This window comes from Cryobacterium sp. TMT2-14, assembly GCF_004402465.1.
In the GTDB taxonomy this organism is placed as follows: Bacteria; Actinomycetota; Actinomycetes; order Actinomycetales; family Microbacteriaceae; genus Cryobacterium; species Cryobacterium sandaracinum.
This window is the reverse complement of sequence record NZ_SOFV01000028.1, coordinates 1-54823: the sequence shown is the minus strand read 5'-3', so window position 1 is coordinate 54823 and position 54823 is coordinate 1. Positions and strand designations below refer to the sequence as shown.

Sequence of the window (54823 nt, the reverse complement as noted above, 5' to 3'; positions counted from 1 at the left end):
GCGGGAAGATCCGGGCGAGAACCTCCCCTTCGCTCAGGTCGGCCAGCGTCGCACTCATGGGGATCATCGCGCCCGCAGAATTCGTCATGCTTCAAACGGTAGCCTGAATGCAATGACTCCCTGCATCCGTTTCCTCCACACCGGCCTCGCGCTCACGCTCGTCGCCGGTACCGTGCTCCTCACCGGCTGCACGGCGGTCGTGCCACTGGAACCGGCCGCGGATGCCGTCAATCCCACCTGCGCCGACCTCATCGTTCGCCTTCCGACCTCGGTGGCCTCGCTTCCGGAACGTGAGACGAACGCCCAGGCCACGGGCGCGTGGGGCACCCCGAGCGCGGTCCTGTTGCACTGCGGCGTTGCCGTGCCCCCACCGACGACGCTCCCCTGCCTCACGGTCAACGGCATCGACTGGATCGAAGACGACTCGGATGCCCCGCTCTACCGCTACACCACCTACGGCCGTGACCCGGCAACCGAACTGGTCATCGACTCGGACAAGGTCAGCGGGTCCACGGTGCTCGTAGACCTGGCGCAGGCCGTGGGGAACATCCCCGCGACGGGCCAGTGCCTCGGCGCCGCGGACCTGCTGCTGCCGACCGACGGCGAGACGGTGGCGCCCGCTCCATAGCCCGCCACCCTGCCACCCTGCCACCCTGCCACCCCGCCGTCCTGCTGCCCCGAGTCGACAACTTTAGGGTGTTGCGGCCGCACGGACGAGTGCGGGTACGGAGTTGTCAAGTGTTACGTCTCATTTCGTTATGCCGCGACGTCTGGGAGCAGCGCCGCCGGCCGGCCCGTAACGTCGCTGGGGAGTCGCCGTCACACGGCGTGCGGCCTCTGATGGACGGGGACACGACATGCTTCTCACCGGACTCGGCCTGGGCGTCGCCCTGGGCTTCACCATGCAGCGGGGCAGGTTCTGCGTCACCGGCGCTTTCCGGGACCTGTGGCTCACGGGCAGCACCCGCTGGCTGACGGCCTTTCTGATCGTCATCGCGGTGCAGAGTGTGGGAGTCTTCGCCCTCGACGCTGCCGGTGTGATCACCCTCGACCCCCAGCCCTTCGCCTGGCTGGCCACGATCATCGGTGCGTTCATCTTCGGGTTCGCCATCGTGCTGGCCGGCGGATGCGCCACGGGCACCTACTACCGCGCCGGCGAGGGTCTGGTGGGCAGCTGGTTCGCCCTGATCTTCTACGCCCTCTTCTCCGCCATCTCGAAGACGGGCGCGCTGTCCGCTCCGGTCGCGGCGCTGCGCGGTATCACCGTGGAGGCTTCCACCATCCACGGAGTCCTCGGCATCTCACCGTGGGTGCTGGTCGCGGTGCTCGTCACCGGCGTCGGCCTGCTCGCCCGGCACCACCTGCGGCTGCGGTCGTCCCTGCCGGTCGCGTCGCTCCCGGCCCGCACGAGCGGCATCCGGCATCTCCTGTTCGAGAAGAAATGGGGCGCGTTCACCACCGCCCTGATCATCGCGCCGCTCGCCATCCTCGCCTGGCCGCTCAGCTGGGCAACCGGGCGCGAGTCCGGGCTCGGTATCACCGGGCCGTCCTCGAACATCGTCAACTACCTCGTGCGCGGCGATCCCCAGTTGATCGACTGGGGAGTGTACCTGGTGATCGGCATCCTGCTCGGCTCGTTCATCGCAGCCAAGGGCAGCGGCGAGTTCCGGGTGCGGCTGCCCGATGTCACCACAACCATCCGCAGCATCCTCGGCGGGGTGCTGATGGGCGTCGGAGCCAGCCTGGCCGGCGGCTGCACCATCGGCAACGGCATGGTCGACACCGCCACCTTCGGCCTCCAGGGCTGGGTGGCGCTGGTGTTCATGATCATCGGCACCGGCGCCGCGACGCGCCTCTTCATCACCGGGTCCGCGCGGGTAGGGGTCTCCCCCGCTCGCGTTCCGGCCAACCAGTAGCAACCCCGCAGCCAACCAGAAGAAAGAAGCCCGACATGGCACAGTACGTACTTGAGACCGACGGTCAGGTCTGCCCGTTCCCGCTCGTGGAGGCCGGAGCCGCAATCGAAAAGCTCGACCTCGGCGACGAGCTCACCATCAACTTCGACTGCACGCAAGCGACGGACGCCCTGCCACGCTGGGCGGCGGAGAGCGGCTACCCGGTCACCCACTTCGATCGCGTCGGGGACGCCCACTGGACCATCACGGTGCAGAAGGCCTGATCGCCGCGCCGGGCGTGCGGCTGGGCGGCTAGACCGCCAGGTGCAGCGCGGCCGGCGCGGCGCGGCGGGCGATCGCCACCTCGATCAGCTCATCAATCAACTGCGGGTAGGTGAAGCCACTGGCCAGCCAGCAGCTCGGGAACATCGAGATGGGGGTGAACCCGGGCATGGTGTTGATCTCGTTGATGACCCAGCCGTCATCGGTGAGGAAGAAGTCCACCCGCGCCAGGCCGGCGCCATCGATCGCGTCGAACGCGCGGATGGCCAGGGCCTGCATCTGGGCGAGTTCCTCGGAGGTGAGGTCGGCCGGGCAGACCAGGTCGATGCCGGACGCACCGAGGTACTTGGCGGCGAAGTCGTAGAAGTCCCGCCCGGTGACCCTCACCTCGCCGGCGACGGATGCCCGCGTCGGCTCCCCAGGACGCCCCTGCAGCACCGCGATCTCGAGTTCGCGTCCGCGCAGCCCGGCCTCGATCAGAACCTTGCTGTCCTCGAGCAGAGCAACTCGCATCGCCTCGGCGAGCTGGTCCAGGGTCGACACCCGACTCACGCCTACGCTCGACCCCGCCCGAGCCGGCTTCACGAACACGGGCAGCCCGAGCTCCTCGGCCGCCGCGAACGCCATCCCGGGAGCCTCGGCCCAATCGCCGTCGGTGATGGTACGCCACGGGGCGACCGGGAGGGCAGCCTGCTGGAAGACGGTCTTGGTGAAGTGCTTGTCCATTCCGAGCGCCGACGCGAGCACGCCTGAGCCCACGTAGGGCAGCCCGACGAGTTCGAGTAGCCCCTGCACGGTGCCGTCCTCGCCGAACGGGCCGTGCAGGATCGGGAAGACCAGGTCGACGTTACCGAGCGAACGATAGCCGGCGCCGTCACTGACAGTCAGCTGGCGGCTGAGGCTGCTCTCCGGCCACCGGATGCGGGTGCCGTTGTCGAAGACCTCCGGCAGTTCGTCCGCGTCCAATGTGAACCGAGCCGGGTCATCCGCTTCGAGCACGAAGGCTCCGTCGCGGGTGATGCCGACCGGAATGACGTGGTAGCGATCGCGGTCAATCGCCGCCAGGACGCCGCCCGCTGTGGCGCAACTGATCGAATGTTCGCTTGACCGACCCCCAAAGAGCAGCGCCACCGTGAGCTTGTTCGTCATCAATCGTCCTTTCGCCCTGCGGCTCCGCTGAGTCCGTGGTCAGGTGCGGGGCGAGATCCCGCGGTTTCAGAGTACCGGCCAGCACCTGGCGGACCTGCTCAACGATGGGCATGTCCACCCCCTTGGCGCGGGCGAGATCGAGAATGGGGCCGACGGACGCAAGACCCTCGGTGGTCTGCTGCATCTGCTTGACGACGTCGTTGATGCCGTAGCCCTGGCCGAGGAGCCGGCCGGCGGTGTTGTTGCGCGACAGCGGCGACTGGCAGGTCGCGATCAGGTCGCCCAGGCCGGCCAGGCCAGCCAGCGTTTCCGGATGCGCGCCGTAGGCCACCGCGAAATCGGTCATCTCCACGAGACCGCGGGTGATGATCGACGCCTTCGTGTTCTCCCCGTAGCCGACGCCGTCGACGATGCCGATGGCCACGGCGATGAGGTTCTTCAGCACGCCGCCGAATTCGGTGCCGATGACATCCGTGTTGACGTAGGAGCGGAAGTAGCGGTTGCGGGCCAGCATGGCAACGGCCTGCGCGGTCTCGAGGCTGTTCGAGGAGACCACGGCCGCCGTCGGCTGTTCCTTGGCGATTTCCAGGGCCAGGTTGGGTCCGGAGATCGCCGCGATCAGGTCGGGGTTGATCGGCAGGATCTCGGCGATGATCTGACTCATGCGCAGGCCGGACCCGCGCTCGACGCCCTTCATCAACGACACCACGATGGCGCCGGGAGCCAGGAACGGCTCGGCCAGGATCAGGTTCTCGCGCAGCGACTGGCTCGGCACCGATACGAACACCTGCTCGGCGCCGGCGAGGGCCAGGTCGAGCCTCGCGGTGGCCCGCAGGCCCTCCGGCAGGTTGATGCCGGGCAGGTAGTCGCTGTTGCGCCGGGCCTCGGTGATCTCGCGGGCGAGCTCGGGACGGCGGGCCCACAGCACGACGTCGGCCCCGCCGTCGGCCAGGATCTTGGCGAACGTGGTGCCCCAGCTGCCGGCACCGAGAACGGCCACCCGTTTGCCTGGCTGAACCTTAGGCTTCAAAACGGCCGGTCTCTTTCTGATCGTGCTCGGTCGGGTTCCAGCGCTTGGACGGCGCCGTCTCACCCCGAAGATCTTCGAGCAACTGGGTGATGGCGGCCATGACGAGCGTGGTGGCCTCATTGAGCGTCGCCGGGTCGAGGTTGCGGCCCCGGAACTGCGCCAGGTCGAGCGGGTCACCGATCTTGACCAGCACGGTCTTGCGCGGGAATAGGTTCAGCCGCTTCGAGTAGCGCGGCATGATCGCCTGCGCTCCCCAGTGGGCCACCGGCACGATCGGGATACCCTGCTCGAGAGCGATCCGCACAGCGCCGGTCTTGCCACGCATCGGCCACAGCGCGGGGTCCCGGGTCAGCGACCCCTCCGGGTAGACGACGACCATCTGGCCACGTTCGACCAGTCGCTCGGCCGCCTTCACGGGCTCGCTGCCGCGCACGCTGCCGCCGCGTTGCACCGGGATCTGTCCCGACTTGTGCAGCAGCCACCCGATCACCGGGATTTTGAAGACGGATGCCTTCGCCATGAACCGGGGCGCGCGCCCCATATTCCAGCTCATTACCCCCATCAGAAGCGGGTCGATCTCGCTGAAGTGGTTGGGCGCCATCACGAACGCCCCCGAACGGGGGAACTTCGCGGCGTCGGTGACCTTGTACCGCACGGCGAGATTGATCACCGGAAGGATCATCATCGCCAGCACCCAGAACACGGATGGCCGCCGGGTCTCCGAACGCTCCCGCCCGGGGTTCACGACGTCACGGGAGATGTGGGTCTGGGGCGTTGGATCGGACACGGACGCTGGATCGGATGCTGGCACAGCCCCATTATCCTTCGAGATCGAAGTCAGCCCCCAACAGTTGAAGCTTGGTGATGAAGTTCTCGTAGCCGCGGCTGATGATTCCGACGTTGCTGACGGTGGAGGTTCCCTTCGCGGTCAGCGCCGCGATCAGGTGGCTGAAGCCGCCGCGCAAATCGGGAACCTCGATGTCGGCGCCGGTCAGTTTCGTCGGCCCGGTGATCACGGCCGAATGGTTGAAGTTGCGCTGGCCGAACCGGCAGGGGTGCCCGCCGAGGCATTCCCGGTGGATTTGGATGGTGGCGCCCATCTCGACGAGAGCGTCCACGAAGCCGAAGCGCTGCTCGTAGACGGTCTCGTGCACGATCGAGACGCCGTGCGCGTGGGTCAAGGCGATCACGAGCGGCTGCTGCCAATCCGTCATGAAGCCGGGGTGCACATCCGTCTCGATGATGACGGGCTTGAGGTCGCCGCCCGGGTGGTAAAAACGGATGCCGTCGTCTTCGATGTCAAACGCCCCGCCGACCTTGCGGAACACGTTCAGGAACGTCAACATCTCGGGCTGGCGTGCGCCACCGACGAAGATGTCGCCGTCGGTGGCCAGGGCCGCTGCCGCCCAGCTGGCCGCCTCGTTCCGGTCGAACAGGGCGCGGTGGTTGTAGCCCTCGAGGCGCTCGACGCCCTCGATCCGGATCACCCGGTCGGTGTCGACCGTGATGATGGCGCCCATCTTCTGCAGGATGTTGATGAGATCCATGATCTCGGGCTCGATCGCCGCGCCCTTGAGCTCGGTGATGCCCTCCGCGCGCACGGCGGTCAGGAGTACCTGCTCGGTCGCGCCGACGCTCGGGTAGGGCAGGGATACCTTGGTGCCCTTGAGCCCGTTGGGCGCGGACATCCGGATGCCGTTGGGCTGCTTCTCGACGACGGCGCCGAACTTGCGCAGCACGTCCAGGTGGTAGTCGATCGGGCGGTCGCCGATGCGGCAGCCGCCCAGATCGGGGATAAACGCCTCCCCGAGGCGGTGCAGCAGAGGGCCGCAGAACAGGATCGGGATGCGCGAGGAACCGGCGTACGCGTCGATCGCCGCGAAATGCGCGCTCTCGACGTCGACCGGGTCGAGCAGCAGTTCGCCGGGCTCGGCGCCGTCGGTGACCTTGACGCCGTGCACTTCGAGCAGCTGGCGCACGATGCGCACGTCGCTGATGTTCGGCACGTTTTTGAGCGTGCTGGGACTCTCACCGAGAAGGGCCGCGACCATGGCCTTGGTGACCAGGTTCTTCGCGCCTTTCAGTTCGATCCGGCCGACCAGGGGGATGCCGCCGCGGATGGTGATCCGGTCGCCCTGCAGCCCGACGGCCGCGCCCCAGTTCTGGGCGTTCTCGCGGTTCTGCGCGTCCGACCGGTTCTGGTCGTCTTCACGGTCCTGGGTGTTTTCGCTGATGGTGCTCACAAACGTACCTGCCTTGCGGGGAGAGTGCGGGGCCGCCATGGCTCCCGGTGGGATTCGAATTCTGCGATCCGCGCTTCATCGCGCAGGGTGAGTCCGATGTCGTCGAGGCCCTCGAGGAGGCGCCACCGGGTATAGTCATCGATCTCGAACGGAACGGTGAGGCCGCCCACGCGGGCGGTCCTCGACACGAGGTCGACCGTCAGTTCGACTCCGGGACAGGCCTCGATGATGTCCCACAGGCGCTGGGCGTCGGCCTCGGAGATCTGGCCGGCGAGCAGACCCTGCTTGCCGGAGTTGCCGCGGAAGATGTCGCCGAAGCGGGGGCTGAGGACCACGTCGAAGCCGTAGTCGCGTAGCGCCCATACGGCGTGCTCCCGCGAGGAGCCGGTGCCGAAGTCGGCGCCGGCCACGAGCACGCGGGCACCCTCGTAGGCCGGATTGTTGAGTACGAAGTCGGGGTCGGCGCGCCAGCGGGCGAAGAGGGCGTCTTCGAAGCCGGTCTTGGTGACGCGCTTGAGGTAGACGGCGGGGATGATCTGGTCGGTGTCGACGTTGGAGCGGCGCAGTGGAAGCGCGATGCCCGTGACGGTTGTGAACTTTTCCATTACTTACTCGTCTCCATCCTGGACCAGGTCCCACGGGCTCGAAAGCGTACCGCGGATGGCGGTCGCCGCCGCGACCAGCGGGGAGACGAGGTGCGTGCGCCCGCCCTTGCCCTGACGGCCCTCGAAATTGCGGTTGCTCGTGGAAGCGCACCGCTCGCCGGGAGCGAGCTGGTCGGGGTTCATGCCGAGGCACATCGAACAGCCGGCGAAGCGCCATTCGGCGCCGAAGTCGATGAAGATCTTATCGAGGCCCTCCGCCTCGGCCTCGATGCGCACCCGCGCAGAACCGGGCACCACCAGCATCCGCACGCCGGGGGCCAGGCTATGGCCCTGGATGATGTTGGCGGCGGCGCGCAGGTCCTCGACCCGGCTGTTGGTGCAGGAGCCGAGGAAGACGGTGTCTACCCGGATCTCCTTCATCGGGGTGCCAGCCGCCAGGTCCATGTACTCGAGGGCGCGTTCGGCGGCCGAGCGCTCGTTGGCGTCGATGATTCCGGACGGGTCCGGCACGGTATCGCTCAGGGACACGCCCTGCCCGGGGTTGGTGCCCCAGGTCACGAAGGGTTCGAGAGTGTCGGCGTCGAGCAGCACCTCGGCGTCGAACACAGCGCCGTCGTCGGTGGCGAGGGTGTCCCAGTAGCCGACCGCGTCGAGCCAATCCTGGCCTTCCGGGGCGTGTGCGCGACCCTGAAGGTAGTCGTAGGTGATCGCATCCGGGGCCACCATGCCCGCGCGGGCGCCGGCCTCGATCGACATGTTGCAGATGGTCATGCGACCCTCCATGGAGAGGGCGCGGATGGCGCTGCCGCGGTATTCGAGCACGTAGCCCTGGCCACCGCCGGTGCCGATCTTCGCGATCACGGCGAGGATGATGTCCTTGGCCGTCACGCCGGGGCGGAGAGTGCCGTCGACGGTGATCGCCATGGTCTTGAAAGGTGTCAGAGGCAGAGTCTGGGTGGCCATCACGTGCTCTACCTCGCTTGTGCCGATGCCGAGCGCCATGGCCCCGAAGGCGCCGTGGGTGGAGGTATGCGAGTCGCCGCAGACGACGGTGATGCCCGGCTGGGTCAGGCCCAGCTGCGGTCCGACGACGTGCACGATGCCCTGCTCGATGTCGCCGAGCGAGTGCAGGCGAATGCCGAATTCCTCGCAGTTGCGCCGCAACGTCTCGATCTGGGTGCGGCTGGTGAGGTCGGCGATGGGCCGGTCGATCGCCAGGGTCGGCGTGTTGTGGTCTTCCGTGGCGATGGTGAGATCGGGGCGGCGCAGAGGGCGTCCGGCCAAGCGCAATCCGTCGAAAGCCTGCGGGCTGGTGACCTCGTGCACGAGGTGCAGGTCGATGTAGATCAGGTCGGGCGTGCCGTCTTCGCCCTTGGCGACGAGGTGTTTGTCCCAAACCTTTTCGGCCAGAGTACGCGGACGTTCTTCCAGCAGTGGTGCGTCAGTCATATGTGTGCGTCTTCCTCAACGATGGGTATGCAGCCAACCAGAAACTCCACGACGAGAGAGGCCTCAGAACTGGGACTCGTCGCGGCAGGGAAGAGAGGGTCGACGCAGCAGCACCCTGACAGGCTAACACTGTGCGTGTGCGAGCTTTGTCTGACGCCCCTCATTCGAGGGTGCTTTCCGCTGTGTCCACGACGTCACTCTATCTGTGGCGCGCTGCTTCGCCCGTGTCGGCGGTGTCGTCCTGCTCGGGGTTGCCCAGTTCCGACTCCACATAGACGACCGTCACGTTGTCGTGTCCGCCGCGGGCCAGAGCCGCGTCGACAAGCACGTCTGCGCGGGACCGGCTGGGCAAGCTATCACCGTCATAGGATGCCAGGATCTTCGCGATCTCGGCCGCGCCGAGTTCCTTGGTCAGTCCGTCGGAGCAGATCAGGAACGCGTGCCGCCCGGACGCCGGTAGCAGCCACACGTCGGCGTCCACGGACTCGTCGGCGCCGATCGCGCGGGTGATCACGTTGCGTTCCGGATGCTGCTCCGCCTCGTCATTGGAAATGAGACCCGCGTCGACCATCTCCTGCACAGCGGAATGGTCGACGCTCAGCTGCGCCAACGTGTGCCCGTCCCAGGTGTAGACCCGCGAGTCGCCGACGTTGAAGGCCATCCAGTGGAAGCCGACGTCGTCGCCGGCGTCGACGAACGCGATGCCCGACAGCGTCGTACCGGACACCGCGGTGCCGTAGTCGTCGACGGCGCTGAGGTCGCGCACCGCATCGTTCGACGAGTGGATGGCGTCGAGCACGCGTTCCGGGGTCGAAGGTGCGTCGCAGGCGATGTGTTCCTCGAAGACCCGCACGACTGTCTGGCTGGCCACGTCGCCCTGGGCATGACCACCCATGCCGTCGGCGACCAGGAAGACCGGGGCCTGGGCCAGGAAGCTGTCCTCGTTGACCTTGCGCTCGCGGCCGACGTCGCTCCGGGCACTGAACACGAACCGCGCACGGGTTGCGGGGAGCACCAGTTCGCTCTCACTCTGCGAGGCCACGTCAGCTCCTGTGTTCGAGTGCGTGCGAGGCACGTCGGCGAATGTCACTCCTCGACGAAGTGGGGGATCTCCTCGGCGAGGGTGTGACCGCGCCGGCGAGCATCCCGCCGAGCCTTAATCAGGCTGGCGATGGTGGCCACGGCCATGGAAACCACGATCACCCCGAGAGAAGTCCAGGTGTCGATCTCCGGAGCCCAGCCCACGCCCTCGCCGCCGTTGATGAAGAAGACCTCATTGTTGTGCAGGGCATGGAAGACAAGCTTGACGCCGATGAAGAACAGGATGAATGCGATCCCGTAATTGAGGTATTCGAGGCGTTCGAGCAGCCCGCCCAGCAGGAAGTACAGCTGACGCAGCCCCATCAGGGCGAACACGTTCGCGGTGAACACGATGAAGGGGCTCTGCGTGATGCCGAAGATCGCCGGGATGGAGTCGAGGGCGAAGACCAGGTCGGTGGTGCCGATCGCGAGGAGCACGATCAGCATGGGGGTGAAGACCTTCTTGCCGTCGACCAGGGTGCGCAACTTCGAACCGTCGAAGGTCGACGAGATGTTCATGTGTCGGCGCAGGTAACGGATCAGCCCGTTGTCGGCCTCGTCCACGTCGGGCTCTTTTGCGACCGCCTGGTGCACGGCCGTGTAGAGAAGGAACGCGCCGAAAATGTAGAAGATCCAGCTGAAGTTCTCGATCAGCTGGGCTCCGAGCAGGATGAAGATGCCGCGCAGCACCAGCGCGATGATGATGCCCACGATCAGCACCTCCTGCTGGTACTTCCGGGGCACCGAGAACCTCGCCATGATGATGACGAAAACGAACAGGTTGTCGATGCTGAGGCTGTACTCCGTGAGCCAGCCGGCGAGGAACTGCCCCGCGTGCTCGGCGTCGCCCAGGACCAACATCAGCAGGGCGAAGATCAGGGCCAGTCCCACGTAGAAGGCAACCCACAGGCTGGCCTCGCGCATCGAGGGCACGTGCGGCCGCTTGAAGACGATGAGGAGGTCGGCAACCAGGATGAGCGTCAGGACGACGAGCGACCCAATCTCAAACCAGAGCGGGAGAGCAATTTCCATGCGTGTAGAGCCTTTCACTGAAGGGGATGCTGGAGGCAGCAGGAAACCTGAGAGTCTCTCCCGTATCGATGGATCGATACCGCCGTGTCGGGCCCCTGCGACGCGGCCCGTGTTGACGTTCACGGCGAGGTGCCCGAACGGGCACGGGGACAGTCCCCTTCACTCCGTGGAGTCTACCGGGGTCTCGCTCAAATAAGACACCCGGTGCCCCTCGAAAAGAAGGAAACCGGGCTGGTGTGACCCCAGCGGGATTCGAACCCGCGTTACCGCCGTGAGAGGGCGATGTCCTAGGCCGCTAAACGATGGGGCCGTTTTGCAACTCATTCAATATGCCACACGCCGATAGCTAAAACCAAACTGAGCGGCTCAGGCGTGCACGAGCAGGGCTTTGGGTACCACGTCGACCTGCACCGGCATTGCCCCGACCCTCTCCCCGTCGGCGTAGGCGGCGACCCGGTCGGCGTCGATCCGGATGCTGCAACACCGGGTGATTTCCACCTGCGGCAGGGTTGTATGCGTGCCCGAGAATACCTTCGGGAAGACGCGGAGGAAACCCGCCCGCGACAGCGGGGCCACGATGAAGAGGTCCAGCAGGCCGTCGTCGATCACCGCACCCGGAACGACGCGCATGCCGCCGCCGATCGACACGTTGTTGGCTACGGAGATCAGCATGGCCCGCATCCGGCGTGGCCGGCCGTCGACGGTCAGCCGGTAGGAGATGGGCCGAAACGTCGTCAGCACCAGCAGGATGGCCAGGGTGTAGCGGCTCTTCTCGCGGGGCCGGCGCATCCGGTTGGCCCGTTCGTTAACCACGGCGTCGAACCCGGCCGAAAGCACGCCCGCGAACCAGATCGTCGTGTCGCCGCACCGCACCCGGGCGGCGTCTATGGCCCGCGGCGGGCGGGTGAGGGCATCGAGCAGGTGACGGATGGCAGCATCCGTGTCGTCGACCGGGATCCCCAGCCCGCGCGCGAGGTCGTTGCCCGTGCCGCACGGCACAATGGCCAGGAATCGACTCGTACCGGCCAGGAGGTTGGTGCCAAGGCTGACCATCCCGTCGCCGCCGACGACCACGAGCGCGTCGACCCGCGACACCAGTGCGCTCTGGACGTCGCGGCGAAGCGCGTCGAAGCTGGGGGCGCTCAGACTGGTCACCTGGTGGCCGGCCACGACCAGGGCCTGGGCAACCCGAGGGCCGACGTCCCTGCGGCGACCGAAAGCGGCGGCGGCGTTGATGGCGACGACGAGGTGAAGACATGGAGGCACCGCTCCAGTATGGTCTCAGCTTGCAGCGCTCTGGGATTGGGTATTAGCTCAATCCATGAAACTGACGAAACTCGAGCACGCGGCTTTGATTCTTGACAAGGCCGGCCAGAAGTTATTCATCGATCCCGGCTCGTTCACGAGCCCGCTCACCGACACCGCCCGGGCTGTCGCCGTCGTGCTCACCCACGAGCACCCCGACCACTGGACCCCGGAACAGCTGGACCGCATCATCGCCCCGAACCCCGACGTGGCGATCTTTGCCCCGGCCGGGGTCGCGGCCGCCGCCGCCGGCTATCCCGTGACCGTCGTCAGCGCGGGCGACACCGTGGAGGCCGGGCCGTTTCGGCTGCGCTTCTTCGGCGGCACGCACGCCATCATCCACAAAACGATCCCGGTGATCGACAACCTCGGCGTACTCGTCGACGAGGAGCTCTACTACGGCGGTGACTCGTTTGCGATTCCGGAAGGCGTGACAGTGCAGACCCTCGCCGTTCCGGCCGGCGCGCCCTGGCTCAAGATCAGCGAGGTGATGGACTACGTGCTGGCCCTCGAGCCGCGCCGCACCTTCCCCACCCACGAAATGGGACTCTCCCGGGGTGGCAAGGAACTGTCCAACGCCCGGATTCAGTGGGCCACCGAGCAGAACGGCGGCGAGTTCTTCCCGCTCGAGCCGAACGAGTCCCTCGACCTGTGATGTTTGACGCTCCTTTCGGGGGGTAGCCCTGTAGGAATCCCACAAACGATATATAGTCAGCGCGGAATGCGTTAGCCCTGGCCCCGAACTTTTCCGGGCTTCGGTTCGTGGCTTCTCCCCACTGCTACGGTCGTGTCACTTCGGCGCGCCACCGTGCTGCACGGCCGTGAACCACCGGCCGTGACGTCGGAGTCTGACCGCGCACCGCACACCACACCACGCGAGTTCCGGCATGCCCGCATGCCTGCTCACGTCTTTCAAGGAGCCTCGATGACGAGATCTGACCGTGCACTATCCCGCCCAGGCACCATTGGCATTCGCTCCATTGTGGCCGGGCTCAGCCTCATGCTGGTCATGCTGCTGACGTTCTTCTTCCTGACCACCGGGCGGCTGGCCAGCGGCGCCGGAGAACTCTCCACCGGAGCCGTCACGGTGGAAACCGGCTCCCTGAAAGTCACCGGTGGCGCGGCACAACTCGCCGTGGGCGCCGAAACGCTGTCGGAGGGCGCGGCCGCCGCGGCCGCCGGTGCGACCGACCTCCAGGCCGGGGCGACCCGGGCCAACACGGGCGCCATCAGCCTGGCGACAGGTGCGGCGAACACTTCGGCCGGCGCCGGCACCCTCCTCGACGGAGCACTCACGAGCGTCAGCGGCAGCACCAGGCTGGTGCTCGGCACCGAATCGGCCGCACGGGGCGCGGAGACGCTGTCCGCCGGCGCCGCCACCGCCGCCAGCGGAGCGAGCGCTCTCGCCGCCGGTGCCGGAGCTGCTGCGACCGGTGCGGCGACTCTCGCCGCCGGCGTCGCCACAACAGGGACCGGCGCCATGAAAGTCTCCGCCGGCGCAACGCAGGTTGCCGCGGGTGCGGCAACCGTGGCCACCGGCGCTGGCCAGGCTGCCCTCGGCGCCAAGACGGCTCGCGACGGCTCGGTCCTGCTCGCCGTTGGAACGGCATCCGCCGCCCAGGGCACGAACCAGGCCCGGCGCGGCGCCGAGGCCCTCGCGCTGGGGGCGACCGAGCTCAGCGACGGAGCCCGCAGCGTCGCTGCGGGAGCCACGAGGCTGGATGCCGCACTCGCCACCCTGGCCGACCAGGTCGAGGCGGACACGATCACCCCGGACGCCCTTCTGGCCACTCTCCAGGGGCTGAGCTCCGCCGCCTCCAGCCTGCACACGGGCACCACGGGGGTTGAGTCCGGGGCTGTTGCCCTTCGGGACGGTTCGGCCGTCCTCCGCGACGGATTGACGCCCCTGAGCGAGGGCACTGCGGTGCTCCAGACGAGATCCGCAGAACTGCGCGACGGGCTCACAACCCTCGCCGCCGGCGCGGCCCAGGTGTCCGGCGGAGCTGCCGCGGTGGCCGCGGGGACAGGTGCCGTCGCGACGGGGGCCTCGGAACTCCAGGTCGGTACGCAGGCCCTCACCGCCGGTTCCGAACGGGTTGCGGCCGGCACCAGCGTGGTTTCCACCGGTGCAAGCTCCCTCCAGGGCGGCACCAGCCGAGTAGCCGCCGGCGCCTCGTCGTTGTTCACGGGAGCGACGACCCTGGCAACTGGCGCTGTGAGTCTCGCCGACGGCGCAACCCGCATCTCGGTCGGCGCCGGGTCATTGACCGACGGCACGCAGACCCTCGCGGCGGGGGCGTCCACGCTGGTCGCCGGCACCACTGCGCTCGAAACCGGGTCCACTGCCCTGGCCGAGGGCACCGAGAAGGTGTCGGACGGATCCGGGACGCTCCTCGACGGTGCGAACACGCTCGCCGCCGGCACCGCCGAGCTGAGCGCCGGCTATGCCAAGGTGGCCGCCGGTTCAGGCAAGCTGGCCGATGGCGCCGAGACGCTGAGCTTCCATCGCTCGGCTCCCGGGATCATGGTCCTGATCGGATTGGTCCTGGCAGGGGCAACCGTCTGGCTGATCCGCCGCCTGAGAATGGGGCGCTGACCGAGAACCGATAGGCATCGGGGCCTGGATCCACTGATCCGGGCCCCGCTTTGTCCGGCCCAAAACCAAAGAAGGGGATGCACCGCCCCTGCACAGGGCGCACCCAGCTGACGCGGCATCGGTGCAGCTACTGTAATTTTGATGGCTCTGCACACGTGCGACCCGATGACTTCTCCCCCGAAGGATGCTGCCCCTATGACTGTTCCCGTTCTCTCGGCCCAGAACATCGGCAAGTCCTATGGGAGCGGGGCGAACCGTTTCGACGCGCTCAAGGGAGTCTCCGTCGACATCCGCGCCGGTGAATCCGTCGCCATCGTCGGCAAGAGCGGGTCCGGCAAGTCCACGCTCATGCACCTGTTGGCGCTGCTAGACGACCCGGACAGCGGCGCGCTGCTGGTCGAGGGAACGGATGCGAAGAAGCTCAAGGGCAAGGAGGTGAACCGGCTTCGTAACCAGGACTTCGGGTTCGTCTTCCAGCAGTTCTTCCTCACCGCCAATGCGAGTGTGCTCGAGAATGTCGTGCTCCCCCTGAAGATAGCCGGGGTCAGCCCGAAGGCGCGCAGGGCGCGCGGAATGAAGGCCTTGGAGCAGTTGGAGCTGGCCGACAAGGCGAAGAACAAGGCCATGAACCTCTCCGGCGGGCAGAAGCAGCGCGCGGTCATCGCCCGGGCCCTGGTCAACAACCCGAAGGTGATCTTCGCGGACGAACCGACCGGCAACCTCGACACGGCCACCGGAGCCGTCGTCGAGGACATCCTCTTCTCCCTCAATAAGGACAAGGGCATCACGCTCATCATCGTCACCCACGACATCGATCTCGCTGCCCGCTGCGACCGCCAGATCTTCATCCGGGACGGGATCGAGGACGTCACCAGATCTCCTGAAGCCATCTCGAAGCCCGAGGGAGCGCGCGCATGAAATTCGTCGACATCATCACATCCGCGATCGCGAACAGTTTTCGCAGCAAGCTCCGCACCGGCCTGACCGTCATCGCCATCTTCATCGGCGCGTTCACGCTCACCATCACCAGCGGCATCGGCACCGGGGTGACGAGCTACATCAACAGCCAGGTCTCGGCGATCGGTGCGGCGGATGTGCTCACGGTCTCCAAGACCGACGACGCCGCGGCGACGGAGAGCGACGGACCGGCGGCGTATGACCCGGAGAAGGCCACCACGATCAGCCTGGGCAACGGCTCGCGCCCCGGTAGCACCATCCAGGCGCTCACCGACGCCGATCTCGACACGATCAAGGCCACCAGCGGCATCCTCGGCGTCGACCCGGCGGTGCAGGTGACGCCCGACTTCATCGAGTACGACGGCAGCGGAAAGTTCGAGCTGACCGTGAACGCGCCCGCCACCCTCACCACGGCCGACCTGGCGGCCGGGGCTCAACTGGACAACGAGAGCGCCACCGACCAGCTTCTGCTGCCGACCACCTACCTCGACGCGCTGGGCTTCAGTACCCCGGAGTCGGCCATCGGCCAGACCGTCTCCATCGGCATCACTGATTTCGCGGGCACCCCGCAGCAGGTTCCGGCCACCATCGTCGGCGTGCAGAACGAGACCATCCTTGGCGCTGGGGCCGGCCTCAACCAGCCGCTGACGGACCGGCTGCACGACGTCGAACTCGCCGGCACCCCCGCCGGGGCACCACAGAGCTACGCCAGTGCGACCGCCCGGTTCGACCTGGACGCCTCCGACGAGGAGATCGTCGCGATCAAGGCCGACCTCGCCGACCAGGGCTACGCCTCGCAGACCGTCGCGGACCAGATCGGCTCGTTCGAAACCGTGATCAACGTCATCATCGGCGTGCTCAACGCCTTCGCCGTGATCGCGCTGATCGCCGCCGGCTTCGGCATCATCAACACGCTGCTGATGAGCGTGCAGGAACGCACCCGGGAGATCGGGCTGATGAAGGCTATGGGCATGAACGGCGGCCGTGTCTACGCTCTGTTCAGCACCGAGGCCGTCTTCATCGGCTTCCTGGGCAGCGCCCTGGGCGCGCTCGTTGCGGTGGGCGTCGGTTCGGTGATCAGCAACATCCTCGCTACGACCGTGTTCGAGAACCTGCCCGGACTTCAGGTCGTGCAGTTCGCGCCGAGTTCGATCGCCATCATCATCGGCGTCGTCATGTTGATCGCCTTCCTGGCCGGTACCCTGCCCGCCCGGGCCGCGGCGCGGCAGAACCCGATCGACGCCCTGCGGTATGAGTAGCACGGGTCCGAGCGGTGCGGGCCCGAACGGCCCCGGTCCGGCCGGCCCCGCCGCCGACCTGGGGCTGCGCGCCCGCAAGCGCGCGGCCACCCAGTCGGCGCTGGAGCGGGCCGCCATCTCGCTGGCGCTCGAGCACGGCTACGACCGGGTGACGGTCGACATGATCTGCGAGGCGGCCGTGGTCTCGCCGCGCACCTTCTTCAACTACTTCGGCACGAAGGACGGCGTGTTCCTCGGCGGCGCGCCGCCTCAGCCGACGGATGCCGAGCACCAGGCGTTCGTGCACGGCACCGGCCGGGATGTGCTGGGCGACCTCGTCGAAATGATCGCTGCCGCCGTGGCCGACCACTCCCCCGACACGGAACTTCTCCGTAGCCGCAGGATGCTGATCGAGCGCACCCCGGAACTCCTCACCGGGGAGACGTCCCGCATCGCGGAGCTGGAGGCGCATCTGGTGCAGCTGGTCCTCGACCGCTTCCACGCCCAGGGGCGCACCGAGACGGGCACCCCCGATCTGGCCGACGAGGCCAGAATGGTCGTCGCCCTCGCGGGCAGTGTCATGCGCTACTCGATGCAGAAGTGGTTCTCCGGCGGCTTCACCGGCAGCCCCGGCGAGTTACTGCACCACTCCCTCGCCCTGGTGCAGCGCCTGACGGGGACGGCTGTTCCGGCGCCCCGCTAAGCTAACGGGCGCCGCAGCGTCGCAGTGCCAGCAACGGGCATCCATCGTGACGTAATCTCGGAGATTTTCGGGAAACCCCGGTTTTCGCGCCCGGCTGAGCGGCGTCTTGCGAAAATCTCCGAAGTTAGCGCGGGGTGGCGCACCGGGTCTCGACGAGCTCGAGCGCCGAACGGGAGCCTCCGGACGTCGGGTCGCCGCCTCTCGACGAGCCCGACCACCGGTTGCTCGACCGGTGGCAGGCCAGGAACGCTCGCGGCGCTACGCGGTGACGAGCTCGCGCCAGTCGGCCAGCGGCAGGCCGTGGGCTTCGGACACGGAACGGTTCGTGACCGCTCCGGCGGCGACGTTCAGGCCGAGGGCCAAGGCGTCATCGCGCTCGAGCGCCGCCTTCACGCCAAGGTTGGCCAGTGAGAGGGCGTACCGCAGGGTGACGTTGGTCAGCGCGTAAGTCGACGTGTTCGGCACGGCGCCGGGCATGTTGGCAACGCAGTAAAAGATCGAGTTGTGAACGCGGTAGGTCGGGTTTTCGTGCGTGGTCGCGTGGGTGTCCTCGAAGCAGCCGCCCTGGTCCACGGCAATGTCGACCAGCACGGAGCCGGACTTCATGCGCGCCACGAGAGCGTTGGTGACCAGCTTCGGGGCCTTGGCGCCCGGGATCAGCACGGAGCCGATGACCAGGTCGGCATCCGTCACGGCATTCTCGATCTCGTAGGAGTTGGACGCGACGGTTTTCAGCCGGCCCTGGTACTGCGCGTCGAGCTGGCGCAGCCGGTCGATGTTGATGTCGAGGATCGTGACGTCGGCGCCGAGGCCCATTGCCATGGCGGCCGCGTTGGTGCCGGCGACGCCGGCGCCCAGCACGACGACCTTCGCGGGGCGCACCCCGGGCACGCCGCCGAGCAGCACGCCCTTGCCGCCGGCCGGGGCCATCAGGGACTGCGCGCCGACCTGCACGGCCAGTCGGCCGGCCACCTCGCTCATCGGGGCCAGCAGCGGCAGCGCGCGGTTGGCGGTCTGCACCGTCTCGTAGGCGATGGCGGTGACGCCGGCTTCGGCGAGGGCGCGGGTGAGGTCGGGCTCGGCGGCCAGGTGCAGGTAGGTGAAGAGGATCAGACCCTCGCGGAAGCGGTGGTACTCGGAAGCGACCGGTTCCTTAACCTTCATCACCATGTCGGCGCGGGCCCAGATCTCGTCGGCGGAGTCGACCAGCTCGGCGCCGGCCACGTGGTACTCGTCGTCGGTGATGTGCGATCCGAGGCCGGCACCCTTTTCGACCAACACGGTGTGACCGGCGGCCAGGAACTCGTGCACGCCCGAGGCTGTGATGGCTACGCGGAATTCGTTGTTCTTGATTTCCTTGGGTACACCGATGATCATGGCCGACTCCGTTGCTCAGTACTGCTCAATTGAACTTGTGACAGGGGGCTGCGGCGCCACTTTCGACAGTGAACCGCAGCGGGGTCAAGACTAAATCCACCAATTCGGCCCGAACCGCACGCCGCCGTCGGGCCTGAGGTCCAGCGGCGGAGACCGATGCCGACAACGGCTCCACCGCAGCATAAATAAGCCTCGCGTTCAGGGGTTTTCCTGGTGATCCCGGTCGGCTTCGCTCCGGACCGCACCGGTCACCGAGATGGGGAACCGCTTTGTCACTCGACAGTTGTCGCGCGTCAACCCGGCAAGCGTCGCCTGATGTCCGTTTCCGGCCTGCTCCGGCCCCCTAACATTGAGCCAATGAGAACCGCGGAAATCGAAGACCTGGTCGAACACCTCGCGGCCGGCCTTGACCGCGCCCTCTCGCTCGAGGATCTCGACGGAGGCCTGCTGGCGTACAGCCGGGACCAGCCGCTCGCCGACAGCGTGCGGGTCAATTTCCTGTTGAGCAAGAAGGTGCCCGCCGACGTCAGCGCCTGGCAGTTGCAGCACGGAATCAGCACAGCGGTCCGTCCCGTCGCCGTCCCCGCCAACGCCGCGCTGGGCATGCTCGGCCGCGTCTGTGTGCCGCTGATGGTGCGGGGGTTCCGGGTCGGCTACCTGTGGGCGATGCAGGGGTCGCACGACGAATCCCCGGAGGCGATCCTCCGTGAGCTACCCGCCGTGCGCGGCCAGCTGGACCGGCTGGCCGAGACTTTGCTCGACAGCAACACCGCCGAATCCGAGCACCGCCGGAAACGTGAGGCCCTATTCCTCGCGGCCTGCCAGGCGGAGACATCCGCCATCGAGGAGATCGCGGGCTGGCCGCAGATTCATGGGACCGGCCCGTGGCATCTCGCCACCCTGATGCCCCGCCCCGTCGAGCAGGCCGACGGCGGCGACGCCACGCCCGATTTCGCCGCCGGCGTTCTGCTCCAGCGGATCTCGGCGCTGCACGCTACGGTCGGCATCGACGCGGCCCGGTTCAGCGCCGGCACCGAGACCCACGCGGTTGTGCTGCTGCGCGATTCAGCGGGCAAGGTGGCACACACCGAGATGCTTCACCGCTATCGGTACGAACTCGCCCGGCGCGGCGGCACCCCCGAACGCCCCGACCTGATGGGCTTCAGCGAGGTGTTCACCGATCTCAGACGGTTCCCGGATGCCTACATCCAGTCCCGCAAAGCGGTGCAGGCCGCCGCCGTCGACGCCCGGTTGGGCACCATCGCCGATTTCCGCCAGATCGGCGTCTACCAGTTCCTCGCGGCCAGCAGCCGCAACCTTTCCCCCGTGGAATCGGTCTACTTCACCGAGCTGCGGGACTTCGACGACAACCACGAGTTGCTTCCGATGCTGGAACTGCTCTACGACACCGACGGGTCGGTTCAGGATGTCGCGGCGGCCCTGCACCTGCACCGCAGCAGCATCTACAACCGGCTGGCGAAGATCCGCACCCTGATCGGCGCTGACCCGCTGGGCGGCCAGGTGCGGCTGGAACTGCACCTCGCGATGAAGGCAGACCGCTGGTCGCGGCGGCCGCGGATCTAGCGCCGGACGAGCGTGGCCTTCTCTGCTTGAACGTCGGCCTTCCACTCCACGATCCGGGCCTGCTGCAGCGGCGCCTTGCGGTTGACGTACCACGCGGCGCCGAGGGCCAGAAACCAGACCGGGGCCACGACCAGCGCGAGGCGCGTGTCGTCAGCCTGGCCCAGGGCCCAGAGCATGAAGGCGAAGAACGCCAGCACGACCCAGGGCATGAACCGAGCGCCCGGCATCCTGTATTTCGAGGCGGCGTGCAGGTGGGGACGGCGGCGCAGGAAGGCGAGGTAGCTGACCATGATGATGGACCAGACGAACATCGTCAGCACAGATGCCACCGAGGTGACAAGCGTGAAAGCGCCCATGAAGGAATCACCCGTGTACAGCAGCACCAGCCCGGCCAGCAGGAATATGCAGGAGAACAGCAGGGCGTTCCTCGGCACCTTGCGGCTGCTCAGCGTGCCGAAGGTCTTCGGGGCATTGCCGTCCTGCGCGAGGCCGTAGACCATCCGGGAGGTCGAGTAGATGCCGGAGTTGGCACTCGAGGCGGCGGAGGTGAGCACGACCAGGTTGACGACGATGGCCGCGACCCCCAGCCCGGCGAGGGCGAACATGCCGATGAAAGGGCTGCTGCCTTGGTCGATGGTGCGCCACGGGTTGACCGACATGATGATCACCAGGGCACCCACGTAGAAGAGCAGCAGCCGCAGCGGAATGGTGTTGATGGCTCGGGGCAAGTTCTTCTCCGGGTCCCTCGTCTCCGCGGCCGCGGTGCCGACAAGCTCGATTCCGGCGAAGGCGAAGATGGCGATCTGGAAGCCGAGCACGAAGCCGGCGACGCCGTGCGGGAACATCCCGCCGTCGTTCCAGATGTTCTCGAAGCGGGCCACGGCACCCGACGGGGAGGTGAAGTGCGTAATGATCATTACCAGGCCGGTTCCGATCAGGGCCACGATGGCGACGACCTTGATCAGAGCAAACCAGAACTCGGCTTCACCGAAGGCCTTGACGCTCGGCAGGTTGAGCAGGATCAGCGCAACCGGAGTGAGTAGCGCGGGGATCCACAGCGGCGTGCCCGGTGCCAGCACGTCGACGTAGCCGGAGATGGCCACGATGTCGGCGACGCCGGTGACCACCCAGAACGCCCAATATGACCAGCCGGTGAAGAAGCTCGCCCACGGGCCGAGCAGGTCACCGGCAAAGTCGCTGAACGACTTGTAGTTCAGGTTGGACAGCAGGATCTCGCCCATGGCCCGCATCACGAAGAAAAGCATGAAGCCGATGATCATGTAGACGAAGATCACGGCCGGCCCGGCGAGGGAGATGGTCTTGCCGGCGCCCATGAATAGCCCGGTTCCGATCGTGCCGCCGATGGCGAGCATCTGGATGTGCCGCCGACTCAGCGAGCGAGCAAGGCTCGGATCCGCGTGCGAGTCTCGGGCTGCGGCCCCGGTGGGTGAGGTTCCGGGTACCGCGGTGGTGCGTTCAGGCATGGGGCTTCTTCCTCAAAACGGCACAGACGCAGCCACCCAGAGGACGACCGTGTCAACCCGTTGGGGCCTCACGGTTGTGAAGCGGCCCGACTCGGGTTCTGAAGTAGCAACGCTACGTCCTCGGGCGGGCGTCCCCCGAACCCGGGTGGCAGCCGAGGCGCACCCCAGCCCGCACCCCGCGGCCGCGGGCCAGACCTGATCGACAGGTGTCGAGCATCCGCGGGCCAAACGTCGTCGGCTGTTCGGGCGTGGTGATCCCAACCGGACACAGGGTCAGGACAAGATGTCTTTGGTGGAGAACCGGCCGTAGGCCAGGGTACCGAACACGGCGATGTAGCCCAGTTGCAGGAGCACGTTGTCGCCGAACGAGCCCAGGTCCATGGGCTGCCGCAACAGGTCGGCGAAGCCCAGCCAGTAGTGGCTGAAGAGCCACGGATCCAGCCACGACAGTTGCGGGAGCACGTCGAGGATCTGCACGACGACCGATACCACGACCGTGGCGGCCATCGCCCCCACGGGAACATCGGTGAGGGTGGAGATGAACAACCCGATCGCCGCGAAGCCGAGCAGTGAGACTGTCACGTAGAGCGAGATCAGCCCGGAGCGCAGCAGCGATTCCGGCACGCTGATCACATCGCCCGAGAGCAGTGTCACCGGCCCGACCGGGAACAGTGCGGCCCCGATCAGGGTCCCGGCCACCGCAAGGGTCAACGTCGCGGCCAGGCAGAACACAGCGACGCCGGCGTACTTGACGAGTAGCAGGCGCAAACGCCCGGCCGGGGCCACGAGCAGGTAGCGTAGGGTGCCCTGCCCGGCCTCCCCCGCGATGGTGTCGCCGGCGACGACGCCGATGGTGAGCGGAAGGAACAACGGGATGGCCACGATCATGGCGGTGAACGCCACGAACAGGCCGTTCTGGGTGACCCGGTCCAGGAAGGGCGGGCCCTCTCCCGGTGCCAAGGTCTCCGACGAAAGCCGCACGGCGACGGCGAGCAGGATGGGGATGAGAGCGATGGCGACCAGCATCGCCCAGGTGCGGCGGCGGCGGAACAGCACCGTTAGCTCGGAGCCGAGCAGGGCCGGTCCGGCTGATCGGCGCCTGCTCGGAACGCCGTTGCCCGACACCTTCGAGCTCGCCACGCTATTGGAGGACATCGAAACCTTCTCCGGTCAGGGCCACGAAACGTTCTTCCAGGCTGGATTCCTCGATCAGAAAACCGCGCACGCGCACGCCACCGGCGACGAGAGCCGTGACGATGGACTCCGGCTGCCCGGTCAGGTCGACCGACATTTCTCGGGGCAGCGGAGCCGCGACCCAGGGGTCCTGCTCGGGCACGTCGCTGTGCACGGGTGCCAGACCGAGGCCGGTCAGCACGGCTGCGGCCGCGGCGGCATCCGGTGTGCGCACGCGGACCCGCGTCTGGCCCACGTGGCGCAGGTCGGCCAGCGTGCCCTGGGCCACGAGGTTGCCGCCGCTCATCACCGCGGCGTGAGTGCACATCTGCTCCACCTCGGCGAGCAGGTGGCTCGAGACGAAGACCGTGGTGCCCTCGGCCGCGAGCGACCGCACCAGGCTGCGCACCTCGCGGGTGCCCTGCGGGTCGAGCCCGTTCGTGGGTTCGTCGAGCACGAGCAGCTCGCGCGGCTGCAGAAGCGCGTTGGCGATGCCGAGGCGCTGCTTCATGCCCAGCGAGTAGGCAGCTACCTTCTTGCCGGCGGCGTGGGTCAGGCCCACGCGCGCCAGCGCCTGCTCGACCCGGGCGCCTCGCGTGCTAGACGGCGCGTTGCGGTCGGCGGTGTCGAGCCGGCGCAGGTTGGCGGCTCCGGAGAGGAATGGGTAGAACGCCGGCCCCTCCACGAGGGCGCCCACGCGCGGCAGCACCGCGTGCAGACTGTCGGGCATGCTCTGCCCCAGCACGCTGATCTGCCCACTGCTGGCCTGGGTTAGGCCGAGCAGCATGCGGATGCTGGTGGTCTTACCGGAGCCGTTCGGCCCGAGGAATCCGAAGACCGCTCCGCGCGGGACGGCCAGGTCGATCTCGTTCACGGCGATCTGCTCGCCGAAGCGCTTGGTGAGACCCCGGCTCTCGATCGCGAGATCGGGAGCCGGGGTTGCGGCTGTCACTGTGTCGTGATCACTGGGCGGCGGCGGCCTGGAGCATCTCCACCGGAACGGATCCGGCGAAGACACGGCCGTCATCGGCGAGAAACACGTTGACCAGGGCTGTTGAGAATAGTCGCCCACCGTCGACCGCGGTCGCCAGTTCCGACATGAGCGGGTTGGCGTTGAGTTCGGACGGAACGGATGCCGCGGGCACTTCGACGATGGCGTCCCAGCCGCTTCCCGTCACGAGGGGAAGCTTCTCAGCCGGAATCTCAGGCTTGGCCTGGTCGGCGGGCATCTCGGTCATCTCGGGCATGACCGGAAGGGCGACCTCTTCGACGGTGGTGCCGGCTGGCGGGCTGAAGTCGAACAAATCGGCGGACGGGGTGCTGAAGTCGACGGCGGTGAAGCCGACCTGAAGAGCGGGGTCTTCCTGGCCGTCGGCGCGCACGGTGACTTTCAGCGGCACCCCCGTCTCAGAGTCGACCGAGATCGACACCGATTCGACCAGGGTCCGTGTGGTCTTGGGGGTGAGCACCAGCTCATAGGCCGTGCGACCGGCCACGGTGCCGTCGGTGCCGACCGAGACGGTGGTGCTCGGGTCGATCTCGCTCAAAAAGCGCTCGGCAACCTGCGAGGGCGTCGACAGGCCGGCCGGGGCAGAGTCAACTATTTCGGCGAACTTCGCCTCGGCGATGGCCCGGGCGTCGGCGGGGATGGTCAGGTGGCTGGCGGTGTTGGTCTCGGAGTCGTAGGTCCAGACATCCGTACCGTTACTCACCACGTTGCGTTCGGCCATGCGGTCCTGGATCTGCACGCGGGCTTTCGCGGGGCCGTCGGAGTCACTGCCGTCCACATAAATGCGGGCCGTGTGCGAGCCGCTGAAGAGTTCCATCACGGAGGCGAGCGCTCCGGTGGCCGCCGCCCCCGGTTCGGTCGTACCTTCCGGTGCGGATTCGGCCATCGAGTCGCTCATGGACTCGGACATGCCGGCGCTCAGGTCGATGTCGGGTAGTCCCAGCTCGGCTGTTTTCTCGACGGTGCCGGAGAACGCACTGATGGTGCTGTCACTGACCATGAGTAGCACTTGCTCGGGCGTTTTGTCGGGCAGATCGACGGCTGCACCGGCCTGCAGAGGTACAGCAATCACACCGGCGGCGATGACAACCGGAACGACGATGGCGGGAAGCCACTTGGTTGAATTGCGTGACATGATCAACGACCTGTTCCGAAACGATTCATATCCTGATGCTACGCCGGGGCTCTGACAGTCGGCTCGGAATCCCGCTGGGAGGTTGCTCACAAATAGAGACGCCGAGCCGTGAGCGGGTGAGCCCGCGAACGTCTAACCGAAGAGTTCGCCGAGCCAGTTCTCCTTTTTCTTGGGACGGTACCCGTCACGGTTGTCGTAGCCACGGTCTCGGTCGTCATACCTCCGGTCGCGCTCGCCGTACTGCGCGCGGTTGCGGGTGTCCGGATACGGCTGAACCGGTGCCCCGGCGACCGGTGGGACCGGCGCTGCCTGGGCGGCTTCCTTTTCCACGCGGTCGAGGATCTTGTCGAGTTCGCCGCGGTCCAGCCACACGCCGCGGCATTCGGGGCAGTAGTCGATTTCCACACCACTGCGTTCGCTCATCACGAGGGTGGTTGAGTCATTTGGGCACTTCATAAGATTCCTCCAGGACGTCGTGGACTTTCGATCCTAGACGCCCGACCGGACTGATCCTGAGAGTCGTCGGATGACAGAAATCGTCCCTATGGATGTTCACGGGCGCTCGCGGTGGTGTGAGGGGAGTGCGCACCAATCGCTTTCGGCGGTAACGGTTTCACGGATGGACAACTCCGTCCTGAACGAATTCGACGGAGATTTTGCCAAAATTTGCCGAAAATCCGCCCGAAATGCAGTTTCACACGAGAATCTCCGTCGAATTGGTTCGAGACTGAACTCGGCGCTCCGCGGATGATGAACAGCCTCTCCTCCGCCGTCGCGCTCGTGTTCAGTCGGGCTGGCCGACGCGAAGACCGGATATTACGCCCGGCAGGACCCCGTCTGGCTGGTCACCTTCCTCAAGGCCGCGCCCGGACGATCCATCAACGACGAAGTCGTCTTCGACCATCTTGACGTGTTCGGATGGAGCGATGGCGAACGGCGAGAGATCGACGACCACCACACCCTTCAGCTGGTCGACGTCGCCACTGCGACCGGGGCGTGGAACACGATGAGGGATGTCGACGCGCCCGCGGCACCAGAAGATCTCAGCAACGCCCTCGACTGCAACCCGATCGCACGTCACTCCCTCGACGCCTTCTCCCCATCGGCCTGACAGTCGACGTGCCATCCGCGACGAACCAAAAGCAGCGAATAGACGGACCACCATTGCAACGCGGTCGACTCAATCGAACCATTTCCCGAAGGACTTCGGGCGTTGCTCTCCGAACCAGGCCTGTCCGTCGACGATGACCGCGTCCGTGTGATCTGCCAGTGCGCAGCGGCACGGGCTCAGGGCAGACAGCTATTCGTTGTTTCGAACTTTCCTAGTCTTCTGCGGCCCGTGATGTCGCCCAATCCAATGAGTGCCGAACCTGGGTGGCGGTGAGTCGTGTGGTGCCACCGCAGTTGGTGCACTCGTTGGCGTACGACCTGGCAAGGGGAAACAATGGCACTAAGAACAGCGTAAACTTCGTCGACTTTTTCACCACCCGCTGCTGGGCCAAAATCCCACAATATCCGCACACAAACGAGACAACATTTATTACGGCACGATGCGCACGCGTGCCGAAGAGAAGGAACACGATCTACTTCCCCGATTGCGCGGCGGGATCGGACACGGAGTCGGACTTCTTGTGTCGAGGCCGGTCGTACTCATCGGCGTCTAAACGATTCGGGATGGTCACTTTTTCGGGTTCCCTGCGCTCATACGGGACTGCGCCGGCAGATGATTGATGACGTTTGACATTGTGGTCCTTCCAGGTGCATATGGAACGGCACGACTCTCTTCACCGCGGCCGCGGCAGCGCCGTCAATAATATGTTGGCCCGTCCCATCCGAGGGACAAGCCGCAGACACCTCACTGGGTAATCTGCTGGCCGAGGTCACCCGTGACCCGGCTGTTCCTGTCCGCTCCAGCGTGCTGGGACTGGGACTAGGTCATCTCAATCATGGCCGCGGTACCGGGGGTGGTCACGCGTCGGTGAGCGCTCTCGGGCCCCTCTCGGCACCGCCCTCGGCCCGGAAAGCGAGCCGGCGCAAAGTCTCCACGTTTCGCGTACTGATGGCCGGGCCGCGCAGGAAGGAGGGCACGAACCGGCCGGGGCCGGCGGTGGCGTCCTCGGTGATGCGCACGACGCATCCGCCACCTCGTGCCTTCACATCGAGGGCCACGTGGAACTCCCCGATCGGCCAGCCACGGGCCGTGAACAGCGCGTGCACAGGTGATTCCCACTCCAGAGCAGAGGTGGAGTCGTCGATCAGAGCCGGCCAGACGCCCACCGAGTGATGGATGGAGCTTCCGGCTGTCGGCCAGGCCGCGTCGACAGCCCGCATGCGGGAGGCTGCGACGACCCAGCTCGGGTACAGCCAGACGTCAGCGAGGACGGCGAAAACGTTCTCGGGCGGACAGCCCATGGTGCGGTAGGTCACGGCCACTGTGTCACCTAATTCTGGTTAGTCGGGGAAAGATCGGGGGCTGTGCGCACCCCGAGGTCGTGTCGAAGAGCGCTCAGGGCCGCGTACCAGCCGGCCAGGCCGTGCACGCCGGGGCCCGGCGGTGTGGATGACGAGCACAGGTACACGCCGCTCAGGGGGGTGCGCCAAGGGTCAGTGGACAGTACCGGGCGGCGCACGAGTTGGGTCAGACTCACCTCGCCGGCCGAGATGTCACCGCCGACGTAGTTGGGATTGAGCTGTTCCATCTCCGTCGCGGTGCGACCGGCGCTGGCCAGGATCGTGTCACGGAAACCCGGGGCATAGCGCTCGATCTGGCGCACGATCGCTTCGGTCTGGTCGATGGTTGAGCCGCGCGGAACATGGGTGTACGCCCAAAGAGTGTGCTGACCGGCCGGCGCGCGACTGGGGTCGGTGCCGCTGGGCTGGGACACGAGAACATACGGCTCCTCGGCGTGTCCGCCACGCGCAACGGTGTTCTCGGCTCGCCGGATCTGAGCCCGAGTGCCGCCCACGTGCACGGTGCCAGCCGCCCGCACCCCGGCAGCCTGCCAGGGCACCGGACCCGAAAGCGCGAAGTCGACCTTGGCGACGCCGTTTCCGTACCGGAAGGCGCGCAACCGTCGCGCGTAGGCGCCGGGAAGCTCGCCCTCGGCGAGTCGCAGGAGCGCACGCGGCGTCAGGTCAAGCATCACCACGCGGGCCGGCGGCAGTTCGCTCAGCCGCCGCACCTCGGTCGACGTGACGATCTCACCGCCATGAGCGAGCAGATCGTCGACCAGCGCGGTCACGATCGCGCCGCTGCCGCCGACCGGTATCGGCCAGCCGCCCGCGTGCGCATACGTGGCGAGGGTGAGGCCCGCACCGGCTGTGACGATGCTCGGCATCGACCTGATCGTATGGGCGCTGACGCCGGAGAGCAGGGCAGGCGCGGCTTCGCCCGAGAAGCGCAGGCCCCAGAGCGGGCTGCCCTGTTCGAGGGAGCGTAAGCCGAAGCGCAGCGCGGTGACCGGATGCTTCGGCAGTCGCAGGAGCTGCGCACCGGTGAACTGAGCGACCTGCTCGGCATGCGCCACGAGGGGCGCAAACAACCGATTCCAGGCCGCGCCGTCCCTGCCCAGTTCGGCGACGGTGCGCGTCAAGCTGCGGTAGGCGAGGCCGGCGGTGCCGCCCGGCAGCGGGTGGCCGTAGGAAACCTCGGGAATTGCCAGTTCGATCCGATCCGCGAGCCCGAATCGTTGAAAGAACTCCGAAGCCAGCGCGAGTGGGTGCACGGCGGAGCAGACATCGTGGTGGAAGCCCGGCAAGGTCAGTTCTGCGGTCGCGGCGCCGCCACCGACGCCGGCGGACTTCTCGTAGACGCGCACAGAGAATCCGGCCCGGGCGAGGGTGACCGCGGCGGCGAGGCCGTTGGGCCCGGAGCCGACCACGATCGCATCAACTTCCGGCACTCCTCGGCGCGCAGTCACCATGTCACTCTCCACTCGTCATGGGAAGAGTCTTCCCTAGTGCCCTGACGTCGTTCACAGACACCATGCCGACGACAGCGATTGAGTGTCCCCGGTGCGAACAGTGTGACTGGAAATACGCAAATCTCAGGTTTTCATAAAAACTCACGGTAGTGCTGAGGTGCCTGGACTCGAACCCAAACAACTGACAGTAGTCTCGGCCGTGCGGCCCACCCGCTACAGGGGCAAAATGCCGCGGATTTTCGCGGTTTTGATGTGGCAAGTGCACGCGCTGGCACGGACGAATACGGGCCAACTCTGGTCACGCCAAGGGGTCTTCGGTGCGTTTCTGGTCACATCCTCGCGCGTGCCGTACACAGAGTGAAAGGCCTCTCATAGACCGAAGGCGGCACTGGATGCGCCGCCACATCCGTCATCGATGTGCGATTTTGTCGGCGGCTCGACGCTGGCCGGTGAGCCGAGGTACGAGACGCACGAGGATCACCATGCCGACCAGCTCCACGAGGGTCTGGGTCACCACGGCCAGTGCGGCCACGGACAGGGACTCCGCGAGCGCAAGCGCCAGAGGGAGCACCACCAGGGAATTGCGGGTGGACCCGCTGAAGACGAGCGCGCGGGTCGCCGGCACGTCCAGGCGTGCGAGTCGACTCGCTGACAACCCGACGACGACCATGATGACCGGGAACGCGATGTACAGCGTCACCACCAGCAGAAGCGAGGCGATCCGCATGCTTACCGCCGCGATCTGGGATCTGCTCGGCTTCGATTGCCCGGCCGAACCGGTGCCGACGGCCAACCCATTGAACCGTGACCGCTGCCAGCAGGGGAATCACGATCAGGACGAGGAACGCGTCGAGGAACGGCTCGATCTCGATCATCGAGAGGTGTTCGGGCCGGCGAACAGCAGCAGGTAGATGGGAAGTAGAACAATCTGTAGAAGCATCAGCAGAGGTGTGGCCGCCAGGAGTCGTTCACGTGCCCCGCCGGCCAGACCGGTGAACACGATCATATAGTCGACACACGGAGCCAGCAGCACGAGCGGGGCACCGAGGAGCAGTGCCCGGTCGCAGGCAACGAATCGTGACGGGCCGAACGCGACCACCGGAACGACGATGAAGTCGACGGCAATCGCGGTGCCCAGAAAACGGATGTCCACAATCCGCCGGCGCTCCATCCACCGCACGGGTCCCGCCATCGTGTATACGCACAACGCCCTTACCCTCGCGTCGGATGGGCCGATGTCCGACTCCCGGCGGTGAGCGAAGAAGGATCCACCTTGAGCGCTATCATCGTTTAATGACGATCAAATCTTCGGTTCTGTCCGATGGGTGCGAGCAACGCGATCCTGCGGCGGCGCTGTTCCACTCCCTCAGTGACCCAGCCCGGTTGAGCATTGTGAAGCGAATGGCCGGCGGCGAGGTACGGGTCAGTGACCTTACCGACGAGCTGGGCCTCGCCCAGTCCACGGTTTCGGCGCACGTCGCGTGCCTGCGTGAGTGCGGCCTGGTGGAAGGCCGTATGCAGGGCCGCAGCGTGTACTACTCGCTGTCTCGTCCGGAGCTGATTGACATGCTCGCCCAGGCCGAGGTTCTACTCGCCGCAACCGGCAACGCGGTCAGCCTGTGCCCGATCTACGGCACCGGCAGTACCGGCGTCCCCCTGACAAAGAAGCGCACACCATGAGTGCTGCCTGCGGTTGCAGCGACGAGAAAAACGGGACCAAGGCATCCGAAGAGGAGGAGACCGCCAGTTTCTGGCAGGTGAGCGAGATCCGGGCGGCGGCAGCCTCCGGTGCACTTCTCCTTGCCGCGTGGATCGTCTCGCTGACCGGCGGCCCCCAGGGGCTGCTGCTACCGCTGGAAATCATGGCGCTTCTGATTGCCGCCTGGACATTTGTTCCGTCCACCCTCCGACGACTGCTCAAAGGCAAAATCGGGGTCGGTACACTGATGACGATCGCCGCCGCCGGCGCGGTCGCGCTCGGGCAGTTCGAGGAAGCAGCCATGCTGGCATTCCTCTACGCGATCTCGGAAGGGCTTGAGGAATACTCCCTGGCGAAAACCCGCCGCGGTCTGCGCGCACTGCTGGACCTGGTCCCGGTTGAGGCGATCGTCCTGCGCGACGGCGCCGAGGTCACCGTCGCCCTGTCAGCACTCGCCCCCGGCGACCGCATGGTCGTCCGGCCCGGGGAACGTCTAGCCACCGACGGGAGGATCATCATCGGCCGCACGTCCTTGGACACCTCTGCGCTCACCGGAGAGTCCGTCCCCGTCGAGGCGGGACCGGGAACCGAGGTCTATGCCGGGTCCATCAACGGCACAGGCCCGCTCGAAGTTGAGGTCACCAGCACCGCTGAGAACAACTCGGTGGCCAGGGTCGTTCAGATCGTGGAGGCCGAGCAGTCCCGCAAGGGGCCCGGTCAGCGGCTGGCCGACTCGATCGCCAGCAAGCTGGTTCCGGGCATCCTGATCGTTGCAGTCCTGATCATCATCTTCGGCTTCATCGTCGGCGAACCAGTGTGGTTCGAACGTGCGCTCGTCGTTCTGGTCGCCGCCTCGCCCTGCGCCTTGGCCATCTCCGTCCCGGTCACCGTGGTCGCCTCCGTCGGCGCCGCCAGCCGCATGGGCGTTCTCATCAAGGGCGGGGGTGCCCTGGAAACCCTCGGCCGGATCCGCACCATCGCATTGGACAAGACCGGAACCCTCACCCGCAACAAACCCGCCGTGATCGATGTCGCCACCACCGGATCCGCTTCCAAAGACGATGTCCTCTTCCTCGCGGCCGGTCTGGAATCCCGCAGCGAACACCCCCTCGCCCACGCCATTCTCGCCGCGGCTCCGGACCGGGCGTTTGTCACCGACGTGGATACCGTCCCCGGCGCCGGCCTGGAGGGCCGGGTGGACGGGCGACGTGTACGCCTCGGCCGGCCGGGGTGGATCGATGCCGGCCCCCTGGCCGCCGACGTCCAGCGGATGCAACAGGCCGGCGCCACCGCTGTCCTCATCGAGGACAATGGGCAGGTCATCGGCGCCATCGCAGTCCGTGACGAGCTGCGTCCCGAAACCCGGCAGGTCATAGACCGGCTGAGCGCATCCGGATACACCACGGTCATGCTCACCGGCGACAACCTGGTCACCGCCACCGCCTTGGGGAAGGCTGCGGGCATCACCAAAGTCCACGCCGACCTCCGCCCCGAGGACAAAGCGGAAATCATCCGCACCCTCAAAGCCCGCCAGCCCACAGCCATGGTCGGCGACGGCGTCAACGACGCGCCGGCCCTCGCAACCGCCGACACCGGCATCGCCATGGGCGCCATGGGCTCCGACGTCGCCATCGAAACAGCCGACATCGCCCTGATGGGCGAAGATCTGAACCACCTACCCCAGGTGCTCGACCACGCGCGGAGAACCCGGAGCATCATGCTCCAGAACGTGGGCCTGTCCCTGCTGCTGATCGCCGTGCTCATTCCCCTGGCACTATTCGGCACGCTCGGCCTGGCCGCCGTGGTCCTGATCCACGAACTGGCCGAAATCGTCGTGATCGCCAACGGCGTCCGGGCGGGCCGGCTGAGCCGCACAACCGCGCTGGGAGCCGCGCAGTCCGTCCCAGCACTGGAAGCGGCAGCGTGAACGCCGAAGCCACGCTCTCGCGCGGGGTGGCCCCCGACCTGGGTTTGATCAGCATCCGGCTTCTCTACAACCCCCGCGCGTCCGCCGGGACGGCACGAGGATTCAGCGGAGACGCCAGAAACTTCATCGACCGGCTCGACAGGTGGACACTCGTAGCCTGGCCGTATCAGCCACCGCAACGTGCTCGCCCGTGTGTAACACACTGCGCATGAATGCATGAGGATGGTTGCACACTCGGCCCAGAAAGTGAGTATGTCGAGTTGGCCGTGGAGGTCTTCGCGATGCTCGCCGACGCCACGCGCATCCGGGTCATACTCGCGTTGCGGGACTCGAACTGTCGGTGAACCAACTGGCGAAAATCGTCAACAAGTCCCAGGCCGCCGTATCGCAGCATTTGGCGAAGCTGCGCCTCGCCCGCATCGTGACTACCCGGCGCGAAGGAACCCGGGTGTTCTATCGCCTCGCAAACGAGCACGCCCGCCAGCTTGTCCCCGACGCCATCTTTCAGGCCGAACACGCCCTCGATGGCGTTCCGGCCCACCACCGGCACCCGCACGACACCGCCAGCACAGACCTTGAGGTGGACGCGCATGCGTAACGTGTTGCGGAACACCGCCTACCGAAAACTGTTCAGCGCCCAGGTTGTGGCGCTGATTGGCACCGGCCTGCTCACCGTCGCACTGGGGCTGCTCGCCTTCGATCTGACCGGCGGGGATGCCGGCATCGTCCTGGGCAGCGCCTTGACGATCAAGATGCTCGCCTATGTGGGCGTCGCCCCGGTCGTGTCCGCGCTCACCAGCCACGTCCCCCGCAAGGTGCTGCTGGTGTCCTCAGATGTTCTCCGGGCCGGGGTTGCGATCTCGCTCCCGTTCGTCACCGAGGCCTGGCAGATCTACCTTCTCATTTTTGTGCTGCAGGCCGCTTCCGCGACCTTCACGCCCGCGTTCCAGGCGCTGATCCCGGATGTTCTTCCTAAGAAAAGCGAATACACGCGGGCGTTGGCGCTGTCCCGTCTGGCCTACGACCTGGAATCCCTGCTCAGTCCCATCCTGGCGGCCGCGCTCCTGATCGTGATCAGCTACCATTCCCTGCTCGTGGGAACAGCGCTCTGCTTCGTCGGCTCGGCCACACTCGTGCTCTCCACCACCCTCCCGGCGATGAGATCCACCGCAGCCGCACCGTTCGTCGACCGGCTCACTCGAGGCGTGCGCGTGTTCTGGCGCACCCCGCCGCTCCGTGCACTGCTCGCGATGAACCTCGTCGTCGCCGCGTCTACCGCGATGGTGATCGTCAACACCGTCATCCTCGTGCAGAACAGCCTCGAACGAACCCAGGTCGATTTCGCGATCACCCTCGCCTGCTACGGACTCGGCTCCATGCTCGTCGCCCTCAACCTGCCGCGGGTGCTGGATCGCTATCCGGATCGACGCGTGATGCTGACCAGATGCGCCATCCTCCCGAGCGGGCCCGTCGCCGTCGCGCTGCTGGTCCTGGCTCAGGACTCCGCGCCGGCCTGGCCCGGCGTGCTCACGGTCTGGTTCGTTCTCGGCGCCGCGACCGCACTGATCCTCACGCCGTCGGCCCGGCTCCTCCGCCGCTACTCCGACGACACCAACCGGCGAGCGGTCTTCGCCGTCCAGTTTTCGCTCTCCACCGCCTGCTTCATCATCACCTACCCGCTGGCCGGGATCCTCGGGGCAACGCTCGGACTTGCCCCGACTGCCCTCGTCCTGGCCGCTATCGCCGTACTCGCCGGGCTCGCCGGGCTCGCCGGGCTCGCGGCGGTCCGGTCGTGGACATCGGCGTCAACACGGCTTCAGAAGGCCAATAGCTGAAGGACTACGGCTTCGTGTGAGTCAACATGCCTGAGACTTCGATCTGCCCTCGTGTCCCGACTGTGACGCCGACCTTGTCGAGGTGCAGGTCCGCGGTGGCGGGTCTACGTACGGTGGCCACGAGGAGCTTGCTGGTCCGGATTGTCTCCTTGCCGGTGGCGCTTGTCACCTCGGCGATCCCGTCGCGGGTGCCCTCGGATTCTTCCTGCGACACCAGCCGGGAGCGCACCCGGACGGTCATCTCGCAGCCGAGCCGGGAGAACAGTTGTGCTTGTTCGAGGGCCACGTAGCCCCCCGGACCAGCAATGACTCGGGCACTTCGTCTAGCTCCATGGCGTTCGCCGAGGTCAGGTAGCCCACCTCGGACAACGCCTCAATGGGTGGTGCCCACGGGGCGGAGCCGGTGGCCACGAGGTACTGGTCCGAACGCATGGTTTCCACGCTGCCGTCGTCCAAGGTGATCTCCAGTAGCGGCTCCTCCGTAGTTCCCGTGAACGTTGCGTCGCCGTGACGGAAGGCCCAATCGTATTCGGCGATCAAGTCCCCCCTAATTGCTGGCCCGCATCGTGTTGACCAGAGCGCGCTTGCCCTCGATTAGCTTCTTCATATCCACCGGCTCCGCAGAGGCTGCGATGCCGGGGAATCGCCTCGCATCCAAGGCAACATGGCGAGCTTCGGCGGCCGCCAACAAGGCCTTAGACGGCATACATCACGGGTTAACGCGGGTGCCTCCGATAGTTGCACGCTCGACCACAACCACTTGCTTGTCAAGCCTGGTCGCCAGGATCGCGGACGCGAATGCTGCACCACCGGAACCGATGATCGCCAAGTCAAAGTCGGTCGGCGTTGTTTTACACATGAATCCTCCAAGTGCTTCCAATCGGCAATCGCGCTGCCGCCGCGCAGTGCGGTGTGCACGGACCTCAAGTCTCGACCTTCCTCACGGCTGGAAGGTCAAGCCGGACCACGAGTCCGGTCATGGCAGGAGCACAGGGTGCGCATAGGAGGAACGGCTGATGTGGCCGGGATGACGGCGAAAACGCTGCACTATGTCGAGGATCGAGGCTCGCTTCCTCCGCCGGACAGGATGCGATCCTGACGAGATCTGCAGCTACCTGAAGACCTCGCGTCGAACACATTGAACCGTGCCATGGGCTGCGGGACCAGCGGCATCGGAGAGCATGTGCTCTGACCGCCGGTCGCCGCGACCGCATCAGCAGCCGATGCGCAGGCGCGTCTTTGCTCAGGCCTGTTTAGAAAGCAGTATTATCGTAAATAATACAATTCGACAAATCATGGTCTCGCTGAGGGTCCGTCCGAAGAGACAACGGCATGAGTGACGGGAATGCAATGAACAGAAGACGTGCAGTGGCCATGGGCGCGATCCCCCTGGTCATCGTGGCGGCCGCGACGGCAATTCTGATGACCACAACCGATGACCCGGAGGCCCGGGTAGCCATGCATGAGGTCTCGTGACTGGAACGGTCTGGGTCGCCAACGAAGATGGCGCCAGCCTGACAGCCATCGACGCGGCCTCGAACAAGGTCGCAACCACCCTGACCGGTCTTAAGAGCCCACACAATGTGCAGGCGACAGCCGATGGGGAGTCCGTGTGGGCCGTCAGTGGATCCACGTCTATGGCGATCAAGCTCGACGCATCTACGTTGGCTGTGACGGGAATGGTCGCCACCGGCGCCATGCCTGCTCACGTTGTCGTCACTCCGGATCTCACGACGAGTTACACAACCAATAACGCTGACGACACCGTGACGGCAGTCAATGCCCCGACGATGCAGTCGGTGGCCACCATCCCCGTCGGGACAGGCCCACACGGGCTCCGGCCAAGCCCCGATGGAAAATGGATTTACGTCGCCAACATCGGCGGAACGATTCTGGGCGTCGTCGATACCGCAACTAACTCACAGGTCGCAGAGATTGAGGTCGGCGCGGCGCCCGCCCAAGTGGCATTCTCACCGGACGGACGCTTCGGGTACGCCTCGCTTAGCGGGGAAAATGCCGTTGCCAAGGTAGACGTGGCCACCCGCAAGCTGATCGGAAAGACCGCGGTCGGCTCCGGGCCGATCCAGACGTTCGTGAGCTCGGACAACAAGTACCTATTGGTAGCCAACCAGGGCACCGACGACGAACCATGCACAACAGTCTCGATCCTGAGTGTCGATACATTCAAGGTTGTGAAGAGCGTGAAGACGGGCGACGGCGCCCACGGCGTCGTCATTGACCCCTCCAGCCGACACGCGTACGTCACCAACATGGCCGCAGACACGGTCGCCGTCCTCGATCTGAAGTCGCTCACCGTTGTGGCACGTATCCCGGTCGGATCCACACCAAATGGAATCAGCTTCTCAACGCAAACCGTCGAACCGTCCCCGGAAACAAAGTTGGAGCTTCCCGTGGTTTCTGGCGACTCGTCGACGATGAAGCACCAGGTACTTAGGCGCTGGCGGCGCAGTGCGCATGGGGGAGGTTAGGAGCGGACCAATCGTGCGATTGCGATTGAAGCTTCCTTGATCTTGGCGTCGCCTTCTTCACCGCCGGCAGCGACAGCGGCAACAACACAGTGGCTCATGTGGTCCTCGAGTAAGCCCAAGGCCACGGACTGCAGAGCGCTGGTCATAGCTGATATCTGCGTCAGAATGTCGATGCAGTACAGCTCATCTGCAACCATTCCCTGCAATCCCCTGGCCTGTCCTTCGATTCGTCGGAGGCGCTTCACATACGCGTCTTTGCTCGATATATAGCCGTGCGGGCCAGCGTGGGTTGTCATCGCGCTCTTGTCGCTGAAATCACTCATTGGTTTGTGTATCCGATCTGGTCTGCCCCGCGCGATCCTGGTGGCCTGCCGGCGAGTGGTGGCACTTTGAATTTTCCGAGTATACCCCCGGGTGGTATACCTCACACGCGGCGGGGTGACCAACTGTGCGCACCGATCTCATGTTGACCGGGTACCCCCCTGGGGTATACCGTGGGTGTATCCCCTGGAAGTACGTCCCGACGGTTGCTTCGATCGCCGGGGAACGAAAGGAATCGCGAATACTATGTCGACGTCGAATAAGAACGACCTTGGTCTTACTGACTCTTCGTGCACGTGCGGGTCGCACGATCACAAATCCGAGCGCACCGCAGAACCTACCGGCATGACCACCACTTTCCAGGTATCGGGAATGACCTGCTCTCACTGTGTGAAGAGCGTGACGGCCGAAGTGGGCCAGGTCGCCGGAGCCGAAGCCGTGGACGTTGACCTTGTTCCGGGCGGCGTCTCCGTGGTCACCGTCTCCAGCTCCAGACCCCTCGATCCCGCCGCTGTGGCCGCCGCCATCGATGAGGCAGGCTACGAACTGGTCACGGCGACACGATGAGTGGAGAGCAGGTCGACCTTCTCGTCGGCGGCATGACCTGCGCCTCCTGCGCGGCGCGAATTGAAAAAAAACTCAACCGGATGCCCGGGGTCGAGGCATCGGTGAACTACGCCACCGAGAAGGCCAGTGTCCTCATCCCTGACGGCACGACGGTTGAGGATGCCATCGCGGTGATTGAGGAGACCGGATACACGGCCGCACGTCCGAAACCGCCTGAGGCTCCGACACTCGATGTGCCCACGGACCAAGACCGCGAAGTGGCCAGCCTGCGCCAGCGGCTGATCCTGTCCGCCGTGCTCGCCACCCCCGTGCTCCTGCTCTCGATGATCCCCCCGCTGCAATTCACCAATTGGCAATGGCTGGCTCTCACCCTTGCCGCCCCGGTCGCCGTCTGGGGAGCATGGCCGTTCCATCGCGCTGCCTGGGTGAATTTGCGCCTCGGTGCTGCGACTATGGACACCCTGATCAGTATCGGAGTGCTCGCCGCACTCGGCTGGTCGCTATACGCTCTCTTCCTGGGGATGGCTGGAGTCCCGGGCATGACCATGGCCTTCAGCTTTACCGCCACCCCGGGAAGCGGTGCCGATGAAATCTACCTGGAGGTCGCATCCGCCGTCACGGTGTTCATCCTGGCCGGCCGTTACTTCGAGGCCCGTGCGAAGAAACAGTCTGGTGCCGCGCTGAAGGCGCTGCTCGAACTCGGGGCGAAAGAGACGACCCTTCTGCGGGATGGTGTCGAGACCACCGTCCCCACCGCGTCGCTGGTCGTCGGCGACCAGTTCGTCGTCCGTCCCGGCGAGAAGATCGCCACGGATGGAACCGTTGTAGAAGGTAACTCGGCGATCGACGTCAGCATGCTCACCGGCGAGTCCGTTCCGGTCGAGGTCGGGCCCGGCGCAGCCGTGGTCGGCGCCACCTTGAACTCGGGTGGTCGCCTGGTCGTGCGGGCCACCCGCGTTGGCGCGGACACGCAGCTCGCCCAGCTAGGCCGCTTGGTCGAACAGGCGCAGACCGGTAAGGCCGAGGTACAGCGCCTCGCCGACCGGGTCTCAGCGATCTTCGTCCCGATCGTGATCGGGTTGTCGCTGGCCACCCTTGTGGTCTGGCTGCTGCTCGGAGCAGGGACCGTCGTCGCATTCACCGCGGCCGTGGCAACGCTCATCATCGCGTGCCCGTGCGCGCTCGGCTTGGCGACCCCGACCGCTCTGCTCGTGGGCACCGGGCGTGGTGCGCAGTTGGGCATCCTGATCAAGGGACCCCAGATTCTCGAATCAACCCACCGGGTAGACACCATCGTGCTCGACAAGACCGGCACGGTCACGACCGGCCGGATGACGCTCGTGGCCGCCGTTCCCGTCGCTGGTGGAGACGAGCAGCTCCTGCTTCACCTCGCCGGAGCCGCGGAAACGGGTTCCGAACATCCCATCGCCCAGGCGATTGTGTCTGGTGCCCGGGAACGCGCCGGCGAACTACCGTCACCCGAGTCCTTCGCGTCGACGGACGGTCTCGGCGTTCAAGCCCTGGTCGGCGGTCGGGTCGTTCTCGTGGGACGTCCGCGCTGGCTGACGGAACAGTGGACTATCCCGCTTCCGTCAGAGCTCGAGACGGTGCTGGCCGCCTTCGAGGCACAGGGTCGAACCGCGGTCGCCGTCGCCTGGGACGGCCAGGCCAGGGGTATCCTCGCCGTCTCTGACGTCGTCAAAGACACCAGCGCTGCCGCGATCGCGGAGTTCCGTCGCCTGGGTCTGCAGCCGGTGCTCCTCACCGGCGACAACGAGGCCGTCGCGGCCTTCGTTGCGGCTGAGGTCGGTATCAGCGACGTTCGTGCCGGTGTGCTGCCGGCCGAGAAAGCGCAGATCATCCGGGAGCTGCAGAGCGAGGGTCGCGTGGTTGCCATGGTCGGCGACGGCGTGAACGACGCTGTGGCACTGGCCACCGCGGACCTGGGCATTGCGATGGGAACGGGAACGGATGTCGCCATCGAGGCCAGCGATCTGACCCTGGTCAGAAGCGACCTCATCGCAGCAGCTGATGCGATCCGACTCTCCCGGCGCACCCTGTCGACCATCAAGGCCAACTTGTTCTGGGCCTTCGCCTACAACGTGGCGGCGATCCCGCTGGCTATGCTGGGCTTGCTCAACCCGTTGATCGCCGGCGCGGCCATGGCACTGTCATCTGTTTTCGTGGTGAGCAACAGCCTCCGGCTGCGCGGCTTTCGCGGACTCAACGTGGCGGGTGCCCCGATACCTACCGGAACGCTCACCGCACGTCCTGCCACCATCAAGTGACCTGCGAGATCGCATTCACAGGTCGAGCAGTGTGAAAGTCGATACTGTGGAGGGGTATGCGCGGGAACCAACCGCGACAGGAACGGGACCGGAGGCGACATGAAGCTGGATAGCACAGCACACGTGGTTCCCCGCACGAGGCCTGTCCTCCTGTCTGGTTTGGTGGCGTTGGTCGCCATGGCCGGACTCCTGTTCGGTGTGCTGGCCATGAACTCCACGCATGCCAGTCACGAGACGGGTGGGACCGCGGTTGCATCTGACCCCACCGCGCAGGTCGGTGTCTCCCCCGTTGTCACGGCGGGCGCTGTCTCGGCGGTTTCCGTCATCGCACACACCGGTCTCGGAGTCGTGGATTGTTCCGATTGCATGTTGGACTGTGCGATCCTCGCGATGACCTGCACCATCCTGCTGGTGCTCGCTTCGCTGATCCTGCTGGCTCGGTTACCGTCAACGTACCGCAGACTGTTCGACGCGGGCGGGCACATCGCTCGGCTCTCTCACCGCCTCGTCCTGGATATTCACAGGCCGAATCTGACCATTCTTTCCATCAGTCGCATTTAGACCGAACCGCCGCCGACGCGCCCTCATGGACGCGTGGCTTCCTCGCGCCCGCCGGCGCCTCGGTTTCTCAAGTCTGACTAATGAATGGAAAAACAATGCTCAAATCACGTAAGTACCTTCTGACGGGGGCGGCCCTTGCCGCCGTGCTCACGCTCAGCGCCTGCACCAACGGGACAACCCCCGACAGTTCGTCCGGGTCATCCAGCACCCCCACTGCGTCCGCTTCTTTCGGGTCGGCTGATGTGACTTTCGCACAGATGATGATCCCCCACCACGAGCAAGCCGTCGAGATGAGCGAGGAAATCCTCGCCAAGGACGAGGTCGACGTGCGCATCACCGACCTCGCCACGCAGATCAAAGCCGCCCAAGAACCGGAAATAGAGCAACTCAGAGACTGGCTCGCCGAGTGGGGCACCGATGAGACCAGCACCGGCGGCATGGATGGGATGTCGGGGATGGGTGACGGTTCCGACGGAATGATGTCCGACGACGACATGATGGCCCTCGAAAATGCGTCGGGCCCGCAGGCCGGCGAGCTATACCTGGAACAGATGATCGTCCACCATCAGGGCGCGATCATGATGGCGGAGCTGGAACTGGATGAAGGTCGAAACGAGGACGCCAAGGCCATGGCGTCGAACATCGTCACGAGCCAGACCGATGAGATCGATGTCATGAAGGACATCCTCTCCACCCCGTAGGACCCCTCACCTTTCCCGGCGGTAAAGCCTATCGAGACCCGTCGCCGTCTGCGGGCGGCAGAAAAACACCAGCGTCATCGGCAGCCCCGCAGGCTGGTACACAAATCGCGCCGACAACAGTCCGACCGACCGGCTCCGCCACCAGTGCGGCGGCGATTGTTCGGCGTCGTGGCGATGGCCTTCGTCGCGCTTTTCGCCGTCAGTGTCTCGCTCGCAAAACCCGGCCCGGCCGCGGCGAATCCACAGAGCCAACTGGCCGCTGACGCGCCCCAGGTCGTGCCCATCAACGAAGCAGACACCGTCAGCGTCCTGCACGACGTTTTCACCGTGGGACGAGTGCAGAAGCCGTAGCCAGGCGCCTATAACCAAAGGTCGGGCAGCTATGTCAAGGACGTGACTTCGCCAGTTCAGCGGCCGTTCACAGTCGGGGTCTTCATCACGACGGACTGCGGTCCGCGCGTGCCGTCCTGCGACGGCTGCTCGAGCTTCAACAAGGGCCTGGACATGAATCCCGGCGTGAACACTCCCATCCAGGCAGTCGCGGACGGCATCGTGAAGGACGTCTCGGCAACCGACGCCAGCGGACTCGGCGTGTGCGCCATCATCGAGCACATGATCGACGGCCGCCTGGTCTCGCGATGGTGGCAGTGGGCGTTGCCACCCTGGGGGCTGGAAAATGATGCTACCGATGCCCTCCGGGCGCGGCGGCGGAACGAGCATCGGCTCGGTGTACGGACTCGGAGTGTTCTCCGGTGCCGCCAGCGCGTGCTGCGCCCCAGTCCTCGCCGATGTGGCGGCGCTCTCCGGTGCCGCTTCGTCTTTCCCGGCCGCCGCCGCAGTGGGCGTCGCCTACGTATTCGGGATGGTCGCTCCCCTGTGCGCCTTGGCGTCGGTGTGGGACAGAAAAACTGGGGAGCAAGTCGCCTGCTCGCGGCCACGACCCTTCCGATCGGGCCCCGGGCCCGGTGGCGGTTGTCCGTGGGAACAGTGCTCTCAAGCGGGTTGATGATCGCCATTGGCGTGCTCACCGTCGTCCTCGCGGTGCAGGGACCGGGCATGGCACCGGATGGGTGGCAGGTTGAACTTGCCGCAGCACTGGGGCACTGGGCCGCCGTCATCCAGCAGTTCCTGGCCTTCATTCCAGGGTGGATCTCGACGCTCACCGTCTTCTCCGCTCTCGGCGCTTTGGTCTGGACGGCGCTCCGCAGCCGAAAGCACGCAGCCACGCCGACCGCCTCCGGCAACCGACCCGACCAGGCGCATACGCGCGCCCAGACAGAAAAGTCACAGTAATGGCATCACGGGAGAAAGGCCGTCCGGGCATACGCCTGCAGTCACGCGCCAGGAGCACCGGGTTGCGCCGGGCAACGATGGTCGTGAGCATCATGGCGGTTGCGGCAGCCATCCTGGTGGTCATGGAAAGCACTTGGAACGGGACCCCCACGGCTGTGGAAAACACCACCTCCGTCAGTTACGCCGTGGGTGCTCCCGGCCCGGGCGCGGAAGCCCCCGACTTTTCTCTCGCTTCCACGGCTGGGGGGACGGTCAATCTCAGCGACTACCGTGGCGAGTCCGTTCTGCTCTTTTTTCATGAGGGGATCGGGTGCCAGCCGTGCTGGGACCAAATCCGCGATCTGGACGCCGCCCAGACCGAGCTGCAGTCTGTCGGCGTCGATCAGCTCCTCACCATCACCAGCGGGCCGGTGAACCTGATCGCCCAGAAAATGGCCGACGACAAGCTGACGGCGGTCGCTTTGGCCGACACCCGTCTGGATGTCTCCCTGACTTACCAGACCAACAAGTGAGGAATGATGGGTGAATCCCGCAACGGACGCAGCTTCATCCTGGTTGGGCCGACGGGGGAAATTGAGTGGCGCGCCGACTACGGTGGCCCGCCGAACTACACCATGTACGTGCCGGTAGACGAGATACTCACCCAGATGCAGGCTGTCCGGACCGACGCCTGATGCGAATCATCGTACTGACGCAAGCCTCGTGCCACGCCTGCGATCAAGCCAAGCTGGTAGTGTCCCGACTCTCCGCGGACTACTCTTTTCAGGTCGAGGCGATCGGCCTGGACACCGATGAAGGCCGGGCTCTGGCCGCTCGGAACGGCATCATCTTTGCCCCCGGCATCCTGATCGACGACGTCATGTTCAGCTACGGGAGGCTATCGGAGAAGAAGCTGCGGCTCCAGCTGTCCCGCCCCGACGTAGCCGCCCAGGGGCAGCCGGGCTCGAACGGCAGCTCACAGAACGTTGCCGTACACCACAATGCACATCAGCAATAGAGAGGACCGTCCAAATGGAACACCCGAACACAGAGGACAGAGCACATCGGCAGGCGATCGTTGCGGCCGCACGAGCACAGCTGAAGCGGGGCGAGCGGCGTCGGAGCTTCTGGATCTACGGCTTGGGCACCGTCGTCGCAATCACCCTCGTGGCGACCGTTGTCTCCATCTTCATCGTCAACCAGAAAGACCAGGACGCGGCGAGATCGGCAGCAGACAAGCCAATCAGTGGCGTGGAGAGTTCTGATGGATTGAGCCGCGACCACGTGGTCAACGAGGTTGCGTTTCCGACGCTTCCCCCCGTCGGCGGAGATCATTCGGCCGAGCTGACAAACTGCGGCGTGTACACGAAGCCGGTAGACACCTGGCGGGCCGTGCACTCGCTCGAGCATGGCGCGGTGTGGGTCACCTACCGATCCGATCTGCCGCAAGAGCAGATCGACACTCTGACGGCTGATGCCGAGTCGAACCCATACGAACTCTTGAGCCCGTATCCTGACCTCCCCGCCCCGATTGTCGCCAGCGCCTGGGGAAAACAACTGCAACTGGACAACGTGGATGACCCCCGCCTGCAGTTGTTCCTGCAGACCTACCTACAGGGCCCACAGACACCCGAACCCGGCGCACCCTGCTCTGGTGGCGTCCAGGGCTGATCGGCACGGGATCCCGCGGGCGCAGCAGGGACCGTACGTTACTATGGAAGGTAGTTGATTAGGGGTTTTCGTTTCCATTAGAGCGTAGAAGGGAACAACCCATGGTGCGCCCACTCGGCACGCTGGAACAGCACGTCATGGATCGCATCTGGTCCTGGGGGCGCCCGGTCGCCGTTCGCGAGGTGCTGGAGGATCTCCAACGCGAGCGCACACTCGCCTACACAACGGTAATGACAGTTATGGACAACCTGCGCCGCAAAGGCTTTCTGACTCGGGAGAAGGACGGCCGTGCGTATCTTTACCGACCTGCGCAGACTCGTGAGCAGCACACTGCCGCGTTCATGGGGGAAGTCCTTGCCGGAGGAGCTGACACTTCGGTGACATTTTTGCACTTCCTCGACCATATTCCGCCAGAGGAAGTCGCCAGCCTCCGTCTTGCCCTTGACGAGCACCTTCAGGGTCGCACAAGCACCGCGCCATGATTGCTCCAGCCGTTTTGGCGGTCCTCGCCGTGATTCTGGCCGTCCTGGGGCCGACCCTATTGCGCCGGATGTCGTGGCTCGAGCGGTCTCCCCGGATCGGGATCACTGCGTGGCAAACGCTGAGCGTCTCAATTGTTTTGGCGGTGCTGCTTGCCGGTTCGAGCCTGGCCATCCCCGCGATTCCCTGGACCATCAACCTCGCCGACTGGATCCGTACCTGCGCGATGGCCCTCCTCGCGCAATACTCCACGCCAGGCGGTGCCGTGGTCAGCGCCACCGGCGCTGCCGCCGCAAGTGCCATCCTCGTCCGGGTCGCCTATTGCCTGGCCGTGGACCGGGCAATCGCAGCCCGTAACAGGAAAGTACAACTGGACGCCCTGGCCCTCATTGCGCAACCCCACCTCCGATACGACGCTCTCGTCGTCGACCATCCGGCCGCCGCCGCGTACTGCCTACCAGGCAGGGTCCGTCAGGTCGTCTTGACCAGTGCCGCCCTGTCGGCGTTGGATCACAATCAGCTCCTCGCCGTTCTGGCCCACGAACGGGCCCACCTGCGGGGACGTCACGACCTCATCCTCGCGGCGGCCGACGCGCTACAGCATGCATTCCCCCGTGTCCCAGCATTTCGAACCGCACGCAGAGAACTGGGCCGGCTCGTCGAGATGCTCGCCGATGACAGTGCGGCCCGTCATAGTGACCGGACCACAGTCGCCACCGCCTTGGTGCGCTTGGCTGAACACGGGCTGACCCCCGCGGCGGCCCTCGGTGCTGGCGGAGAATCAGCTCCCAGCCGAGTCAGGAGACTTATTTCACCGACTCGGCCCCTCGGCGCCGGGAAGACAACCGTCGCTGCTTTGGCTATGGGATTGTTGATCGCATTGCCCTTGTTCCTCGCCATCGCCCCCGCATCCGCAGCGGGAACAATGGACCCGTGCCCGGAGGACGAGCAGTCCTTGACGATGTGATCGACGCTGCGCATTCCCCCGGAAGCCCGGATCTCACACTGCAACCGCACTGACGGCCATCGAACAGGTGTTGAGGCTGAATAAGAACCTCAATTCGGCAGATGCAGCATGTCCACCTCCGCGCGCAGTGTGGTCAACTCCATTTCATCGGCCGCCGACAGCGACTTCGGCGCATCAGCTGTCGTCTTCCCTCGCATCATGAACCACATCATCAAGCCCATAGCCGCTGGGCAGGCCAGGAGGGCCAGACCATAGAGCGCCGTACTCACCGTGACGCCTCCAGGCTTTTATTGCCAGCCTCCGACGAAGCGTCGCCAGCCGGGTGATGGGCCATCATCTGCTCGTGCATTTTCGCCATGCCGGGTGCACCGGCCGTCATGTCAGCCGTGTCGGACATCCCGGCCATCATCTGTTCGTGCATTTTCACCAGGCCAGGTGCTCTGTGCATCGCGGCCATGTGTCCGCGGGCGCTATCCTCGGCCTGACCCGCCGGGGCCGGAGGGCTGCTGCCCTCGGCCGCGTAGGCCGGAGCGACGGTGCCTGCTGCAAGCAACGCTCCAGCGGCCAGGGAGATGATCCAGATTCGTGAGCGCATGAGCGCCTCCTTCTTTGTCTACTATCTTTCATAGTAGTAGCCGAAGTTGGCTCCCGTCGCAGTGAACCGCGGTCACACAGGAAAGCCCCTGTCAGGAGTCGTTGTTACTTTGCTTCAATGACGCCCATCATCCCGTTGTCCTCGTGATCGAGGATGTGGCAGTGATAGACAGTCCGTCCGGCGAAGTCGTCGAAGGCGATGCGGACCTTCACTCGTCCCCCTGCCGGAACATTGACAACGTCTTGCCGAACCACCAACTCGACCGCCCTGCCATTTTCCTCAACGAGCTGCATTGGCCAAACGTGCAGGTGCAGGGGGTGGTCCATCTGGCTGGTGTTTGTCAGGGTCCATTCTTCGATGCTGTCGGCCTGAACCGTGGTGTCTGTTCTGTCCGCATCGAACACCTCTTTATTAATGGTGAAACTCATCATCGAGCCGCCCCTCATCCCGCCCATTCCCATCCCGAACGTGAGCTCGCGACGCGCCGTCACGGGCCGCGAACGAAGATCTGGGGGCACGGCCTGCTCGGGGACTGCGGACAGGGCGGTCATCGCATCACCGGACACCGTTAGTGTCGCCACTGAAAAGCCGCGAGGGTTGCTCTGAGCGGCCTGCCCGCTTGGTCCAGCGCCGCCGCCCATCATCCCGCCCATCATTCCGTTCGGGCCGCCGCGGTCGTAGGGCAGGGTCTGGAAGATGGATGTCCCTGAGACAGCGGTAACCAGGAGGTCCGCTCGGTTGCCGGGTAACAGCACTACCTCATCGACGTCGCCGGGGGTCTGGAACCGTCCCGAGTCGATGCCGAGGAGTTGTAGTTCCTGCCCGTCGAGACGCAGCCGCAGGTACCGGGACACACAGGCGTTGACGATGCGCCAACGTTCGCGTTCCCCCGGACGGGCGGTCATCACCGGATTCACCTGCCCGTTGACCAGAACGAGTTGTCCTTCCCGTCCCGCCATCTGTTCCGACGGCGTGACGGGAGGGATGCGGCCCAGGCTGTCCAGTGTGATGTCTGAGATGACGAGCACGCGCTCTCGCGTTGCCCTGATGGGAGTGGGGTCCTCGACAATGATGGCCCCGTAAAGGCCGCCGAAGACCTGATCGGCGACGAACCCGTGGTGGTGCGGGTGATACCAGTACACTCCCGGCGGGTGATCAGGCGGCAGCTGATATTCGTAGTCGAATGACTCTCCGGCCTTCACGGTCACGAACATGTTGTCGCCGTTGTCCGACGGAGAAACATGCAATCCGTGCACGTGCAGGTTGCTCGGATCGTTGAGGCCGTTGTGCAGGCTCACATTGAGCGTGTCGCCCGCCTGAACGCGTAGGGTAGGCCCCGGCACGCCCCCGTTATAGCTCAGCACGGTGGCACCGCGACCGGAAATCTTCACGTCCCCCGGTGCAGCATCCAGGCGTACCTTGAGGCGGCCATCGGCGCTACGCAGCTCGGGCGGCTGAACCAGTGGATCCCCGGAGGGCGCCCCAAAGCCTGAGCTGGTGGCCGAAGGCGATGCTGTCTGCTGGCTCCAGAGAAGTCCCGCTCCCCCGGCAACCGTGCTCGCCAGCCCGAGGCCACCGAGCGTGAGAGCGCTTCGACGGCTGAGAGGCTTCACCGCTTATCCTCGCCCAAGACTGCGCGCTGTTCGCGGTACTGCTCTGCGGTCAGCTCACCCCTGGCGAAACGTTCATCCAGTATCTGGCGCGCGCGGCCTAGCCCAACCTCTCCCCCCTGTTTCCGCCCGACACTACGATCGCCAGAAAACAGCCGAACCATGAGCACGACCAGCAACGAGATACCGACAATTGTCAGCAGCCCGAAGAGCCAGTACAGCCCCATACTTCCTCCATAGCCCCACATCATGATCCGACTCCTTCGACTCATATTTCGAGAATAGACACTGCCGCAAGCATACCCCTTGGGGTATTTTGGACAATCAAACGGCGTGCACCACTCCCCCTTTTCAGGCGGTGCATCCTCCCGGAAGGGGTAGTCGTTCAGTGCGCCTCAAGCCGTCACGGCGAGCAGCGAACGACAAGTGAGCCGTGAGCCGGTAGAAGCATTCCGGAATACTATCTATCCTAGTAGCGTTGCCTGATTAACGACCCAGAGGCCCTACGACAGCCTCCCGCCGACGAGGTGGATCGCCCCGATCGTATACCCCCCATGGGTATAGGCTGAGAGTGTTCGACACGGAGATTGTCGCTGTGAGGCCGATTCTTCAGAATGGAAGATTCACATGACTCAGGAAGCCGAAACTACTGTCCTCGAAGTGCAGGGCGTTCAATGGGCATCCTCGCGAGCGATCGTCGAGTCGGTGCTCGCCCGCCGCCCCGGCGTGTTGAGCGTTGATGCGAATCCGGTAGCGCAAACCGCGAGCGTGACCTTCGATCCCAGGCAGACCTCCGTCACTGATCTGGCGGCATGGGTCCGGGAATGCGGTTACCACTGCGCTGGACGCTCCGTGCCCGATCACATCTGCGATCCGGTGGCGTCATCCGTCACCGACCACACCGAACATGAAATGAAGACCGGACAACCGCCTCGAACCATGCAGGAGACCATGGGGCATGGTGGCGCGCACGGCGACATGTCCATGGCCGGCATGATCCGGGACATGCGCAACCGGTTCATGGTGGCGGCGATCCTGTCGGTTCCGATCACCCTGTGGTCGCCGATCGGCCGCGACGTTTTCGGTTTCGCGGTTCCTGCCCCGTTCGGGCTGCGGGATGACGTTTTCGCGTTGATCCTGTCTCTGCCGGTCATTTTCTATTCGGCTTGGATCTTTTTCGATGGGGCCTTCCGGGCGCTGCGGGCTCGAACCCTGGACATGATGGTTCTGGTAGCCGTCGGTGTCGGAGCGGGCTGGCTCTATAGCCTGTCTGTCACCCTCACCGGTGGTGGGGAAGTTTTCTACGAGGCTGCGACCGTTCTGACCAGCTTCGTCCTCCTGGGCCACTGGTTTGAAATGCGGGCCAGGGGCGGCGCAAACGACGCCATCCGCACGCTGCTCGAGTTGGCCCCGTCGATGGCATTCGTCATCCGCGACGGGGAACCGGTTGAGGTCCCGACCGCGGAGGTTGTCCCCGGCGACCTGCTCCTGGTGCGGCCCGGTGGGAAGATTCCAACCGACGGGGTTGTGGAGGACGGCGAGTCCGACATCGACGAATCCATGGTCACCGGGGAGAGCCTTCCCGTCGCCAAGAGCATCGGATCCAACGTGATCGGCGCCACAGTGAACACCACCGGAACCCTTCGCGTGCGGGCGACCAAGGTCGGCGCCGATACCGCGCTCGCGCAGATCGTGGCCCTGGTTCAGGAAGCACAGAACTCCAAGGCCCCCGGACAACGTCTGGCCGACCGTGCGGCGTTCTGGCTTGTGCTCGTAGCCCTCATTGGCGGCAGCGCCACCCTGGGTGCGTGGCTCTTGGCCGGCGCGAGCCTTCCTACCGCGATCCTCTTTGCGATCACCGTCGTCGTCATCACCTGCCCGGATGCGTTGGGCCTGGCGACACCGACCGCCATCATGGTCGGCACCGGTCTGGGCGCCAAACGCGGTGTCCTCTTTAAAACTGCGACCGCGTTGGAGACTTCGGCTCGAATCGACACGGTCGTCCTGGACAAGACGGGAACTCTGACCCGGGGCGAACCAGAGGTGACGGACTTCATTGCTGTTGGGATGGATGAGGTCGAGTTGTTGGCCCTTGTCGCTGCAGTGGAACGGGAGTCCGAGCATCCGCTCGCCGCAGCCGTCGTCAGTTACGCCGTCGGGCGCGGCGCGACTGCGTTGGAAGCAACTGCGTTCCGCAATGTTCCGGGACATGGTGCCGGCGCAACAGTCGCAGGACGCCAGGTGTTCGTCGGCAACCGCAAACTCATGGTCGCCCAGGGCATCGATATTGATCCGGTGTCCGCCCAGCGTCAGACGTTGGCCGCCACCGGACGGACGGCGGTCCTCGTCGCCGTCGACGGGAAGGCCGCTGGGGTCATCGCCTTGGCTGACGCCGTTCGAGAGACCGCGGCGGCCGCCGTTGTCGCTCTTCACGAAGCGGGAATCGAGGTCGTCATGCTCACCGGCGACAATGAGGCGACCGCGCAGCGGATCGCATCCATGCTCCAGATCGATGTTGTGATCGCCGAGGTGCTCCCGGAAGACAAGGCCGCAAAAATCAAGGAGCTGCAGGCGTCCGGCAAGCGAGTCGCGATGGTCGGCGACGGAGTCAACGACGCTCCGGCCTTGGCACAGGCGGACCTGGGCATCGCCATCGGGGCGGGGACGGACGTCGCCATCGACACGGCGGACGTAGTCCTGATGCGGTCAGACCCCCTCGACGTCCCCATCGCCCTGCGCATCGGGAAAGGCACCGTGCGCAAAATGCGCCAAAACCTCGGCTGGGCGGTCGGCTACAACGCGATCGCGCTCCCCATTGCCGCCGGCGTTTTCTTTCCGACGTTCGGCATCCGGCTCAGTCCGGAAATCGCCGCCATCTCCATGTCCGGCTCCAGCGTCATCGTCGCGGTCAACGCGCTGCTGCTCAAGCGGCTGCGCCTCCCGCGACAGCCCGAGAGCACGACGGCCACCACATCGGCTGACGGAGCAGGGAATGACGTCGGAGTTTCAGCCTGATCTGGCGCCGGCCCGCAGGGGTACCACGACCGCGAATCTGGCTCCCTGCCCTGTCCCTCCCGACGAGGCCGTCACGTCCCCGCCGTGCGCACGCGCTATTTCCCGGGCGATCGTGAGACCGATCCCTGATCCGGCGGAGCGGCGGGCCTGTCCGGGCACACGGTAGAACCGCTCGAAAACACGGTCTGTGTCCTCCTCGGCCAGGCCCACTCCCGTGTCGATCACGACGACCTCACCACGGCCGTCGGCGCCGTGCGTCGTGATGGTGACCGCACCGCCCGCCGGGGTGGCGAGCAGGGCGTTGCCGAAAAGGTTGGTCAGAACCTGGGTGATCCGGTCCGGGTCCACGTGCACGGGCAGCGGCGTGGCGACGTTGAGTGTCAACGTCACGCCCGAATCTTCGAATTGCGGAGCGAGCCGGTTGGCCGTGCGGCGAGCAAGATCGGCCAGGTCGGCATCGACTGGATGCAGGTCGAGCCGCTGTTCTTGAGCGCGCGACAGGCTGGACAGGTCATCGGAGAGGCGATGCAGGCGGCGCAGTTCCTCGCTGAGGGAGGCGAATGTGTCGGGGCTGGCGGTGAACACGCCATCGATCAGCCCCTCGACGTAGCCGTCCAGAACGGTCAGTGGGGTTCGCATTTCATGCGCAACCTCCCCGAGCAGCCGGGTTCGCCGTGACTCGGTATCGGCCAGGGCCTGGGCCAGCGTGTTGACGTCTGTGGCCAGCGCTGCGAGTTCCGGCTCGGAGGGGACGGGGACCCTGCCTCCGTATTTTCCGGCAGCGATCAGTTTGGTCGCGGCCCGCACAGCGTTGAGGGGGCGAAGTAGGCGCCCCGTGACTGCCGCGGCGACGAAACCTGCGGCGATGACGCTGGCCAGTACCCCGACGATCAGCGAGGTCGTGAGCGCGGATAGGAAGGCGGAGCGCACGCTGGTCGCGTCCATGGCCCCCATCGACATTCCGGTGCCCTCACTGTCCATCATCATCCCCAGCCGGTCTTCGAACAGTCGAGGAGCGAGCAGCGAGATCGTCAGATAAGCCACCATGCCGCCGACCACGGCAATAGCGGCATAGGAGATGAACAGGCGCAGCGAGAGGCGCATCTTCATCTGGGCCCGGCCACAAACTTGTAGCCCACGCCCCGCACCGTGGCGATCAGGTGTGGATCGCCGGCATCGTCGCCGAGTCGTGCGCGCAAACTGCGGATGTGAACATCGACGACCCGTTCGTCGCCGTAGAAATCGTAGCCCCAGACTTTTTTAAGCAGTTGTGCCCGGGAAAACACCCGCCCGGGCTCGGTTGCGAGTGCGGTGAGAAGATCAAACTCCAGGCTCGACAACCCCACGGAGACTCCATTCGCCTCAACCTCTCGGTGGGCGGGTTTGATGGACAATCCATCGAAGCGAAGCAGGGCGTCTCTGTCGGTTCGCTCATCCCGATTGTCACGACGGAGCATTGCCTTCACTCGAGCCGTCACCTCGCGCGGGCTGAATGGCTTGGTCACATAGTCATCCGCACCCACACCGAGCCCCACGAGCTTGTCGACCTCCTCCGCCCTGGCCGTGACGAGGATCACGTACGCGTCGCTGAAGCCTCGCAACTGCCGGAGAACCTCCAGCCCGTCGATCCCCGGCAGCATTACATCCAGCAGCACGAGAGCGGGAGGGTCCTTATGGAGTACCGCAAGCGCCTCGGCGCCGTCCGCGGCCTCCGCTACGTCATAACCTTCCGCTTCCAGGTAGCCGCGCAGGACCGTCCTGATCTGCGCCTCGTCGTCGACAACCAGGACCTTCTGCATCGCTCACCCCTTTTCTTCTGATTATCGCCGTCCGGCGGCACGGACTCTGCACTGCGCCCCAGGGACTCGGCGAGGGAGGACCAACTCAGGCCTTACCTCTCGAGCACCTGCAACCGTTCTCGGTATTCCGTTTCATTCAATTCACCCTTCGCGAAGCGATCATTGAGTATTTGACGCGCTGGACTGCGCTCGCCTTGTCCGCGGCTCAGCGGAGTAGTCCCGCGGAACCCTCCGCGTTCAGTTCCGTCAGCAAAAGCCCGCACAACCCAGACAACAAGGAGGATGACTGCGACGAGCATGAGCAGCCCTACCGGCCATCCCCACGTCATGTTGTATCCGTTTCCCCACATCATTTCTTCTGCTCCTTCAGTTTGTGTTTATTTTCGTACATCCAGGCAGCCCGTGGACCGCTCCGCCTGTTCAGGAGACGGTCAGGTCCGCGCCATTCCCAAGCCCATCCCTACGCCCATCCCTGCGCCCGAGTGCATACCGACTCCCGAACCCATGCCCATCCCCTCACCTGGGGTGTGGGTCGCGTTCAGCATCGGGTCAATGCGGCTCCTCATCTGTTCTACGGCTGCCTCCCTGTCATCAGATGACAGAGTGCTGTTGGAGTCGAGAGTGGTCCTCTGCTGCGAGAGAATTACGTCTTTGAGCCCAGAAACCGATTTTCCCTGGGCTTCAGCGACATCCGCGAGGGACCCACCCGACTGGACCCGGTCCTGCAGCTCCGTCCGACTCAAGCCGAGGTAGCTCGCGATCGCGACCATGGGCGAACTCTGCCCGAATGCCATGCCGGCCAAGTGGCCTGACCGGTGCTCGCCAACTGACGACGAGGTCGTCGATGGTGGCTGGGAAATAGCCCCATCACCGGTAGATGCCTGCGCCGCGGCAACACCGCCCGTGACAAGCGCTCCGACAAGCCCGAGTCCCGCAACACCAGCGGTCACGTTCTTCCGATTGAATTTCATCAGTCTCAACACCTTTCGCGTTCAGCCACCAAGTTGGTGTCTACACACCAGCATGCAGACCGCGCATGAAGCTCCAGCCCCCGAGCATGTGAAGGTTTGATGAAACGCGCTGGCCAGGCTCATACCGATCCGAAAAGCGCATGCCGACGGTCGTTATGCGTCGATTCCTGGCACCAGCGGCGCAGCAAACCATCCGTCAACTGATCGAGTCATCGTCTGAAAATCAGATTGTCCACCGCATCCCGACAAGCCGGGAAAGACATCGCAGTGTGCACCTTGGCGCTGCGGGCTGAACGCCGAACGGCGTCGAGTGTCAGTCCGGTTGCGTCGTGACGAAAGCGAATCAACCCGGGCGGCGAAACGCCGCTGCAGCCCCGCATGGAGCTTGTGATAGTGGTTCTAAACACCGGAGCGGGCCCGGGCCAAGGGGAGAGGATGGGCGATGGGTGATATCGCCGCGAAATCCTGCACCTATTACTGCTGGGGTACCTGGACTCGAACCAAGAACAACTGATAGTCGTCTCGACCTTTTCGTCCACGCACACTGGGGGCAGAATCCCGCGGATTTCCGCGGTTTTCATGCATTTAGTTTACGCGCTGACACGGAAGAGTACGGGCCAATTCTGGTTACGCTAAGGGGGTTTTAGGTTCGTTTCTGGTCACACTTCGAGCGTGCCGTACATCTGTCCTTCGGCCTCAGCAGTGCTCTAGCTGTTGTTCCCACTGACGTTGTGAGCACGGTTGATGGGTGATTTGCCGCCGATGCCTGTATGGGGTCTGTGGTGATTGTAGCTATGGATCCAGTC

The 54823-nt window shown here is 65.5% G+C and carries 59 protein-coding genes, 1 tRNA gene and 1 pseudogene (1 of these 61 cut by a window edge); 30 read left to right on the top strand and 31 right to left on the bottom strand.

Going from position 1 to position 54823, the window contains the following annotated elements; all coding sequences use genetic code 11:
- On the bottom strand, positions 1-88 hold the 5' end (the start) of the coding sequence (gene thiL / locus E3O28_RS10695) for a thiamine-phosphate kinase (protein WP_233191531.1). The gene continues 920 nt to the left of window position 1, outside the view; only the first 88 of its 1008 coding nucleotides appear in the window; the start codon lies at positions 86-88; its stop codon lies beyond the left edge, outside the window.
- 24 nt (positions 89-112) lie between these two features.
- Between thiL and E3O28_RS10690 the strand changes: the two genes are divergently transcribed.
- The 3 genes from E3O28_RS10690 to E3O28_RS10680 all read left to right on the top strand — a co-directional run bounded on the left by E3O28_RS10690 (position 113) and on the right by E3O28_RS10680 (position 2179).
- Complete coding sequence (locus E3O28_RS10690; protein WP_134415903.1) at positions 113-628, top strand: DUF3515 family protein; 516 nt, start codon at positions 113-115, stop codon at positions 626-628.
- A 229-nt stretch (positions 629-857) separates the two neighbouring features.
- Positions 858-1916: a YeeE/YedE family protein gene (locus E3O28_RS10685; protein WP_104103039.1), complete on the top strand. Its 1059-nt coding sequence runs from the start codon at positions 858-860 to the stop codon at positions 1914-1916.
- 35 nt (positions 1917-1951) lie between these two features.
- Entirely contained in the window at positions 1952-2179 is a 228-nt protein-coding gene (locus tag E3O28_RS10680; RefSeq protein WP_104171673.1) for a sulfurtransferase TusA family protein, read from the top strand.
- 28 nt (positions 2180-2207) lie between these two features.
- Here E3O28_RS10680 and E3O28_RS10675 read toward each other — a convergent pair whose 3' ends face one another.
- The 10 genes from E3O28_RS10675 to E3O28_RS10630 all read right to left on the bottom strand — a co-directional run bounded on the left by E3O28_RS10675 (position 2208) and on the right by E3O28_RS10630 (position 12031).
- A complete protein-coding gene (locus tag E3O28_RS10675; protein ID WP_134415901.1) occupies positions 2208-3326 on the bottom strand; it encodes a D-alanine--D-alanine ligase family protein in 1119 nt (372 codons plus the stop codon).
- Complete coding sequence (locus E3O28_RS10670; RefSeq protein WP_104103030.1) at positions 3229-4326, bottom strand: NAD(P)H-dependent glycerol-3-phosphate dehydrogenase; 1098 nt, start codon at positions 4324-4326, stop codon at positions 3229-3231. Before E3O28_RS10670 ends, E3O28_RS10675 begins: the two co-directional genes overlap by 98 nt.
- A 19-nt stretch (positions 4327-4345) precedes the next feature.
- Complete coding sequence (locus tag E3O28_RS17020) at positions 4346-5041, bottom strand: lysophospholipid acyltransferase family protein (RefSeq protein WP_241973097.1); 696 nt, start codon at positions 5039-5041, stop codon at positions 4346-4348.
- A 133-nt stretch (positions 5042-5174) separates the two neighbouring features.
- Entirely contained in the window at positions 5175-6497 is a 1323-nt protein-coding gene (gene murA, locus E3O28_RS10660) for a UDP-N-acetylglucosamine 1-carboxyvinyltransferase (protein WP_233191550.1), read from the bottom strand.
- Between the two features lie 98 nt (positions 6498-6595).
- Entirely contained in the window at positions 6596-7204 is a 609-nt protein-coding gene (leuD, locus tag E3O28_RS10655; RefSeq protein ID WP_104103024.1) for a 3-isopropylmalate dehydratase small subunit, read from the bottom strand.
- 3 nt (positions 7205-7207) lie between these two features.
- Positions 7208-8653 (bottom strand): 3-isopropylmalate dehydratase large subunit, encoded by a 1446-nt coding sequence (gene leuC / locus E3O28_RS10650; protein ID WP_104103021.1) that lies wholly within the window; start codon positions 8651-8653, stop codon positions 7208-7210.
- Between the two features lie 199 nt (positions 8654-8852).
- The gene (locus E3O28_RS10645; protein WP_241973092.1) at positions 8853-9695 is read right to left on the bottom strand and encodes a protein phosphatase 2C domain-containing protein; all 843 of its coding nucleotides are present in this window, start codon (positions 9693-9695) and stop codon (positions 8853-8855) included.
- Positions 9696-9739: 44 nt separating this feature from the next.
- On the bottom strand, positions 9740-10765 hold the full coding sequence (locus tag E3O28_RS10640; RefSeq protein ID WP_134341769.1) for a TerC family protein: 1026 nt from the start codon (positions 10763-10765) through the stop codon (positions 9740-9742).
- A 237-nt stretch (positions 10766-11002) separates the two neighbouring features.
- Positions 11003-11075 (bottom strand) — tRNA-Glu (locus E3O28_RS10635).
- Positions 11076-11131: 56 nt separating this feature from the next.
- On the bottom strand, positions 11132-12031 hold the full coding sequence (locus E3O28_RS10630) for a diacylglycerol kinase family protein (protein WP_134415899.1): 900 nt from the start codon (positions 12029-12031) through the stop codon (positions 11132-11134).
- A 55-nt stretch (positions 12032-12086) separates the two neighbouring features.
- Between E3O28_RS10630 and E3O28_RS10625 the strand changes: the two genes are divergently transcribed.
- From E3O28_RS10625 to E3O28_RS10605, 5 genes are all read left to right on the top strand, one after another.
- Positions 12087-12725 (top strand): MBL fold metallo-hydrolase, encoded by a 639-nt coding sequence (locus E3O28_RS10625; RefSeq protein WP_134415897.1) that lies wholly within the window; start codon positions 12087-12089, stop codon positions 12723-12725.
- 270 nt (positions 12726-12995) lie between these two features.
- Complete coding sequence (locus E3O28_RS10620) at positions 12996-14666, top strand: hypothetical protein (protein ID WP_134415895.1); 1671 nt, start codon at positions 12996-12998, stop codon at positions 14664-14666.
- Positions 14667-14861: 195 nt separating this feature from the next.
- Positions 14862-15584 carry an ABC transporter ATP-binding protein gene (locus E3O28_RS10615; RefSeq protein WP_104103010.1) on the top strand — a complete coding sequence of 241 codons (723 nt, stop codon included), beginning with the start codon at positions 14862-14864 and terminating at the stop codon, positions 15582-15584.
- On the top strand, positions 15581-16882 hold the full coding sequence (locus tag E3O28_RS10610; protein ID WP_104103007.1) for an ABC transporter permease: 1302 nt from the start codon (positions 15581-15583) through the stop codon (positions 16880-16882). Before E3O28_RS10615 ends, E3O28_RS10610 begins: the two co-directional genes overlap by 4 nt.
- Positions 16875-17564, top strand: a complete 690-nt coding sequence (locus E3O28_RS10605; protein WP_104103004.1) for a TetR/AcrR family transcriptional regulator — start codon at positions 16875-16877, stop codon at positions 17562-17564. Before E3O28_RS10610 ends, E3O28_RS10605 begins: the two co-directional genes overlap by 8 nt.
- A 258-nt stretch (positions 17565-17822) precedes the next feature.
- Here E3O28_RS10605 and ald read toward each other — a convergent pair whose 3' ends face one another.
- On the bottom strand, positions 17823-18941 hold the full coding sequence (gene ald, locus E3O28_RS10600) for an alanine dehydrogenase (protein WP_104103001.1): 1119 nt from the start codon (positions 18939-18941) through the stop codon (positions 17823-17825).
- A 357-nt stretch (positions 18942-19298) separates the two neighbouring features.
- On the opposite strand from ald, the gene E3O28_RS10595 reads away from it, so the two are divergent.
- Positions 19299-20525, top strand: a complete 1227-nt coding sequence (locus E3O28_RS10595; protein WP_134415893.1) for a PucR family transcriptional regulator — start codon at positions 19299-19301, stop codon at positions 20523-20525.
- On the opposite strand, the gene E3O28_RS10590 is transcribed toward E3O28_RS10595, so the two are convergent.
- From E3O28_RS10590 to E3O28_RS10570, 5 genes are all read right to left on the bottom strand, one after another.
- Positions 20522-22009, bottom strand: coding sequence for an amino acid permease (locus E3O28_RS10590; RefSeq protein WP_134415891.1), 1488 nt, complete (start codon positions 22007-22009; stop codon positions 20522-20524). The two genes, E3O28_RS10595 and E3O28_RS10590, sit on opposite strands and share 4 nt — an antisense overlap.
- 273 nt (positions 22010-22282) lie before the next feature.
- Positions 22283-23164 carry an ABC transporter permease subunit gene (locus tag E3O28_RS10585; protein ID WP_104102992.1) on the bottom strand — a complete coding sequence of 294 codons (882 nt, stop codon included), beginning with the start codon at positions 23162-23164 and terminating at the stop codon, positions 22283-22285.
- The gene (locus E3O28_RS10580; RefSeq protein ID WP_233191527.1) at positions 23151-24134 is read right to left on the bottom strand and encodes an ATP-binding cassette domain-containing protein; all 984 of its coding nucleotides are present in this window, start codon (positions 24132-24134) and stop codon (positions 23151-23153) included. Before E3O28_RS10580 ends, E3O28_RS10585 begins: the two co-directional genes overlap by 14 nt.
- A gap of 10 nt (positions 24135-24144) precedes the next feature.
- Entirely contained in the window at positions 24145-25326 is a 1182-nt protein-coding gene (locus E3O28_RS10575) for a DUF2092 domain-containing protein (protein ID WP_134415889.1), read from the bottom strand.
- Between the two features lie 132 nt (positions 25327-25458).
- The gene (locus E3O28_RS10570; RefSeq protein WP_134415887.1) at positions 25459-25782 is read right to left on the bottom strand and encodes a zf-TFIIB domain-containing protein; all 324 of its coding nucleotides are present in this window, start codon (positions 25780-25782) and stop codon (positions 25459-25461) included.
- Positions 25783-26236: 454 nt separating this feature from the next.
- On the opposite strand from E3O28_RS10570, the gene E3O28_RS10565 reads away from it, so the two are divergent.
- On the top strand, positions 26237-26437 hold the full coding sequence (locus E3O28_RS10565) for a hypothetical protein (RefSeq protein WP_134415885.1): 201 nt from the start codon (positions 26237-26239) through the stop codon (positions 26435-26437).
- Positions 26438-27294: 857 nt separating this feature from the next.
- Here E3O28_RS10565 and E3O28_RS10555 read toward each other — a convergent pair.
- From E3O28_RS10555 to E3O28_RS17010, 3 genes are all read right to left on the bottom strand, one after another.
- Positions 27295-27759, bottom strand: coding sequence for an SRPBCC family protein (locus tag E3O28_RS10555; protein ID WP_174721898.1), 465 nt, complete (start codon positions 27757-27759; stop codon positions 27295-27297).
- A gap of 8 nt (positions 27760-27767) precedes the next feature.
- Entirely contained in the window at positions 27768-29249 is a 1482-nt protein-coding gene (locus tag E3O28_RS10550) for an NAD(P)/FAD-dependent oxidoreductase (RefSeq protein ID WP_134415881.1), read from the bottom strand.
- Between the two features lie 409 nt (positions 29250-29658).
- Entirely contained in the window at positions 29659-29976 is a 318-nt protein-coding gene (locus E3O28_RS17010; RefSeq protein ID WP_241973091.1) for a hypothetical protein, read from the bottom strand.
- Between E3O28_RS17010 and E3O28_RS17005 the strand changes: the two genes are divergently transcribed.
- A complete protein-coding gene (locus tag E3O28_RS17005) occupies positions 29975-30160 on the top strand; it encodes a hypothetical protein (protein ID WP_241973090.1) in 186 nt (61 codons plus the stop codon). The genes E3O28_RS17010 and E3O28_RS17005 overlap by 2 nt on opposite strands.
- On the opposite strand, the gene E3O28_RS17000 is transcribed toward E3O28_RS17005, so the two are convergent.
- Positions 30121-30420 carry a hypothetical protein gene (locus E3O28_RS17000; protein WP_241973095.1) on the bottom strand — a complete coding sequence of 100 codons (300 nt, stop codon included), beginning with the start codon at positions 30418-30420 and terminating at the stop codon, positions 30121-30123. The genes E3O28_RS17005 and E3O28_RS17000 overlap by 40 nt on opposite strands.
- A gap of 122 nt (positions 30421-30542) precedes the next feature.
- Between E3O28_RS17000 and E3O28_RS10540 the strand changes: the two genes are divergently transcribed.
- The 4 genes and pseudogenes from E3O28_RS10540 (at position 30543) to E3O28_RS10525 (ending at position 34710) form a co-directional block, all read left to right on the top strand.
- Positions 30543-30929 (top strand): metalloregulator ArsR/SmtB family transcription factor, encoded by a 387-nt coding sequence (locus E3O28_RS10540; RefSeq protein WP_134371653.1) that lies wholly within the window; start codon positions 30543-30545, stop codon positions 30927-30929.
- Entirely contained in the window at positions 30926-32875 is a 1950-nt protein-coding gene (locus tag E3O28_RS10535; protein ID WP_134415879.1) for a cation-translocating P-type ATPase, read from the top strand. The genes E3O28_RS10540 and E3O28_RS10535 overlap by 4 nt, the downstream gene beginning before the upstream one ends.
- A gap of 212 nt (positions 32876-33087) precedes the next feature.
- Positions 33088-33473 (top strand): annotated as a pseudogene (locus E3O28_RS10530) (metalloregulator ArsR/SmtB family transcription factor).
- On the top strand, positions 33466-34710 hold the full coding sequence (locus E3O28_RS10525; protein ID WP_134415877.1) for an MFS transporter: 1245 nt from the start codon (positions 33466-33468) through the stop codon (positions 34708-34710). Before E3O28_RS10530 ends, E3O28_RS10525 begins: the two are co-directional and overlap by 8 nt.
- Before the next feature lie 4 nt (positions 34711-34714).
- On the opposite strand, the gene E3O28_RS10520 is transcribed toward E3O28_RS10525, so the two are convergent.
- Positions 34715-34996, bottom strand: coding sequence for a hypothetical protein (locus tag E3O28_RS10520; protein WP_134415875.1), 282 nt, complete (start codon positions 34994-34996; stop codon positions 34715-34717).
- A gap of 1064 nt (positions 34997-36060) precedes the next feature.
- Here E3O28_RS10520 and E3O28_RS17260 point away from each other — a divergent pair.
- Together E3O28_RS17260 and E3O28_RS10515 are read left to right on the top strand one after the other, a co-directional pair.
- Positions 36061-36186 carry a hypothetical protein gene (locus E3O28_RS17260; protein WP_277874714.1) on the top strand — a complete coding sequence of 42 codons (126 nt, stop codon included), beginning with the start codon at positions 36061-36063 and terminating at the stop codon, positions 36184-36186.
- Positions 36183-37199, top strand: coding sequence for a beta-propeller fold lactonase family protein (locus tag E3O28_RS10515; protein WP_134415873.1), 1017 nt, complete (start codon positions 36183-36185; stop codon positions 37197-37199). The genes E3O28_RS17260 and E3O28_RS10515 overlap by 4 nt, the downstream gene beginning before the upstream one ends.
- On the opposite strand, the gene E3O28_RS10510 is transcribed toward E3O28_RS10515, so the two are convergent.
- Entirely contained in the window at positions 37196-37522 is a 327-nt protein-coding gene (locus E3O28_RS10510) for a metal-sensitive transcriptional regulator (protein ID WP_166785345.1), read from the bottom strand. The genes E3O28_RS10515 and E3O28_RS10510 overlap by 4 nt on opposite strands.
- Positions 37523-37865: 343 nt before the next feature.
- Here E3O28_RS10510 and E3O28_RS10505 point away from each other — a divergent pair, with 343 nt between their 5' ends.
- From E3O28_RS10505 to E3O28_RS16360, 5 genes are all read left to right on the top strand, one after another.
- Positions 37866-38087 carry a cation transporter gene (locus E3O28_RS10505; protein ID WP_134341785.1) on the top strand — a complete coding sequence of 74 codons (222 nt, stop codon included), beginning with the start codon at positions 37866-37868 and terminating at the stop codon, positions 38085-38087.
- On the top strand, positions 38084-40375 hold the full coding sequence (locus E3O28_RS10500; protein ID WP_134415871.1) for a heavy metal translocating P-type ATPase: 2292 nt from the start codon (positions 38084-38086) through the stop codon (positions 40373-40375). The genes E3O28_RS10505 and E3O28_RS10500 overlap by 4 nt, the downstream gene beginning before the upstream one ends.
- A gap of 99 nt (positions 40376-40474) precedes the next feature.
- Entirely contained in the window at positions 40475-40936 is a 462-nt protein-coding gene (locus E3O28_RS10495) for a hypothetical protein (RefSeq protein ID WP_104102956.1), read from the top strand.
- A gap of 95 nt (positions 40937-41031) precedes the next feature.
- A complete protein-coding gene (locus E3O28_RS10490; RefSeq protein ID WP_198411565.1) occupies positions 41032-41637 on the top strand; it encodes a DUF305 domain-containing protein in 606 nt (201 codons plus the stop codon).
- Positions 41638-41811: 174 nt separating this feature from the next.
- Positions 41812-41988, top strand: a complete 177-nt coding sequence (locus E3O28_RS16360) for a hypothetical protein (protein ID WP_166784797.1) — start codon at positions 41812-41814, stop codon at positions 41986-41988.
- 56 nt (positions 41989-42044) lie between these two features.
- Here the strand turns inward: E3O28_RS16360 and E3O28_RS10485 are convergent, their stop codons facing one another.
- A complete protein-coding gene (locus E3O28_RS10485; protein WP_134341789.1) occupies positions 42045-42242 on the bottom strand; it encodes a hypothetical protein in 198 nt (65 codons plus the stop codon).
- 400 nt (positions 42243-42642) lie between these two features.
- Here E3O28_RS10485 and E3O28_RS10480 point away from each other — a divergent pair, with 400 nt between their 5' ends.
- The 7 genes from E3O28_RS10480 to E3O28_RS10455 all read left to right on the top strand — a co-directional run bounded on the left by E3O28_RS10480 (position 42643) and on the right by E3O28_RS10455 (position 46027).
- Positions 42643-42930, top strand: coding sequence for a hypothetical protein (locus E3O28_RS10480; protein WP_134371664.1), 288 nt, complete (start codon positions 42643-42645; stop codon positions 42928-42930).
- Between the two features lie 92 nt (positions 42931-43022).
- Positions 43023-43442, top strand: a complete 420-nt coding sequence (locus E3O28_RS10475) for a redoxin domain-containing protein (RefSeq protein ID WP_277874715.1) — start codon at positions 43023-43025, stop codon at positions 43440-43442.
- 3 nt (positions 43443-43445) lie between these two features.
- Entirely contained in the window at positions 43446-43604 is a 159-nt protein-coding gene (locus E3O28_RS16355; RefSeq protein ID WP_166784795.1) for a hypothetical protein, read from the top strand.
- The gene (locus E3O28_RS10470; protein WP_174721897.1) at positions 43604-43927 is read left to right on the top strand and encodes a thioredoxin family protein; all 324 of its coding nucleotides are present in this window, start codon (positions 43604-43606) and stop codon (positions 43925-43927) included. The genes E3O28_RS16355 and E3O28_RS10470 overlap by 1 nt, the downstream gene beginning before the upstream one ends.
- A 14-nt stretch (positions 43928-43941) precedes the next feature.
- Positions 43942-44580 carry a DUF3105 domain-containing protein gene (locus E3O28_RS10465; RefSeq protein ID WP_104102938.1) on the top strand — a complete coding sequence of 213 codons (639 nt, stop codon included), beginning with the start codon at positions 43942-43944 and terminating at the stop codon, positions 44578-44580.
- 101 nt (positions 44581-44681) lie between these two features.
- The gene (locus E3O28_RS10460; protein WP_134371666.1) at positions 44682-45062 is read left to right on the top strand and encodes a BlaI/MecI/CopY family transcriptional regulator; all 381 of its coding nucleotides are present in this window, start codon (positions 44682-44684) and stop codon (positions 45060-45062) included.
- Positions 45059-46027, top strand: coding sequence for a M56 family metallopeptidase (locus E3O28_RS10455; protein WP_134415865.1), 969 nt, complete (start codon positions 45059-45061; stop codon positions 46025-46027). The genes E3O28_RS10460 and E3O28_RS10455 overlap by 4 nt, the downstream gene beginning before the upstream one ends.
- A gap of 89 nt (positions 46028-46116) precedes the next feature.
- Here the strand turns inward: E3O28_RS10455 and E3O28_RS10450 are convergent, their stop codons facing one another.
- The 4 genes from E3O28_RS10450 to E3O28_RS10435 form a co-directional block, all read right to left on the bottom strand.
- A complete protein-coding gene (locus tag E3O28_RS10450; protein WP_134415863.1) occupies positions 46117-46296 on the bottom strand; it encodes a hypothetical protein in 180 nt (59 codons plus the stop codon).
- Entirely contained in the window at positions 46293-46622 is a 330-nt protein-coding gene (locus tag E3O28_RS10445) for a hypothetical protein (protein ID WP_104102926.1), read from the bottom strand. Before E3O28_RS10445 ends, E3O28_RS10450 begins: the two co-directional genes overlap by 4 nt.
- Before the next feature lie 104 nt (positions 46623-46726).
- Positions 46727-48235, bottom strand: coding sequence for a multicopper oxidase family protein (locus E3O28_RS10440; protein ID WP_134415861.1), 1509 nt, complete (start codon positions 48233-48235; stop codon positions 46727-46729).
- Complete coding sequence (locus E3O28_RS10435; protein ID WP_134341795.1) at positions 48232-48483, bottom strand: SHOCT domain-containing protein; 252 nt, start codon at positions 48481-48483, stop codon at positions 48232-48234. Before E3O28_RS10435 ends, E3O28_RS10440 begins: the two co-directional genes overlap by 4 nt.
- A gap of 376 nt (positions 48484-48859) precedes the next feature.
- On the opposite strand from E3O28_RS10435, the gene E3O28_RS10430 reads away from it, so the two are divergent.
- Positions 48860-51247, top strand: coding sequence for a heavy metal translocating P-type ATPase (locus E3O28_RS10430; RefSeq protein WP_134415859.1), 2388 nt, complete (start codon positions 48860-48862; stop codon positions 51245-51247).
- Here E3O28_RS10430 and E3O28_RS10425 read toward each other — a convergent pair.
- The 3 genes from E3O28_RS10425 to E3O28_RS10410 form a co-directional block, all read right to left on the bottom strand.
- Positions 51239-52357, bottom strand: coding sequence for a HAMP domain-containing sensor histidine kinase (locus tag E3O28_RS10425; protein WP_104102917.1), 1119 nt, complete (start codon positions 52355-52357; stop codon positions 51239-51241). The genes E3O28_RS10430 and E3O28_RS10425 overlap by 9 nt on opposite strands.
- Positions 52354-53046 carry a response regulator transcription factor gene (locus tag E3O28_RS10420; RefSeq protein WP_104102914.1) on the bottom strand — a complete coding sequence of 231 codons (693 nt, stop codon included), beginning with the start codon at positions 53044-53046 and terminating at the stop codon, positions 52354-52356. The genes E3O28_RS10425 and E3O28_RS10420 overlap by 4 nt, the downstream gene beginning before the upstream one ends.
- Positions 53047-54724: 1678 nt before the next feature.
- Positions 54725-54823 (bottom strand): integrase core domain-containing protein (locus tag E3O28_RS10410; RefSeq protein WP_134394301.1); only part of this gene is annotated, 99 nt, incomplete at its 5' end.

Bases quoted from the DNA above. Each gene is read 5' to 3' on its own strand.
- E3O28_RS10690 (WP_134415903.1), top strand. From the start codon at position 113: ATGACTCCCTGCATCCGTTTCCTCCACACCGGCCTCGCGCTCACGCTC.
- E3O28_RS10685 (WP_104103039.1), top strand. From the start codon at position 858: ATGCTTCTCACCGGACTCGGCCTGGGCGTCGCCCTGGGCTTCACCATG.
- E3O28_RS10680 (WP_104171673.1), top strand. From the start codon at position 1,952: ATGGCACAGTACGTACTTGAGACCGACGGTCAGGTCTGCCCGTTCCCG.
- E3O28_RS10675 (WP_134415901.1), bottom strand. From the start codon at position 3,326: ATGACGAACAAGCTCACGGTGGCGCTGCTCTTTGGGGGTCGGTCAAGC.
- E3O28_RS17020 (WP_241973097.1), bottom strand. From the start codon at position 5,041: ATGATGATCCTTCCGGTGATCAATCTCGCCGTGCGGTACAAGGTCACC.
- leuD (WP_104103024.1), bottom strand. From the start codon at position 7,204: ATGGAAAAGTTCACAACCGTCACGGGCATCGCGCTTCCACTGCGCCGC.
- leuC (WP_104103021.1), bottom strand. From the start codon at position 8,653: ATGACTGACGCACCACTGCTGGAAGAACGTCCGCGTACTCTGGCCGAA.
- E3O28_RS10640 (WP_134341769.1), bottom strand. From the start codon at position 10,765: ATGGAAATTGCTCTCCCGCTCTGGTTTGAGATTGGGTCGCTCGTCGTC.
- E3O28_RS10625 (WP_134415897.1), top strand. From the start codon at position 12,087: ATGAAACTGACGAAACTCGAGCACGCGGCTTTGATTCTTGACAAGGCC.
- E3O28_RS10620 (WP_134415895.1), top strand. From the start codon at position 12,996: ATGACGAGATCTGACCGTGCACTATCCCGCCCAGGCACCATTGGCATT.
- E3O28_RS10615 (WP_104103010.1), top strand. From the start codon at position 14,862: ATGACTGTTCCCGTTCTCTCGGCCCAGAACATCGGCAAGTCCTATGGG.
- E3O28_RS10610 (WP_104103007.1), top strand. From the start codon at position 15,581: ATGAAATTCGTCGACATCATCACATCCGCGATCGCGAACAGTTTTCGC.
- E3O28_RS10605 (WP_104103004.1), top strand. From the start codon at position 16,875: ATGAGTAGCACGGGTCCGAGCGGTGCGGGCCCGAACGGCCCCGGTCCG.
- ald (WP_104103001.1), bottom strand. From the start codon at position 18,941: ATGATCATCGGTGTACCCAAGGAAATCAAGAACAACGAATTCCGCGTA.
- E3O28_RS10595 (WP_134415893.1), top strand. From the start codon at position 19,299: ATGAGAACCGCGGAAATCGAAGACCTGGTCGAACACCTCGCGGCCGGC.
- E3O28_RS10590 (WP_134415891.1), bottom strand. From the start codon at position 22,009: ATGCCTGAACGCACCACCGCGGTACCCGGAACCTCACCCACCGGGGCC.
- E3O28_RS10585 (WP_104102992.1), bottom strand. From the start codon at position 23,164: ATGTCCTCCAATAGCGTGGCGAGCTCGAAGGTGTCGGGCAACGGCGTT.
- E3O28_RS10575 (WP_134415889.1), bottom strand. From the start codon at position 25,326: ATGTCACGCAATTCAACCAAGTGGCTTCCCGCCATCGTCGTTCCGGTT.
- E3O28_RS10570 (WP_134415887.1), bottom strand. From the start codon at position 25,782: ATGAAGTGCCCAAATGACTCAACCACCCTCGTGATGAGCGAACGCAGT.
- E3O28_RS10550 (WP_134415881.1), bottom strand. From the start codon at position 29,249: ATGGTGACTGCGCGCCGAGGAGTGCCGGAAGTTGATGCGATCGTGGTC.
- E3O28_RS17005 (WP_241973090.1), top strand. From the start codon at position 29,975: ATGCTTACCGCCGCGATCTGGGATCTGCTCGGCTTCGATTGCCCGGCC.
- E3O28_RS17010 (WP_241973091.1), bottom strand. From the start codon at position 29,976: ATGCGGATCGCCTCGCTTCTGCTGGTGGTGACGCTGTACATCGCGTTC.
- E3O28_RS17000 (WP_241973095.1), bottom strand. From the start codon at position 30,420: ATGGAGCGCCGGCGGATTGTGGACATCCGTTTTCTGGGCACCGCGATT.
- E3O28_RS10540 (WP_134371653.1), top strand. From the start codon at position 30,543: ATGACGATCAAATCTTCGGTTCTGTCCGATGGGTGCGAGCAACGCGAT.
- E3O28_RS10535 (WP_134415879.1), top strand. From the start codon at position 30,926: ATGAGTGCTGCCTGCGGTTGCAGCGACGAGAAAAACGGGACCAAGGCA.
- E3O28_RS10525 (WP_134415877.1), top strand. From the start codon at position 33,466: ATGCGTAACGTGTTGCGGAACACCGCCTACCGAAAACTGTTCAGCGCC.
- E3O28_RS17260 (WP_277874714.1), top strand. From the start codon at position 36,061: ATGAACAGAAGACGTGCAGTGGCCATGGGCGCGATCCCCCTGGTCATC.
- E3O28_RS10510 (WP_166785345.1), bottom strand. From the start codon at position 37,522: ATGAGTGATTTCAGCGACAAGAGCGCGATGACAACCCACGCTGGCCCG.
- E3O28_RS10505 (WP_134341785.1), top strand. From the start codon at position 37,866: ATGACCACCACTTTCCAGGTATCGGGAATGACCTGCTCTCACTGTGTG.
- E3O28_RS10500 (WP_134415871.1), top strand. From the start codon at position 38,084: ATGAGTGGAGAGCAGGTCGACCTTCTCGTCGGCGGCATGACCTGCGCC.
- E3O28_RS10495 (WP_104102956.1), top strand. From the start codon at position 40,475: ATGAAGCTGGATAGCACAGCACACGTGGTTCCCCGCACGAGGCCTGTC.
- E3O28_RS10490 (WP_198411565.1), top strand. From the start codon at position 41,032: ATGCTCAAATCACGTAAGTACCTTCTGACGGGGGCGGCCCTTGCCGCC.
- E3O28_RS16360 (WP_166784797.1), top strand. From the start codon at position 41,812: ATGGCCTTCGTCGCGCTTTTCGCCGTCAGTGTCTCGCTCGCAAAACCC.
- E3O28_RS10485 (WP_134341789.1), bottom strand. From the start codon at position 42,242: ATGATGGCGCACACGCCGAGTCCGCTGGCGTCGGTTGCCGAGACGTCC.
- E3O28_RS10480 (WP_134371664.1), top strand. From the start codon at position 42,643: ATGATCGCCATTGGCGTGCTCACCGTCGTCCTCGCGGTGCAGGGACCG.
- E3O28_RS10475 (WP_277874715.1), top strand. From the start codon at position 43,023: ATGGCGGTTGCGGCAGCCATCCTGGTGGTCATGGAAAGCACTTGGAAC.
- E3O28_RS16355 (WP_166784795.1), top strand. From the start codon at position 43,446: ATGATGGGTGAATCCCGCAACGGACGCAGCTTCATCCTGGTTGGGCCG.
- E3O28_RS10470 (WP_174721897.1), top strand. From the start codon at position 43,604: ATGCGAATCATCGTACTGACGCAAGCCTCGTGCCACGCCTGCGATCAA.
- E3O28_RS10465 (WP_104102938.1), top strand. From the start codon at position 43,942: ATGGAACACCCGAACACAGAGGACAGAGCACATCGGCAGGCGATCGTT.
- E3O28_RS10460 (WP_134371666.1), top strand. From the start codon at position 44,682: ATGGTGCGCCCACTCGGCACGCTGGAACAGCACGTCATGGATCGCATC.
- E3O28_RS10455 (WP_134415865.1), top strand. From the start codon at position 45,059: ATGATTGCTCCAGCCGTTTTGGCGGTCCTCGCCGTGATTCTGGCCGTC.
- E3O28_RS10445 (WP_104102926.1), bottom strand. From the start codon at position 46,622: ATGCGCTCACGAATCTGGATCATCTCCCTGGCCGCTGGAGCGTTGCTT.
- E3O28_RS10435 (WP_134341795.1), bottom strand. From the start codon at position 48,483: ATGATGTGGGGCTATGGAGGAAGTATGGGGCTGTACTGGCTCTTCGGG.
- E3O28_RS10430 (WP_134415859.1), top strand. From the start codon at position 48,860: ATGACTCAGGAAGCCGAAACTACTGTCCTCGAAGTGCAGGGCGTTCAA.
- E3O28_RS10425 (WP_104102917.1), bottom strand. From the start codon at position 52,357: ATGAAGATGCGCCTCTCGCTGCGCCTGTTCATCTCCTATGCCGCTATT.
- E3O28_RS10420 (WP_104102914.1), bottom strand. From the start codon at position 53,046: ATGCAGAAGGTCCTGGTTGTCGACGACGAGGCGCAGATCAGGACGGTC.